The organism is Flavobacterium sp. NG2, from assembly GCF_034119845.1.
In the GTDB taxonomy this organism is placed as follows: Bacteria; Bacteroidota; Bacteroidia; order Flavobacteriales; family Flavobacteriaceae; genus Flavobacterium.
In genome coordinates this window covers 3,364,386-3,422,056 of the sequence record NZ_CP139420.1, presented here as the reverse complement: position 1 = coordinate 3,422,056, position 57,671 = coordinate 3,364,386, and the positions used below count along the sequence as shown (strand labels likewise).

Below are 57,671 nucleotides of genomic sequence, written 5' to 3'. Positions count from 1 at the left end.
TATGGGTTGTTTTACATCGGCAATTAATTCTCCAACCCAAAGTGCAAAGCTTCCATCAATACCAATATTGATAGATTGAGGAATATGACCTTTTGCAAATTGGTGGTCATTACGACTATCTAGGATTAACGCTCCTGTATCTTCAGCAACAACTTCAAAATCTTTAATGTTGATTTCTTTCATTCCATGGTTTAAAACACTGTCAAAGCTTTCGTAACCTTGTTTGTTCATCGCTACATTCATTCCAAAATAAGCAGGTGGAGGCAATAAGCCATCGGTAACTTCTTTAATGAATTCGGCTTCTGTCATATCGGCTCTCAAGGCATAATTGGTTTCTTTTTGGTTGCCAATGGTTGAAACCGTTTCTTTGCTCATGTTTTTTCCACAAGCACTTCCAGCGCCATGTGCAGGGTAGACAATCACATCATCAGGTAATGTCATTACCTTATCACGTAGCGAATGGAATAATATTCCTGCCAATTGCTCTTGTGTCATTGAAGCTGCTTTTTGAGCCAAATCAGGTCTACCTACATCACCAATAAACAAGGTGTCACCAGAGAAGATAGCATGTTTTTTACCATTTTCATCAATCAATAAAAAAGTACTACTTTCCATAGTATGACCAGGAGTGTGTAATACCTTGATTGTAATCTTTCCGATTTTAAATTCTTGTCCGTCAGTGGCAATTATAGCATCAAACTCTGGATTTGCATTAGGGCCGTATACAATAGGCGCTCCTGTTTTTTCACTCAGGTCCACATGGCCAGAAACAAAATCTGCATGAAAATGGGTTTCAAAAACATATTTTAGTTTTACCTTATCTCTTTCTAAACGGTCTAGATAAGGTTGAGTTTCGCGTAAAGGGTCAATAATAGCCGCTTCACCATTTGAGGTAATATAATAAGCTCCTTGAGCTAAACATCCTGTATATATTTGTTCTATTTGCATAATTGATTGCTTTTTAAGTAGAATACAAAGGTAGAACACGTATTCGTTTTAAAAGGTGACTAAAGTTACACAAAAGAAATCAATTGTCTAAATAGGGAGGGGGAATTGATTTTTATTGGTCACAGATTATAAGGATTGATTAAGCTGAACACTTTTTTAAACACATAGAAACATAGATTTTGTAATCTTAAAAAAAGACGTTTTACTTTCAGAGGTAACACATAGCTATGTGAATCAATAAATTGATCTATCTTTTCTTTTTTTCTATGTTCCTATGTGTTTAAAAACTTATGCGCTAATAAACAGTCATTCTTTATCAAATTTTCATATCTGTTTTCTTCTAATTTATGACAAAAATAAACTTGTTTTTTTGACCAATAAAAAGCCTGTTTTTATATGTTTTTTGTACCCGTTTTATGGTCTGTTTTGGTTAAATTTGCACAAAAAAAAACTTCTTATGGAAGAAATGCTCTTTTATGACCGAATGCAGTTCGCATTTACCATTACTTTTCATTATCTCTTTCCGCAATTAACAATGGGACTTTCGTTAATCATTGTTTACTTCAAATGGAAATTCTTAAAAACGAATGACCCACATTACAACAAAGCCACTCATTTTTGGATGCGTATTTTTGCACTCAATTTTGCGATGGGTGTGGTTACAGGAATCCCCATGGAATTTCAATTTGGAACCAATTGGGCTAAATTCTCGGAGCTCACAGGCGGAATCATAGGGCAAACCCTTGCAATGGAAGGAATGTTCTCCTTTTTTCTTGAATCATCCTTTTTAGGAATGTTTCTCTTTGGTGAGAAAATTTTAGGGCATCGCTGGCATTTTGTCACAGGTTTGTTGATTTGTTTGGGTTCATGGGCAAGTGGATTTTTGATAATTGCTACCCATTCTTGGATGCAACATCCCGTTGGTTATGAGGTGTTAGAGAATGGTAAATTTGTGCTAACTAACTTTAGTTCGTTGTTTACTAATGTGTGGTTATGGCCTTCTTTTTTACATAATCAAGCTGCTTCAATGGTGACGAGTTCATTTGTAGTAGCAGGAATTGGAGCCTTCTATATTTTAGGGAATCGCAATGTTTCATATGGTAAATTATTCCTGAAAACAGGAGTCGTTTTTGGATTGATTTCGAGTATCATTGTGGCTGTACCTACAGGAGATTTATTAGCTAAAAATGTAGTGAAACACCAGCCAGTAACCTTTGCCGCTATGGAAGGAATCTTTCATACGGAGAAAAAAGGTGCCGAAATCGTCCTAATAGGACAACCCGATGTAAAAGACAAAAAATTAGATAATAAAATCGCTGTGCCTAATATTTTAAGTTTTTTAACCTATGGAAACTGGGATACTGAGGTAAAAGGATTGGACCAATTTGAAGAAAACACTCATCCTACAAATATTTCAGGGTTGTATTATGCCTATCACATCATGGTAGGATTAGGAACTGTATTTATTGGTTTGATGGTATTAGCAGCTTTCCAATTGTCGCGTGAAAAACTTTTTCAAACCAAGTGGATTTTATGGGGAATTATGTTCATGATGCCTTTTCCATACATTGCTAATATTACCGGTTGGTACACGGCCGAGTTAGGAAGACAACCGTGGTTGGTATATGATTTATTACGTACCGCTGATGGAGCTTCGCCAACGGTTTCTTCAGGAAACACCTTGTTTACCTTGATGGGATTTGTTGGGCTATATGCATTGCTAGGGATGTTATTTGCTCTTTTGGTAGGGAAAATTATTAATAATGGGCCAGAGCCAGTAAAATAATAGTATATGGAATTTTTTTGGTATATCGTTTTAATTGGAATTTTAGCAACCTATTTGGTTTTGGATGGGTATGATTTTGGAGCAGGTATCATTCATTTGTTTTTTGCCAAAACGGAGAAAGATAAAAAAGCCATCACCAATGCCATAGGGCCTTTTTGGGATGCAAATGAGGTTTGGTTAATCGCTGCAGGAGGAATACTCTTTTTTGCCTTTCCTACCTTGTATGCCGCTTCGTTTAGTGGGTTTTACCTGCCGTTGATTATGATTTTATGGTTGCTTATCTTTAGAGCCGTTGGATTAGAGTTAAGAGGTCAGTTTCACAACCATATGTGGGAAGCCGTTTGGGACAAAGCCTTCGGAATTGCAAGTTTGTTACTTGCTTTGTTTTTTGGAGTAGCTTTAGGAAATGTAGTAAGAGGGGTAAACTTAGGAATGGTCGAAAATGGAGTTTCTACACAAGAACCGCATTATTTCTTTTTGCCGTTGTGGAATTCAAGCTTTAGTCCACAAGCAACACAATTAGGAATTATTGATTGGTTTACTTTATTTTTAGGTATTGTAAGTGTTGTCGCCTTGATGATGCACGGAGCCAATTGGATTATATATAAAACCAATTCGGATTTGAATGCAAAATTAAAAGAGGTTGTTTATAAAATGAATTTTGTGTTGCTAGGTTTGGTCTTCGTTTCATTGGCAGTTTGGAACCAAATCGAAGCAGAACCTTTTCATAATTATATAGAATATCCACTGTTATTCATTTTTCCTATAATTACATTTACGGGTATTTTTGGTTTGTTCAAGGTAAGAACTTTCAAAAAAGAGGGGCAAGGTTTCTTGTATTCAACACTTTTCCTTGTAGGCGGATTCGCTTCTACCACCGCTTCCATTTTTCCAGATGTATTGCCTTCAACTAATAAAGTGAATCCATCTTTGACAATTTACAACGTAGCTAACGATGCTTATGCGCTAAGTACAGGACTTTATTGGTTTCCAGTAGCTTTGATTTTGGTTATCGGTTACTTTATCATTCAGTACAAAGTATTCAGTGGAAAAATGGATGATGTAGGCTACGGCGAACATTAATTTTTTTAGGACCACAACATTCGGTTTTTTAGGAAACATCGCTCCCGCTATACGCTCAAATCTTGTGGCGGCATAAATGCCCGCCGCCACAAGGATTTCCGCTACTATCGGGGGTATAGAGGATGATTTTGGTTACTATGATTCATCTTTAGTAGTGCGAACTAAACTTATTCCTGAACTAAAAAATACCACTCCAAGTATTCCAAATATAATCATTGATTTCACATCTTGATTATTGCCAACTGTATCACTAAAGACGAAGGCGGTATAAATAAGTCCAATAATGCCAAGTACTGTAAGTATGGCTCCAAATATTCTTTTAAGATTCATGATGTTGCTATTAAGTTAGTTAATAATCAAATGTACTTATCTTGCTTACAGTATGTGTTATATCATTAGTAATAATATTAGTGTAATTACCATGCTAGTTTGATTATGAAATAAAAGGGTTTCTGTTATAAAAGTGAAAATCAAAATCCCTTTCATTAATTAATAACGAAAGGGATTTCTTTTCAAAGGAAAAATTTGCGTGGTATGTATTTTTTATATTAATTTTTTAAAATGAGTTAGAGCTTGATGTTTAAAATAAACGTAGTGTTCTCACTGTAATCTTTGTGCTCATTAGTCTCTTTTTTTAGTTTTTCTTCGTGCCTTTGTGTCTTAGCGGTAAAAAAAACTTGTGTTCTTAGTGTGGTCTATGTTCCTTTAGTGTGTTTAGTCTCATTTTTTAGTTTCTCTTCGTGCCTTTGCGCCTTAGCGGTTAAAAAAAAACTAGTGCTCTTAGTGTGTCTTAGTGCTTATCTCTTTTTTTTTAGTTTTTCTTAGTGCCTTTGCGCCTTAGCGGTAAAAAAACTTGTGTTCTTAGTGTAGCCTTTGTGTCCTTAGTGTTTAAAGAGTGTTTAAAGTACTTATCAAAAAAACACTTCCTTAGTAATAATGTAAATCCCCATTACCAAAACAAACCATCCAAAAATAGGTTTGAGTTTGTCACCATCAATTTTTTTAGAAAGTTGGATTCCCAACAGCATTCCTATAAAAGCCATCCCTGATATCAACAACAAAAGTTTGTAATCGATAACCGTACCGATGTATAAATCACCTGCAAATCCGATAGCCGAATTGATAAAAATAATTAGTAGAGATGTTCCTACAGCTTCTTTCATGGGTAAATTAGCAAAAAATAATAAAGCAGGAATTATTAAAAAACCTCCTCCAGCTCCCAAAAATCCAGTCACGATTCCAACTAGGAATCCAATAAAAGCAAGTTGTTTATAATTTGTTTTAGGGTTTATAACGGTTATCTCTCTATCTTTTATCATTGATAAAGCAGCGCTAATCATTAATATAGCAAAGACAATCATGATTAGTAAATCCTTTGAAACAGCATAAGAAGCAATGGTGAAGAGGGTAGAAGCAATCTGCGGAAAAATAACTTCTCGAATAATCAATATTGAAATAATCGAAGGGATAGCAAAATAAAATGCAGACTTTAGATTGAGGTTACCTAATTTATAATGACTATAACCGCCGGATATTGCTGTTAAACCTACAATAAATAAGGAATAACTGGTTGCTAATTCAGGATCGACTTTGAATAAATAGACTAATATAGGAATAGTCAGTATTGAACCACCACCGCCAATCAAACCTAATGAAAGCCCTATAATAATCGAAGCAAAATAACCCAAATATTCCATCTGTAAATTTTTTTACAAAGGTTGGGCGATTATTATGTTCTCACAGTAACTTTTATCACACTAGACTATTTTTAAATCCAAAAGTTCAATATTGTTGCGGTGAAGTTTGACCAATCCACGTTGTTCCATTTTTTTGAGTAATCGCGAAATAACTTCTCTTGAGGTATTTAATTCGGTTCCAATTTCTTGATGAGAAAGTTTTAATAGATTGCAACCACAAGCGTCACGATGCCGTTTTAAATAAAACTCTAAGCGCTCGTCCATAGCTCTAAAAGCAATGCTATCAACAACCTCTAATACTTCTTCAAAACGACTGCGATAAGTCTCAATTACAAATTCGTACCAAGAGCGATGTTCCATCATCCATTTGTCCATCAATGATAGCGGAACGATTAAAAGTTCGGCATCTTCAACTACTTTAGCCATGATTTGGCTTTTTTCGTTTTTGGTTGCACAAATCATCGAAATGGCACAAGCTTGTCCAGGTTGTAGATAATACATGAAAAATTCGCCTCCATTTTCTCCTTCGCGATAAATTTTGATTTTACCTTGGGTTATCAAAACAGTGTTCTTGATGTATTGTCCCGTTCTCATGATGACTTCGCCTGCTTCAACATTTTTAAAACTAGCATTGCTTTCAACATCAGCAATTAATTCTTTAGAAAATGAGGGAAAGATTTGTTCTATACTGTTTTGCATGCGAAATAATATTTAGTAGTTGATTTCAAATTTTGAAATCATTCTGAGGATAATTATTGTAAAAATAGAGAAAATCTTAGCTATGCCTGTAGGTTTAACTTAAAATTGTAAAATAAACTAGTCTATTTTATTATTTTATGAATCAATATTATCCTATTCTATGTTGGTTTTTTGACTTTTTTTTAAAACTTTGTGCAATAATCTAAGTTGTTGTAAATCTGTCACTTGTGTCAACTAATACGTTTTCGTAATTGATAAATTCATAAATTGAGCCTTTTTTATATTGTAAAAACGTTGTATTTTTACTAAAAAAATAACAAATTATGAATTTATCACAAGAGGAATGGGTTGCTCAGCTAGAAGCTGATGAGAACGTTGTTATTCTAGACGTTAGAACTGAGGATGAATATAATGACGGTATTATTCCAGAGGCAATAAATATCGATATTCATAAAGGTCAAGAGTTTATTTCGGAGCTTGAAGCTTTGGATAAAAATAAAAAATACTATGTGTATTGTCGTTCTGGGGCAAGAAGTGGTAAAGCCTGTGAGATTATGAATGAAATGGGATTTGAATACGCCTATAATCTCGAAGGAGGAATCCTTGGTTGGGATGGCGAAATTGTTTCACCATAAAGCATAAAAAAAAGAGGGTTTTACCTCTTTTTTTAATTTCTAATATAACTACAAAAAAAACATGAACACAATACCTGAAGAATTTCAAATAAAAGAGATCTTAAATCAAGATACTTATTTAATAAACGGAGAATTAAAAAAATGGACGGGAGAGACCACTCCTGTTTTTTCTACAATTTCTTCGACTGAAGAATACGCACCTACAATTTTAGGTTCTATTCCATTTATGGGAGAAAAAGAAGCATTAGAAGCTGTTGAAGCAGCGTCTGCTGCATTTGATAATGGACAAGGATTATGGCCTACTATGAAAGTGGTAGATCGTATTAAATGCATGGAGAATTTTGTCAAACAGATGAAAGAAACTCGTGCAGAGGTTGTTAAATTATTGATGTGGGAAATTGGTAAGTCATTAGGCGATTCTGAAAAAGAATTTGACAGAACAGTAGAATACATTTACGATACGATAGAGAGTTATAAAGAATTGAATGCACGTAGTGCTCATTTCTCAAAAGTACAAGGTGTAAATGCAATGGTACGTAGAAGTCCATTGGGAGTAGTATTGTGTCTTGGACCGTACAACTACCCTTTAAATGAAACTTTCTCATTATTGATTCCAGCAATCATTATGGGGAACCCTGTAATTTTCAAGCCTGCTAAACATGGGGTACTCTTAATATCTCCTTTATTAGAAGCTTTTAGAAGTAGTTTTCCAAAAGGTGTTATCAATATATTATATGGTAGAGGTAGAGAAGTAGCTTCGCCAGTAATGAAATCAGGAAAAGTTGATATTTTGGCTTTGATTGGAAACAGTAAATCAGCGATTGCTTTACAAGACCAACACCCTAATAAAAACCGTTTGCGTTTGGTATTAGGATTAGAAGCAAAAAATCCAGCCATTATTCTTCCAGAAGCTGATTTGGATTTAGCAATTAACGAATGTATTGCAGGAACATTGTCATTTAATGGACAACGTTGTACTGCTTTGAAAGTATTATATGTACACGAATCTATTGCAGCCGAATTCAACAAGCGTTTTTCTGACAAAGTAGATAGTTTGGTTTTTGGTAATCCTTGGGAGAAAGGAGTGTCGTTAACGCCGCTACCTGAAAAAGAAAAACCAGCTTATATTCAAGAATTGATTGATGATGCAACATCTAAAGGAGCAAAAATAATTAATGCCAAAGGTGGTCAACATTCTGATAATTATATTTTCCCTGCAGTTTTGTTTCCTATCAACAAGGAAATGAGAGTATACCAAGAAGAACAATTTGGACCAGTCGTGCCTATTTTGACTTTTAAAGATATTCAAGAACCATTGAAAGATATGGCCGAATCTAATTATGGACAACAAGTAAGTTTATTTGGTAAAAATGTAAAAACAATAGCTCCGCTAATTGACTCATTAGTCAATTTAGTGAGTAGAGTAAACTTGAATAGCTCTTGTCAAAGAGGACCTGATGTGTTTCCTTTCACAGGACGTAAAGATTCTGCAGTAGGAACATTGAGTATTCATGATGCTTTGCGTTCATTTTCTATTAGAACTTTTGTGGCTTCTAAGGATAATGAATATAACAATGCCATTCTGCAAGAATTGTTGAGTAGTAAAGAATCTAACTTTATTAATACAGATTATATTTTATAATATATTTCTTTTAATTTTATTAAACCTTCTTGATGTAAAAATTAAGAAGGTTTTTTTTGTGCTGAATCGTTAGCTATAACGTTCTATGGATATGAATAGTAAGGTTTGTATTCCTATATTTTAGTCTTTCTAATTATTGTTTTTTTTAACTGGTTTACCAGATTGGGTTATTTCAGCCGTTTTCTATATTTCCTACAATTAAAACAGTAGTACTATTCTGATTTTTAATCGTTTTTTTCTCTTTTTCCAACCTTAATTTTAACTTAATATTTTGTTATATTTTCTGTAGATGACTGTTTTTTGTTGATTATTCTCAATGATTTCGGTCTAAACAAAATGAAAGCGTTTTTATTTTGATTTTTTTATTTTTTATGATTTTTAACTTTTTTTTTGGTTGAAAAAAAATTAAGTTTGTCTTGTTGATTGGTTAACCACATTGGTTGTTTAAAATGGTTTTTTCTAAAAGTAAAAAGTTTTTTTAATAGTTTCAATCGATATAGTAAATAGTGGAAAGGCTATTGTAAATCTTTCAAAAAAAAATAACTAAACAAATGGATTAAATTATGAAAAAAACAATTTTAATGTTTCTTTTAGTTTTTTCATCAATTATTAATGCTCAAACTGGACAAATTAAAATTTCAGGAAAAGTAGTTGATAATAATGGGCTAACTATACCAGGTGTAACGGTAACCACTAATGGTAGGAGTACAGTAACGGATTTAGATGGGAAGTATGTCATTATGGCAAATGATGCTAAGTCGGTTATTAATTTTTCTTATTTAGGTTTTGCTACAAAGAACATTACTGTAGGTAAGATGACGACAATTAATGTTACTTTGGTTGAGGCTAATAATCAACTAAACGAAGTTGTTGTAGTAGGGTATGGTTCTATGAAAAAGGAAAATGTTACTGGATCAGTTGCAACTTTTAAGACTGAAATTTTAAATGACTTACCAGTTTCTAGAATTGATCAAGCTTTGCAAGGTAAAATTGCTGGTGTTCAAGTACAAAATACTTCTACTGAGGCAGGAGCTGATCCTACAATTCAAATTAGAGGTATTGCATCTATTAATGCAAACGCACAACCTTTAGTTGTTGTGGATGGTCAACCAATTCAGGATGGATTATCATCTTTGAATATGAATGATGTAAAAGATGTAACAGTACTTAAAGATGCGGCTTCTGCTTCTATTTATGGTTCTAGAGGTGCTAATGGGGTTATTTTGGTTACTACTAAATCAGGTAGTGAGTCAAAAACTAAATTCAGTTTCACTTATTCTAGTGGTATCAAGACTCCTTACAAGAAATGGGATATTATGTCAATAACTGATTATGTTCATCAAGGTGTAATAAATGACCAAATAAGAAGAGATGAAGGTTTTACTGCATTGGGAACTACAGCACAAGCAAGTACTGTAAGAAGAGCAGCTTATTTTATTGAAAATATTTTAGGTGATGGTCCTACGAATTATCAAGATGAATTCTTAAGAACTGGTGATTTTAAAAATATCCAATTAAGTGCATCTGGTGGGACAAAAGCTGTAAAGTATTATGTTTCAGGAGGGTATAATGGTGATGAAGGTACTTTTATAAAAAGTAGTTATAATAAGTACAATTTTAGATCAAAGATTACTGCTGAATTATCAAAGAAAGTTACTTTGAATTTAAATATTAATCCTTCGTATTCTAAAACACAAAAACCTGTTGCTGATTTCAATAATTTTATTAGGTTTTCAAGTTGGTTGCCTAAAAGTTTAAATCAAAGAACAATTGATTATATTTTAGCAAATTCTGATCGAGGATTTTTTAATGCTAATGAGTTAAAAGTAGGAGGATTTGCTCATCCACAGTACTTTAGAAACATGAAAGTACCTGCTTTTGATTATATAAATGGTTCTGGTACTAGTGCAGCAGTTGCAAGTGCATCTGCGTGGACAACAGGAGGATCTAATCCTTTGTATTCTGTTTTGGTTTCTGATGATGATAAAGAGGATTTTAGAATTCAATCCAGTATGGATTTGAATTTTAAACTAGCTAAAGGTTTAGTATTTAAAACTTCGGTTGCGTATTATTCAAAATTTGTAAACAGATTACAGTTTTTAGGACATAGAGCAAATTTATACGGAGCAGCTACTGGATTAAATAATAACAGTGCGTCCTATACAGACCAAAAATTTGTTGATTTATTGAATGAAAATTTATTGACCTATAAAAATACTTTTGGTAAAGTACATGATTTAGAATTAACAGGGTTGTTTTCTGTAAACAAGCAAATTATTGAAGAGTCAAAATCAACTGGTCAATTTTTTCCAGATGATAATATTCGTACCTTGAATCAAATGTTAGGTAGTACTAATGTAACTGTTGATGGTACTAAAAATAAATTAGGGTTGATATCTTATATGGGTAGAGCAAACTATTCATATAATAGTAAATACAATTTAACAGCGAGTGTACGTACAGATGGTAGTTCATTGTTCTTAAATGATAAATGGGGAGTTTTTCCAGCCGTTTCTGTAGGTTGGAATATAGCAAAAGAAAATTTTATTGCTAATAATGCTAGTTGGTTAAATAAGTTTGGTTTAAGAGCGAGTTATGGTGCTACAGGTAATAATAGAATTGAATCTATTAGTACTACTAATTTAACGAATAGTTATAATCCAGGTTATTCAGTTTTGACAACGACTTCTACTATAACAGGAGCAGGTTCCGGATCTGTAGTGACAGCTTTCCAAGTTCCTAGTGTGTATTCAAATCCAGATCTTACTTGGGAAACAACTTGGCAAAAGAACTTTGGTTTAGATATCGGTCTTTTGAAAAATAGATTAAATTTATCATTTGATATTTATGAATCTAAAACAGATAACTTATTACTTTTAGATTCAAATTTACCTAGTACAGGTTCTACTTTCTCTTGGTTGAACGTAGGGTCACTTCAAAATAAAGGTCTTGAAATCGAGTTGTCTACAACGAATATCAATACTAAAAACTTTAATTGGTCTACTTCTGCTAATTATTCTACTAACCGTAATAAATTATTAAATTTCGGTTCATTAAATGAAAAAATTAGTAATAATACGACATCTACTACAGGTACTACTTCTAGTTATAGTGATGTTTATCAAACAAAAGTTGGACAACCCCTAATTCAAATGTATGGATATGTAACTGATGGTGTTTGGAAGAGTGCACAAGAGATTACTGATTCAGGTTTAACAACTACTATTACAAATGGAATTCAAGTTGGTGGTCTTAAGTTAAAAGATCTTAATAAAGATGGTAAGCTTGATGCTAGTGACCGTACAGTTATTGGAGATCCTTACGCAGATTTTACTTGGGGTTTTACTAATAATTTCAAAATTTATAATGTTGATTTAGGGTTTAGTTTTCAAGGAGTTCAAGGAGTTCAGGTGTTTAATGGAGAATCTGTTTCACAAGAAGCAAGAAGATACAATAAAAACTTTACTACAGGTCAGTATGTTAGCCCTTTGAATCCAGGTACTGGTACTCCATTTGAATCACAAGGTATTAACTGGGTATTAACAGATTATAGTATTGAAGATGCTTCTTACTTTAAATTAAATGATATTACTTTAGGTTATACACTAAATAAAGATTTTGTGAAGCAATTGGGACTTAGTAAATTAAGAATTTATTATTCTGCTCAAAACTTGTATTACCATTTTGCTGATGGTTATAAAGGAATTAATCCAGAGGCAAGAAATACAAAGTCAACCGATCCATTGACAAGTGGAGGATTGCAATATCAAGGTTATCCAATTTCAATGTCTATGTTGTTTGGTTTTGATATTAATTTTTAAACATAAAAAATACATTATGAAATTAATTAAATATTTATTGTTGTCTTCGGTACTAATTTTCTCAAATTGTACTGATGTTATTGAGGTGGAGCCTCAATCGTATATTGTTGATAATGGTGATTTCACTTTATTAGTAGCTCAAAATTTATTACTAGGTGCTTATGCTAGTATGAGGGCTCCAAAAGAAACGGAATGGGCTTTAACCGAAGTCTTGTCTGATAATACCTACAACAACGTAACGTCTACTAGTGATTTAAGAAGGTTGCAGGTTATTAATTATGATACCTTCAATTACGATAATAGTGATAGGAGTTATTATTTGGGGCCATATTGGTTAGCATCATATACTTCTATTCGTGCGGCAAATACAGTAATTGAAGGTGTGGGATATACTTATGAACCATCATCACAGAGTTTGAACTTTAGTGAAATAAAAATTGCAGAAACGAGTGCTAAGACTTTAGCTGCAGAAGCTTGTTTTATTAGAGCTTATAATTATTTTAATCTAGTTAGGATGTTTGGTAGTATTCCTTTGGTATATGTGCCATTTGAGACTCCTAGAGATGCTTATACTTTACCTAACGCTAGTGTTGAGGATGTTTATAAATTAATTATTGCAGATTTAAAATTTGCTGTAGATAATGGGATTTCTGAAAATTACAGCCCTCTTACTACAAATGTAAATATTGGAAAAGCGAACAAATGGGCGGCTGCTGCACTTTTAGCAAAAGTTTATTTGACTTTGGGAGATAAAGCTTCAGCAAAGACACAATTGGAATCTATTATTGGTACTACTGTAGCTACTACAGGAATTAGAGGGTATGGTTTAGAGACTTCTTATGCAAGTGTTTTTTCTACTTCTAATGAAATGAATAAAGAAATTTTGTTCTCTATTAGATATAGTAATGCTAATACAACAGTTGGTAACAGTTTTACTGAAAGTTTTGCTGGAGTAGGACAGACGACTCCTAATTCAAGAACTGATAATGGTGTTACAGAAGATTTGTATAATGCTTACTCTTCTACAGATACAAGGAGAAATGTTACTATTTTAAAAGGTGCAACTCCAACAGGTACAGGTACAGCTGGAATTCAAAGATATTTTTTAACTAAATTTTACTCAGCTGTTACAGTGGCAGGTTTAGGTCCTAATGATTGGCCGGTAATTCGTTATTCTGATGTATTATTGATGTATGCTGAAGCTTTAGGTAACACGCCAACTGCAGTTCAATTTATTAACTTGGTGAGAACGAGAGCATCGGCTACGGCTTATTCAACAACAATGACAAATGCAGATTTTGAAGAGAATTTGTTCAAAGAAAGAAGATTGGAATTAGCAGGAGAAAATCAACGTATGTTTGATTTATTACGTAGAAACAGCACTACAACAACTGGTTTTAATTTAAAAACGCATTTTATTAATTATTTTACTAATGCTTTTCCAACTTTTTACCAACCAGATTTAATATATCCATTGAGTTTTTATATTGATAATATCAATAAAACAAATTTCTTGTTAGTGATTCCTGCTACACAAACGCAGAGTTAGATATTTAGATTTTTTTTTTTTTTTTTTTTGACGCTCAATAACGTATTATCACTGATAGTATAGTTATTGGGCGTTTTTTATTTGTAGTTGTATATTAGTGTTTTTGTGTATTTGGTTCGTTTTTGCTTGGATAATCTAGTACGTTTTTATTGTAATTGCGTTTGATTAAATTTTTTCTAAAAGGAATTTAAGAAAAAGAACGCTTCTATGTTAAAAAGCTTATTTTGGAGACGATACAGCTAATTACATAAAAAAAAACTACTCTATACTATAGTGAAGAAAACGATGTAATATAAGGCGTTAAAGCGATAAGGATAAATGTGGGATGAAAATACTGCTAATAGTGATATTGTATAGCGATTAGTGATTTGAGTTAGGTGGTCGTTATTAAAAAACAAATCAAAATGGACAGAGAATCAATTAGAATGAGTACTGTTGTTTGGATTATTTCAGGGCATGAAAGTAGCTTATAATCTATCCCATGGTTTACGTAATATCTTTGAAAACACAACTGATAAAATAATTGCTTTTACTAGACTGGCCAAATGGCATGAAAAACTAAATCAATCAGGATTTAAGTCTTTCAATACAATATCTCGAACCATAACCAATCATTATCAAAACATATTAAACTATTTTGACAACAGAAGTACTAATGCTTCGGCAGAATCCTTCAATGCCAAAATAAAAGCTTTTAGGTCGCAGTTTAGAGGAGTTAGAAACATTGAGTTTTTCCTTTTTAGGCTAACTAATATTTATGCTTAATTTTTGTCGCTCCACAGGTTTTAGGATTGATCCCTTGATCCTCCGATTTCTGATTTTGGTATAAAAAAAACGCTGTAATAAAAATTACAGCGTTTTGTGGGGAGAGCAGGATTCGAACCTGCGAAGTTTTCACAGCAGATTTACAGTCTGCCCTCGTTGGCCGCTTGAGTATCTCCCCATGGCCAAATGCTTAGTGTTTGTTGCTCTAAGCGGTTGCAAATATAGGAACTGTTTTGATTTTTACAAACTATTTTTGCACTTAATTTTGATATTATTTTTAACCTATTGGAATTGAATAAAATATAATAACGAGATGTTGTGTTTTATTTGTTTCTGTCCGAGTTTGTATCGGTATGTTGGATCTATTTAGTTAAAGTAAGGGGTGTCTATTTGGATAAAAACGGATTTGCTGTTATTGCTTTGTTATTTAATTGTATGTTTTATATTTTTACTTGGTTTGGTAGCAAATAGTAATATGATGACTTTATTATTTACGTAAAAGATAGTCTGGATTAAGTAAGTTTTTATCTGCTTTCTATTTTTGCACTTAAATATGCTAACATTGATATTGAAATGGGTTTAGATAAAAAATCGATTACCATTGGGTATTTTTTAGCTTTTTCTAAGTCTTCAGGGTCAATCGTAGAGGATAGTACTACAATCTTAATTTCGTTGAATTGAGTGTACTTAGGATCACTGAAACTATCTAAAAATTCCCAGCCACCCATTACAGGCATATTTAAGTCTAGAAAGATGAGTTGGGGTAGAATAGTGGTTGTAGGTTCAGTTGTCTCATTGATTTTGTCAAAGTATTCAAGTGCTTCTTCTCCGTTTTGTGCAGTTACGGTTTCTTTAGAAAATTCTGTTTTTATGATGACTTTTTTACATAACATTAATGTAATTGGGTCGTCGTCAACGCATAAAATTTTATCTAGCATTTTTTATTTATTTATAAATGTTAAGGTGAATGTTGTTCCTTTATCAACCTCGCTATCGACACTAATTGTTCCTCCAAGGGCTTCAACTTGTGACTTTACTAAGTAAAGACCTAGTCCTTTACTGTCAGGGTGATCGTGGAAGCGTTGGTATAGGCCAAAAACCTTGTCTTTATTTCTTGCTAAATCAATCCCAATTCCGTTGTCCTTGAATGTTAAAGTGATGATATTATCAACTTGTTCAGCTGCTATATTAACTTTCAAAGGTCTTTTGTCTGATTTGTATTTTAAAGCGTTTGATAGTAGGTTTAGTAATATGCTTTCAATATAGGGTTTGTTGATGTTTAAAGCGGGAACTTTACTGAAGTCTATTTTTAATATAGGTCTGTATTTCTCAATTTGAGAAGATAACTGATTGAAAACATGTTCAAAAACATCATTGAGAAATACGGTTTCTTTCTCGGTTGCTGTTTTATCTTTTATTATCATGACATTTGTAAGGTCGTTGATAGTTTCGCTAAGTTGGTGAGTTGATTTGTTAAATCCGTGCAAGATTTCTTTAAGCTCAATGTCTTCGATTGTAATATCTTCAATCAGACTGAGTAAGCCTATAAGGTTTGATATCGGGGCTCTAAGATTATGAGAGGTAATATAAGAGAATTGTTTTAGGTCTTTATTGTTTTTGGTTAGTTCTCTAATAAGTTGTTCTTTTTCTTTTTCCTGTCTTTTTTCTTCCGTAATATCTCTTTGTATTGAAATCCAATGTGAAATTTCTTTGTCTGAATTGTGAATTGGTATCATCGAAAAGTGAAGCCAAAATTCTTCACCATTTTTCTTGTAACTAATCATTTCAACAACACATTCTTCTTGGTTTTTTACCGCTGCGATTATTTTTTTGATTGTCTTGATTTCGGTATTTGGACCACTCAGGAAATCAGGGGACCTATGAAGTATTTCATCAGACTGATACCCAGTCATGGTTGTGAAAGCAGGGTTTACATATACTATCTTAGGAAGCTTTATTTTGTTGAAATGAGCTTCAGTAATAATTATGGAGTCTTTGGTTTGTAAAATTACTGTTTCGAGTAATTTAAGTCGTAGTTCTTCTTCTTTTCTTTTGGTGATATCTTGGATAGCTCCAATCATTCGGATGGCTTTTCCAGTTTCATCTTTTAAAAGGAAGCCTCTATCGAGTACGTATTTATAGGTGCCATCAGCACATTTAAAACGGTATTCGTCTTGCCAATTTTCTGTTTTTTGTTCGATAAAAGAATACAGCTTAATAGACATTCTTATACTGTCTTCAGGGTGGATATTTTGAAACCACCAACTGGAACTATCTCCTACTTGATTTTGGTCATATCCGTAAATCCCCTTGATTCCCCTGTTCCAGTGAAGTTTGTCTTCTATAATGTTCCAATCCCAAATAGTATCACTGGTAGCTTTGGCAACGATATCATATTTATCGTTTGATTCTTTTATTTCGTTATTGATTTTTTTTAATTTTTCGAAAACAGTCTTGTTTTTTTTATTGTTTTCAGATAGGATGCTTCTGAAAATCAAGCCAGTAAAGGTGACTAGGATGATGTCTTTTATGAAGTTAAAACTGGGATAGTTTTCGGCTTGTATATATTTTAGAGAAAGTTTATGAAAAACAACTACTGCAAAGAGAGCAATAATTAAATAGACAAGCGTTATTTGGTTCGATTTGTTTTTCATTACTCAAATGTAATTAAATAATGTGAATTATAAAATATCTAATAAATTATTTTAAAAGATTGATTCAAGTGTTTTTATGTGTTTATATGTAGTTAACTCTGTGTAAACTATTTAATAAATATTTTTTATATCAAAATAAAGTGTACCTTTGCACCCATTAAAAATCACAGATGGAATCTATTAGAAATATTGCAATTATTGCCCATGTCGATCACGGTAAAACAACTTTGGTTGATAAAATTATGTATCACTGTCAATTATTTCGTGACAACGAAAATACAGGTGACTTAATCCTTGATAACAATGACTTAGAACGTGAAAGAGGTATTACTATTACATCAAAAAACGTTTCAGTTCAATATAAAGGAACCAAAATCAATATTATTGACACTCCTGGTCACGCCGATTTTGGTGGTGAGGTAGAACGTGTATTGAATATGGCTGATGGTGTTTGTTTGTTGGTTGATGCTTTTGAAGGGCCAATGCCACAAACTCGTTTTGTATTACAAAAAGCAATTGATTTAGGTTTGAAACCTTGTGTGGTTATCAATAAAGTTGATAAAGAAAACTGTACTCCTGAAGAAGTTCATGAGAAAGTTTTTGACTTAATGTTTGAATTAGGAGCACAAGAATGGCAGTTGGATTTTCCAACCGTTTATGGTTCTGCTAAGAACAACTGGATGTCGGATCATTGGGAGAACCAAACCGAAAATATTGAGCCTTTATTGGATATGGTTATTGCAAATGTACCTGCTCCAAAAGTATCAGAAGGAACGCCTCAAATGTTGATTACTTCATTAGATTTCTCTTCATTTACTGGTCGTATCGCGATTGGTCGTTTAGAGAGAGGTATTTTGAAAGAAGGAATGCCTATTTCTTTGGTAAAAAGAGATGGAAAAGTAATTAAATCAAGAATTAAAGAATTACATACTTTTGAAGGTCTTGGACGTAAAAAAGTAGAACAAGTTATAGCTGGTGATATCTGTGCTATTGTAGGTGTTGAAGGTTTTGAAATTGGTGATACTATTGCTGATTTTGAAAATCCAGAAGCGTTACAAACAATTGCTATTGATGAGCCAACAATGAGTATGTTGTTTACAATTAATGACTCTCCTTTCTTTGGTAAAGAGGGTAAATTTGTAACTTCTCGTCATATTAGAGAGCGTTTGACAAAAGAGTTAGAGAAAAACTTAGCAATGAAGTTAGGTGAAACTGATTCAGCTGATAAGTTCATGGTTTTTGGTCGTGGAGTATTGCACTTGTCTGTTCTTATTGAAACAATGAGAAGAGAAGGGTACGAATTACAAATCGGACAACCACAAGTTATCATCAAAGAAATTGATGGTGTAAAATGTGAACCAGTTGAGGAATTGACTATTGATTTACCAGAAAATCTTTCTGGACGTGCTGTAGAATTTGTGTCTATCCGTAAAGGAGAAATGCTTTCTATGGAAGGTAAAGGAGAACGTATGGTAGTAAAATTCAACATTCCATCTCGTGGAATCATTGGATTACGTAATCAATTGTTGACAGCTACTGCAGGTGAGGCTATTATGTCACACCGTTTCATTGGATACGAACCATACAAAGGAGAAATTCCAGGTCGTAACAATGGTTCGTTAATTTCTATGGAAAACGGAAAAGCTATTCCTTATTCTATTGATAAATTACAAGATCGTGGTAAATTCTTCGTAGATCCAAACGAAGATATTTACGAAGGTCAAGTAATTGGTGAAAATACTCGTAGTGATGATATGACTGTAAACGTTACGAAAACTAAAAAGTTATCTAACGTACGTTCTTCAGGAGCAGATGATAAGGCTAAAATTATTCCTGCTATCAAATTCTCATTAGAAGAGGCATTAGAGTACATTCAAAAAGATGAATATGTAGAGGTTACTCCAAAATCAATTCGTCTAAGAAAGATTTACTTATCAGAAACAGATAGAAAAAGATTCAAATTCTAATTCTTTCTTTCAAATATTTAAGAAGGCTGTTCATTTGAACAGCCTTTTTTGTTATATTAAGAGCGAAGAATAACTGCTTTTGGAACTAATTTTTGGAATTCACCTCCATTACGGATTACGTCACGAACAATACTAGAACTGATAAAAGAAGTACTTGCTGCCGTCAATAAAAATATAGTTTCTATTTTGGATAATTCACGATTGGTATGAGCAATGGCTTTCTCAAATTCAAAGTCGGCTGGGTTGCGTAAACCACGTAAAATAAAATCGGCATTTATTTTTTTGCACAACTCTATAGTTAGGCCTTCATAGGTAATGACACTTACTTTGGGTTCGTTTTTGAAAGTTTCTTCTATGAAACGTTTACGTTCTTCGAGTGTAAACATGTATTTTTTTTCAGCATTAACACCTATAGCAATGACAATTTCATCAAATAAAGGTAAGGCTCTTTTGATAATGTCTTCATGACCTAAGGTAATAGGATCAAAAGATCCAGGAAATATGGCTTTTCTCATGGTTTGAGTTGATTTTTTTGAATATTCAAAGGTACAAAGTTTTTTGCAGAGCGATCTTTCAAAAAGAGAATTGTACGGTTATTGTAGTTTTGAAGGATAAAAAAACCGTCGCAATTTGTATTGTGACGGTTTGTTTTTTTAATGCATGGCATCAGCGGGATTTATTTTATTTTTTCCTCTCTTGATTAATAAAGTAATCGGAATACAGAGTAAGAATAATACGCCTAGATATAAAAAGATATCCATATAAGAGAGTACAGTACTTTGTTTCATTACTGAATAATCGATGGATTGATATGCTTTCTTCAAGGCTTCATTAGTACTAAATCCTTTGGATATAAATCCTTTTTGTAATAATGCAAGACGTTGTTGAACTTCATATTTAGTAGCATCTAAATTGGCTATTAAATTCACACGGTGCGATTGATTAAAACGAGTGATAAAAGTAGTAATGATAGCAATTCCAAAAGAACCACCCAACTGTCTCATCATTCCTGTAAAAGCAGCTCCTTCACCAATGTTTTTTCCTGAAAGGGTAGAAAGAGAAAGGGTAGTAATGGGTACAAATAATAATCCTAATCCAATGCCTCTTAGTATCAATGGCCAGAATAAATGTTCTACGCCAGTGTCTGGTGTCATGTTCCCATACATCATTAGACAAAAAACAAAGAATATGGCAAATCCAGTAGCTACCATATATCCTTGAGGCACGCCTTTTTGAATCATTCTACCCACAAAAGGCATCATGATTGCTGTAGTGATAGAACCTGGAATAAGGAGCAAGCCTGCATCAGTAGCCGTCCATCCTAATACAGATTGGGTGTAGATGGGAATGATTAAAGTTGAACCATATAATCCAAATCCAAGGATGAAACACATAATAGTTCCTATTCTTAAATTTCCATCTTTCAAAACACTCAGGTTCACAATGGGATATTTGTAGGTCAATTGTCTCCAAATGAATAATATCAATCCAAATAACGAAACTAGGCTAAGTCCTAATATCAAATTATTACTGAACCAATCATCCTGTTGCCCGTGTTCCAAAACAAATTGTAGTGAACCAATAAAGGTTGCTAATAAGATGATGCCATACCAATCGACTTGGTTAGATTTTAGTTTTTCACCATATTTAGGACTTCTTACAAAGCTTAATGTTAAGATTGTAGCAATAATTCCCAAAGGGATATTGATATAAAAAATATACGGCCACGAAAAATTATCTACTAAATAACCTCCTAAAGGAGGACCTAATGTAGGACCTACAATTACTCCCATGCCATAAATGGCCTGTGCCATTCCACGTTTAGCAACAGGATAACTTTCGGTTATGATGGTTTGAGCGGTAACTAAAAGAGCACCTCCTCCTAAACCTTGTACAAATCGAAAGGCTACTAGTTCCCAGATATTTGTGGCATTACCACATAAAAAGGAAGCTGATGTGAAAATTATAATTGATACGGCAAAATAATTTCGGCGTCCAAATTGTTGTGATAACCAACTTGTCATAGGGATTACAATAACATTAGCAATAGCATAAGCGGTAATTACCCAAGCTACATCTGTTAGTGTTGCTCCAAGACTTCCTCTCATATTAGTCAGGGCCACATTGACAATGGTGGTGTCTACAATTTCCAGCAAGGCACATAGTACGGCAGTTATCGTGATGATAATGCGTCTAAAGCCATATTCTACTAAATCGTCTTCTCCTTGTGTCATTTTATTTTATATGTACGTCAACATCCACATTCATTCCTGGACGTAACAGTTTTACTTTTTCGATATCATTAGTAGCGTCAATATTTATTTTCACCGGCAAACGTTGAATTGTTTTTACAAAGTTTCCAGTTGCGTTATCTGGAGGTAAGATTGAAAAACGAGATCCAGTTGCTGGTGAAAAGGAAGTAATCGAACCGTTGAATTCATAATCAGGATAAGCATCTACTTTCAACGTTACTTTTTGACCTGCAATCATTTTATTCAATTGTGTCTCTTTGAAATTTGCAATAACCCAAGCTTCAGAATTATTGATGATGTAAAAAAGAGATTGTCCAGGTTGTACTAATTGCCCTGGTTGTAGATCAATTTTAGAAACTTGTCCATCAATGGCAGCAGTGACCACTGTGTAACTCAAATTCAATTGTGCTGTTTCTAATAAAGCTTTGGCTCTTTTGATGTTAGCAGCAGCTACCTCTGTTTGTTTGTCTGAAACTTTAGATTTGGCTTGATTTACTGATTTTTGAAAAGAAGACGCTTTTTGTTGTTGTTGTAAAATTCGAACTTGATTTTCGGCCTCTTGTTTAGCTGCTAATGCTTGTTCATATTGTTGTTTTGTAATGGTATGGTTTTTATATAAATTACTGTAACGGTTGAAATCATTAGTTGCTAATCCTAATTTGATTTTAGCTGATTCGATATTGCCATTCGCTGATTGTACATTTGCGTCAGATACAGATACGCTTGCTAATACGGTTCCGATATCTGCTTTTGAAACTTCAAAATTTCCTTCGGCTGTAGCCAAGTTTGCAATAGCTTCTTCGATCTTCAATTCGTATTCCTTAGCATCAATAGTAAATAAGGTATCTCCTTTTTTTACAAAATTATTGTCTTTAATATATACTTTGTTGATGTACCCTGAAACTCTAGGTATAATTGGGTTCATTTTTTTCTCTATTTGTGCATCATCTGTTTCTTCGTGAGCGAGTGAGTGCATGTATTTAAAGGTGCCGTATGTAATTCCAAGAATTACTAATGCGGATATGATTAGGATAAACTTTGTATTGTTTTTTTTATTTTCCATTTTGCTAATAATTATATTTTTGAAAGATTGAATTTTTGGTTTAACTGTCCTGAAACTGATAATAAGGCATAATATTTTTGGATGCTATTAGCTTTGGCTAGCGTTTGGTTTATTTTGGCTCCTAACTGTTCTACATCTGCCTCAAGAAGGTCGTTGGTATCGGCTAGACCATTGTCATATTTATCTTTTAGTATTCTGTAATTTTCAGTAGCTTGTTCTACAGCTTGTTTGTAAACGATTCCCTGTTTTAAGGAAAGGTCGAATTCTTCCATAGCCTTTTGTACTTCAATTTTGATATGGTCTGTTAGCATAGCTTCATGTTCTTTAATTTCTTGCGCTTTGCTTTGAGCAATTTTTACATTAGTACCGTTTTTTAAAATGCCACTTAAGTCATAAGAAATTCCCACACCAAAATTTATTGCATTTTGTACTGTAACCAAGTTTTTTAAATCCAATGAAGTATAGCCACCTATAAGAGATAGTGATGGGTAGTACCCGCTTTTAGCTACATCAATTTGGTTTAAGCTTGCTTTTTCTTCTAAGCGGATGGCTTCAAGATCTTTTCTGTTTTCTAATGCTAGTTGCGCATTTGTAGGGATATTATCCATTTGGAAGTCAACAAAATCACTTTCGATGATGTCTAAATTAGTTTTAGAATCTAGTTTTAAGAATGTAACCAATTCAAAATTGACATTATTTAATTCACTAATGGCACTATCCAGTGATAGTTGTAATTTAGATAATTGTAACTGTGCTTTTAGTAAATCGTTTCTGGGTATGATGCCGTTTTTTTCTAAATCTGTAAAATCAGTAACACGTTGTTGCGCACTTTTTTTGTTTTCAGCGATTAGTTCCACTGTTTTTTTAGACTTGTACAAATGAGCATAAAAGTCAATCACTTTCAGGGCTACATTTTCTTTGGTTTGTAACGCAGTAGCTACTTCCGCTTGGTACAAGTTATCCGATGATTTGATATTGTTTTTGAGTTTAAAACCACTAAAAATAGGTAGGCTAGTATTGATTTGACCAATCATCAATTGATTTACCACTGGAGTTGGCTCGGCGCTTGATGAAGAGGAACTTTGTGGTAAACTGATAGAAGCATTTGTTAATCTTTGGTATTGTCCTGAAGCTTTCAAATCTGGGTAAGCATGATTTTTTACAGCTTTTAGTTCCAATGCTTTCGTGTTTACTTTTCTGTCAGCTAATGAAGTTTCGTTACTGTTTTTCCAGGCCAAATGGATGGCGTCTTCGAGTTTTAAACTCTTTTTTTGCTGTGCATTTAGGGTGTTAAGGAACAACAGCGATGTTCCTAGCACGAGGAATGAATTAAATTTCATGTTCGTAAAATTATTTGTTAACAATCTGAATGTTATTGTTGTTTTATTGATTTAGCCTAGGTTCAAACGCTTCTTAATGAGCTATATCATACGTTAGTAAAGCATTAATTGTTTGTTGAATATGTTTAGATAGAGTTGTTTTGATATAGTTGTCAAAAGATTCTTCTGTTTTTAAATTCAGTATTTCTTGGAAGTACATTTTATTGATATGAAAATGAAAAAATGTTCCGAGAATAGTAGGTGGAATTAAAGGGATGATGACATCTTTCCTGAAAATTCCTTTGCTTTGACCTTCTTCGATGATGGAGGTTAGCGAAAGTAAATTAGCATATCTAATTTCATCAAGTGCTTTGATTTTAGAAGATTCTTTTCCCTTGGTTAATTCAAAATGGATAATTCTAAAGATTCCTTTGTTGCAATTGATTCTGTTGATGTATAAATCAATTACTTTTTTAATTTTTTCAATAGGATCAAGGTTTTCTGTTGAAAGATGGGCCATCTCAAAACGTAAATCTTTTGTTCTGTAAACGACTAACGCTTCTAGTAATTTGTCTTTTGAACCAAAGTAATAGGAAACCATAGCCACATTGATTTTAGCTTCTTTTGCAATGGTACGAATGGAGGTTCCTTCAAAACCATTATCAGCAAAAAGGGTTTCTGCTACTAATAGAATTTCAATTTGTTTTTCGTTAAAATCGGTATTCAAACTCATGTTGTTTCTAATTTAAAACAAAATTAAACAACTGTTTAATTTAAACAGTTGTTTAATTTCTGTTTAACAGAATATTAACATGCGGAAAAATGTAAATGAGGGGAGTTTAAAAAACTAAACTATGTTGGTTTTTTGTGGTGAAAGGTCTTGTAAATGCGGTGTTTACGAGGATTATAAACCGTATTGTAATAATTTATTTCTCAATATCAAAACACCATCCGAAGCATTCATCGGAATCAATTCTAATGGATTTCTTAAGTTTGGAATCGAAGCGGGTTTAGGATCAATATAGAAAACGGGAGTGTTTTTTGAAGTAAAATCAATCAATCCTGCTGCAGGATAAACTTGTAATGATGTACCAATGACAGCAAAATAATCGGCTGTTGCTGTGATTTCAATAGCTTCATCAAGGGCAGGAACGGCCTCGCCAAACCAAACAATATGCGGACGTAATTGGTTGCCACTGCTGTCGGTATCACCTAGTAATAAATCGGTTTTCCAGTCTAAGATGTTGTTTTCATTATTGATAGCTCGTACTTTTAATAATTCGCCGTGTAGGTGTAAAACGTTAGTGCTTCCCGCTCTTTCGTGTAAATCATCGACATTTTGGGTGATGATTTGTACGTCAAAATCATGCTCCATTTGGGCTAAGATTTGGTGCCCTAGATTGGGTTGTACTTCAAAAAGTTGTCTGCGTCTTTGATTATAAAAGTCGAGTACTAATTCGGGGTTTTTATGGAAACCTTCGGGAGTGGCAACTTCCATTACATTATGACCTTCCCAGAGACCGTTACTATCTCTAAAGGTTTTAATACCACTTTCGGCACTGATTCCAGCTCCTGTGAGTACTACGAGTTTCTTTTTCATAATTAGTTTTTTTTATACACAAAGGGCACGAAGGATTTTGAGGGACTTAGTTGCTAAGGTTCTTAGGTTCTAAGTTTTTTTAATCCTAATAACAATATTTTTTAATTACCAAGACACTAAGTTACTTAGAGATTTCTTACTATTTCTCTGATTTCTTTAATTTGTGTTCCTTTTTTTAGTAAAAGTAATGCATCAAATTTATTAAAATGAAATACATAATGAAATTAATAGTGATTTATTGAATGATTGCAGGGTTTGCGTGAGGGATAGCAGCGAAAATCCTTGTGGCGGCGGGCATTTATGCCGCCACAAGATTGTAGCGTATAGCCCGACCCAGAGGGACACGCCCAAAAACTTGATACTTTTTCCTTTTTTGTTATTTTTGCACCAAAAAAAATCAGATGATAGATTTGGATTACCTTCATTTTCTTGAAAATATTATAACGACTGAGCGCAAAGAAAAGTTCTTAAAAGTTCTCGCAAATCGTACCAATCATTTTACGGTAGCTGTTGAGGATGTTTTTCAGATGCATAATACCAGTGCGGTGATGCGTAGTTGTGAGGTTTTTGGGATTCAAGAACTCCATGTTATTGAACAGCGTTTTGGGAAGCGTATTGATAAAGAAATTGCCTTAGGAGCTCAAAAATGGGTTGATGTAAATCGGTATGACTCAGCTACTAATTGTATTCAAACACTAAGAAATAAAGGGTATCAAATCATTGCTACAACTCCACATGAAAATGATTGTTTGCTTGAAGATTTTGATATTTCAAAACCCGCTGCCTTGTTTTTTGGAACCGAAAAAGAAGGATTGTCAGAGGAAATTATGCAACAGGCCGATGGTTTTTTGAAGATTCCAATGGTAGGTTTTACAGAGAGTTTGAACATATCAGTTTCTGCGGCTATAATTATTCAAAACCTAACAACTAGATTGCGTCAATCGAATCAAAACTGGGGTTTATCAGCCGAGGAGTTAGTTGAAAAACGATTGTTGTGGACTAAAAACTCCATTAAAGATATCAAACGTATCGAAGCGAGGTATTACGAGGATAATCCGAGATAGATTGTATTCAAAAAAACTAGCCACAGATTTCACGAAAGTGACGGTATTTTACTTTGTCCGTTTGCTTTATCTCGGTTGATAAAGTGGTACTATTTTTAATTTAGACTAAAATCCAAATTATTATATTAGAAAATCTGCCAAATCTGAGTGCAATGTTTTTCACGCAGATTTAGCAGATTTCAAAAGAGTTTGATAGAATTGAAAAGATTAATTTGTTTTAATCTGTGACTATTTCTTTAATTTCTCAAATCTGTGTTCTTCTACTTTACATGAAAGATGTAATCTATTTTCTTTTTAAGAATAAATACAAACCCAAAAGGCTTACTACCAAAACCCCAAGAGCCGACAAGGCCATTACCAAATCACGGATGTTTTTTCCAGCCCAATCCATAAATAAATATTTGTGTAGGATGGCAAAACTGTAGCCTTCGGTTCTTTTAGAATCGGTTACTAGAGCCGCTAATCTGGAAGTAGCAGGTTCAATATAAAAAGTAGCTTTATCGGCTGTGTCGTAACTCAATTTCACTACTGGCAAACGTTTGTTTACAAATCCATATTCCCGATTATCAAACTGATACAAGTATTCTGTATTTAATAATTTGGCGTTTTTGATACAGGAATTAGTGTTTTCGACATCACAGCAATCTGCAGGAAGTGCCGTGTCTTTTACCATCATTTTGGCGAATTTACTAGCTAAAAATTCAGCATATTGCGCTTCTAGATTTGGAGTTTCAACAGCTGTTTTAGAGTCAATATATTTATTTTGTACTTCACCTTCTTCATTAGGTGCTAAGCGTACTTGGTAATAATTTTTGTTTTTAAACTGAATTAAAGAAACATCTGTCCAAGTGGAATCCGGTTTTAAGTCTAAATGATTTGATTGAAAATCAGTCGCTTTAAAATCAGGTGTAAACACCATTTTGTCTAAAACATAAGGCTCCCACTTGGTTAAAGCATGATAACCACCGCTGAAAGTAAAAGTAAAGGTTACAAATGCGACTGCAATCCCGATTTTTCGGTGGTGTTTTTTGAACTTGCTTTCGTTCTCGGTTACAGGTGTTTTTTTGAAGACTTTCCAAAAGAAACCATAAATAACAATGCCGCTAATAGCTGATATGGCAATAATTCCCAATAATAAGAGCATCACTATAATTCGAAGAGCGTTATTCGAAATAGCTTCCAGAAAACTCCAATTGTGAAAGTTGTCAAAAATCCATAGCTGTATCTTTCTTGAAGTAGGATTGTAAGTTGCCAGTTTGCTTGATGTAGTTTCTACATAGACATCCATGGCATCGTCACGCTCGAAAGTTACTTTCCAAACGGGTAAATAACGGTTGACGTATTTGTACTGACTGTCAAATTCAGTTACTAATGAAAGACTAGCCAGTTTACTTTTTTGATCCTCTATGAAATAACGTGACAACCATTCGGCATAGATTTGATCTCCATTTTTTAATTCCTCAGCCGTTTGGGCATCAAAATACAAGACTTCGTTTTCTTTGGTTGTTTTTATTTGGTAATAAGTGGTATTGTTGAAAGCTACCAGATGAAAGTTTTTAAAAACAGGAATCTTATTTTTTTCTAAAACATCTCCAATGGACAGTTTGATTTGGGTACTGTCTATGGGTTTTACTTCTAATTTTTCATGAGCAATAGTGGGTTTAAACCAATGTGCCATCACAGGATGCATCAAGCCCGAAATACACCAGAAAATCACTGGGATAATCGTGATGATTCCCAGTGTTCTGTGCCATTTGTACATTTTTTGCTTGAGTTTTTTAGACCACTTTTTATTTTTTGACTTTGTCATTTGTTGTTATTTTTTCAATGAAAAATTATATTGTAACCCAACCATAAAAGTTCGTGGTGCTGCTGCTGTATAGGTCGATTGGGAGCTTGATAGATTTCCTCTACTAGCATTGTAAGCATATAGTTTATCCGTTAGGTTCATGATGTTACCATAGATTTCAACACTTTTGTATTTGTAACCTACTCTTGCATTGAATAAGTTGTAACCAGCATATTCGACAGTGTTGATTTGGTTTTGGAAATAACTACTAATGTATTGCCATTCGATTCCAGCTCTGAAATTTGGCAACCAATTTGGGTAATAGGTCACTTCTGAATTTCCTGCCCATCTTGGAGCCTGAGGCATTTCGTAGCCGCCTAAATTTTGTAAAGTATCGGTTGATTTATCCGAAACCTGAAAGTCAATATAACGATGCTCAGCCACAGTTCCTCCAACACGGAAATTCCATTGAGAATTAGGTTTGTAATTGAAGCCAAATTCCACACCTTTATGTCTTGTTTCCCCAGCAGAACGATAATCTGTCGAATTATCTTCAAGTTTGATACTTAAAAGTTCATTTGTTCCATCCATATAATACAAGGCATAATCAAAGCTGAATGTATTTCCTAACAAAGCTACCCAACCACCTACTTCATAATTTTCGAAAGTTGCGGGTTCTAAATTGTAATAAAACTCTGCTGGCTTTCCTGTGTTTCCTCCCGTTCCTGTTTTGGCTCTAAAAATAGATGTAATTCCAGGAGGTGCAAATCCTTGCGAATAGTTTCCGTAAAATCCAGCTTGTTTTATTGGATTGTAATTGACTCCTGCTTTGAAAGTAAATTTGTCATAGTTTTTTGTACCATTTGAATTATCTAAAGCATTTTCATATTTAATTTTCATGGCATCATAACGTCCACCAACAGTAACAATCGTTTTGGCAATTGGGCTAAAACTAATTTGTTTGAAAATAGCAGTATTGTAGATGTCGGCAGTGTAATTGGCTAATTTAGTCTCAGGATGTTCGGCCACAATTTCATATTTATTGACTGTTTGTTTGCCTGTTTCACCTGGGTTTAAAGTCGCTTTTATGTCTAATAAGTACGACCAATATGTAACTGGTGAAAAATCATAAGAAGCGCCACTCACCATTGTTGTGTTCCAAAAATCAAATTTTTGAGTGTGCTGTCCGATAGTTCCATAGCTTTTGAAGTTATTAGAGTTCACTTCTCCTGTTGCTGTAGTTGGATTTACGGTTGGACTCCAACGAATTCCGTACGAAGGATTTTGTCCTAGTTTGTTGTCTCTATGATAAACCGTTAAGTAGGAGCTTGCATTTGCATTCCAGTCGTGCTCTAAGGTCAATCGGGTGCGCAAAGCATCTGATTTTCGATAAGTAAAGTCAGAAGTGCTCGTGTAAGTTCTATTGTTAAAATCACTTTCATTCACGCTACCACTCATGTCTGAGAAGTATTTTCCAATCATTGTATTGCTTATCAATCGAGTATTGTCGGTTATATTGTAATCTACTCGTACATTCAAATTATCCTTTTTATAATCAGATTGTGCCATCCAAGAATCCTCTTGAAGACTCGATATCCCAGCAATATGAAAACCAACTTTTCCAATCGTTGCACCAGCCGAAGCCTGAATACGCTTATAACCCCATTGATCTGCTTGGATTCCAAATTTAAACTCAGGGTAATAGGATGGTTTTTGTGAAATTAAATTCACCGTACCGCCCACGGCTTCTGGACCGTACAAGGAAGATACTGGTCCTTTGATTACTTCGATAGTTTGTAAATTAAATTGGTTAATTTCTAATAAAGCATTGTGATTAAAAATTCCCAACGGTCGTATTGGCAAACCATCTTCTAAGTACAAATAGTAACTAGAATAGGAGATAGGCTGTCTAATCGACATGGCATGTTGTTCATTACCAAGGTTCACCATTACCACTCCAGGAGTTTTATTAGCAATTTCATATAAGGCTGATGCCTTAGCTTCATCAATCGTTTTATAATTGATTTTACTTATGGCTACAGGTGTTTCTTGACGTAAAGTTTTTGTTCTGTTGGCGGTTATAAAAACATTATCTAATTCTGTTTTTGTAGTATCGATATGTTTTTTTTGTGCGTGGATAATGGAACCTACTAATAGGAGTAGGAAAACTATTTTTCTCATTTTAATTAAAATTATAATACATAGATTTTCTTTGGCGTAAAGCCAAAAACTTTTTGAATCCTGTAAAACAGCATTCTCTAAAAATTATAATTTAAACGAGGGGAGGATGGAAAATAGCGAACGAAATTTTTATCGGATTTTGACAAAAATGAGTTGTTGTAGTTCTTTCTTCTTGAAAAAGAGTCAATGGAGCAACAGTATATTCTAATTTAGCTGCAGTATAAACCAACTCGGTTTTCTCTTTCAAATTAGTGTTGTCCATTCTTTTTTCGTTGTCTTCGTATTTTTTTAGGCTTTTTTGAAGTTCACAACGACCATTACAACTATTGTTAATGTTTGCACGTTGCACACAAATAGTTTTTGCTATCTGTTCTTGCGCCATTTTAAATTGCGTAAATATCACCATACTACCCAATGAAGGTAGTAAAAGCGTCAGTGATAATAAGGTCGCAAATAAAAGTTTCAATTCTGTAGACTTTAAAAGTGATGCAAAAGTAATAAAAAGTTTTAATTAGCGTTTTCTTTTTTAAGGAGTACAACGTTATTTTCTTTCAAGTTACGTTTTGCCCTGCTGTACGTTACAATCTTGTGGCGGCATAAATGCCCACCGCCACAAGGATTTTCACTCCCATCAGGACTATATTTCACGAATTATTTCCATAATAAGGAAAGAAACGATCGTCTGCTAAATCTAATTTTTCGGTCTTTAAAAAAAACAAACGAAATAATTACCAATGCGAGAACCATCAATCCGTAGATAAAGTTTTTAGACTGAACTATGTTATTAATTAAAATAGAATAGTTAGTTGCTTCTCGCCATTTTCCGTCTTTTAATTCAAGTTCGATGGTTTGTTTATTCGTGTTTTCTAATATATACTGTTCATTGGGCAAACCTTCAGCAACTAAGATAACCGCCATTTGGTTGTTAGGCATGTCTTTGAACATGGTGTTGGTATAATTAAAGTGATGAATCTCTTTAGGAAGATTTAAAACTTCTACAATCAATTTAGTTTCGTGTCCTAATATTACCAAGGGCTGAGCAAAATCAAGTTTTACATCATCATTTACGGTAATAGAAACATTTTTTCTAAAATAATCGACCACTAGTTTATTGAAATCTTCAGCAGTTTTGTAGGCGTTTTTAGAATAGCGATAATCAATTTCACCTTCAAAGGCAGAGAGGGAGCTAGTGATTTGCAAAATGTATTTTCCATCTGTAGTTTTTGAAAGTACAGAGGTTGATAAATCAGGTTGATGAGCATAGCTTGCAAATGAGAACAACAAGGCTATGAGTAAAGCATATTTTTTCATATAATTCTTATTTAGCATACACACCGTGTAAACTATTGATAAAATTGTTTTTACCCGCTGCATCTACATGGTAGTGGTAGCCTCTGCTTGTGTCTGTGTGACCACGTGATGCATCAAGGTCTGTTGATTCATTGCCTGCTGTGTCTAAACGTTCGTATATTCCGTAACCATCTAAGGCATAACCTATCATTGCCGCATGACCATCTGTTTGTGTTTTCTTGGTAGTCAAACCAGTTGCGGCATGGTAATGATAGCCTGCGGCCAAGTTAATATGACCACCCGCATCGTCAAAAGGGGCTAAGGTATAAGCGGCTAAAATCACACTTGTAGGTGCTGGTGCATCAAACACAACACCGTTAAATGCTAATCCTCTCACACTTGGACCAGAGGACATTGGCCCTGTTCCAAATGCAATAGGGGAACTAGCTGCTTTAGGTGTCACAGGAATATAATAGGTATGTGATAAGTTTGCTACATAGGAAGGCAAGCATTCCACACAAAAGTTTTTGTATTGTGCTCCTACATTAGGATTTGCTGCTTCTTCACATTCGGTCTTAGTGCTGGTTTTTGTAATTGCTCCAGTGGTCGCATTATACATCATCCAATTGCTGTCTTTGTAAAAAGTGGCAAGATTTTTTACAAAAGCGCCGTCTACATCGTATTTAACACCTCCTTCTAGCCAAATTCCACCTTTTGAGGCATCATCTGAAATATTTGTAGGACACCAAGGTCCCATAGTATGGTCTGAGGCTAAACTGTTTACGACTATTTTGTAACAATCTGCAGTCGTACCATCAGATAAAGTGCGAGATACAGTTGTGATAGGTTCGACTAAACCTCCTGATAGGAAATCAGCGGCGTTTACTTTGACGACTGTACCTGTTTCAGTTGTTGTAGTCGTTGTGTTGTCGTTACTGGAGGAGCAAGCAAAGAAAAGTTGTATGGCAGCAATTACTATAAAGCTTGAATTTTTCATGATTAAGATTGGTTTGTTTGTTATTTTGAATAATCAAAAATAGAGATTGCAAACTGTTATCTTTTTTAAAATCAGTGAACGGACAGATGTTTTCAGTCAATTATGATGAACATACTTTTATATATAGAAAGAAGTTTAAATATGTTTTCCATTGTATTATCCGTAGCGTCTAATTGTCCCCAAGAATTTTAAAATATAACCGATGAATCTTTTTCCCAGTGAAATCCGAAAGCCATTTGTCACTTTCAAAAATTAATAAATATTGTAAGCACAGTTTCTCCTTAATTTCTATGGATTATATTTATATTTGTCCCATACCAAAACAAAGGATTTTATGTCACTTATACCGCAATTCAAATCGTTGTCACAATCGTTAGAAGGAACATTGTTGTATGACGAACTTCATAAAATACTATATTCCACAGATGCTTCAGCTTATAAATTAGTACCTCAGGCGGTGGCTTTGCCCAAAACGGTTGCTGATATTGTGAAAATAGTCAAGTTTGCTGGCGAATATAAAATTTCTTTAACACCCAGAACCGCAGGTACTTCATTAGCAGGACAAACCGTAGGAAACGGAATTGTAGTAGATGTATCCAAACATTTTACAGAAATCGTTTCATTTGATGCCGAAAAGAAAACAGTGACGGTACAACCAGGGGTGATTCGGGATGAATTGAATTTATTCTTGAAACCGCACGGTTTATTTTTTGGTCCCAATACTTCAACATCTAATCGTTGTATGATTGGCGGAATGGTGGGGAATAATTCTTCGGGGACAACCTCTATTCGTTATGGTGTTACCCGTGATAAGATTGTCGAAATTAAAGCGGTTTTGAGTGATGGGTTTGAAGTGGTTTTTGGCGAACTGACTTCGGCCGAATTTATTGAAAAGACCAAAGGCGATACACTTGAAAACCAAATTTACAAGAAATTATACGAAGAGCTTTCGGTTGAAGCGACTCAACATGAAATAAAAAACGAATTTCCAAAACCAGAAATCCACCGTAGAAACACTGGTTATGCGGTAGATATTTTATTGAAATCGGATTTATTTGGAGGAACGGAACCTACCATTAATGTGGGCAAACTTCTTTGCGGAAGCGAAGGGACATTGGCTTTTACTACAGAGGTTACTTTGAAAGTGGATGTGTTACCGCCTACCAATAATGTGATGGTGGTCGCTCATTTTAACAGCATTCAAGAAAGCTTAGAGTCGGTTTTAATAGCCATGAAACATCATTTGTACACTTGTGAAATGATGGATGATACCATTTTGGATTGTACCAAAACCAATCGTGAACAAGCCAAGAATCGATTTTTTATTGTGGGCGAACCCAAAGCTGTGATGATGTTTGAAGTAGGTTCATACGAAAGTATGGAAGATGCCGAAAAACAAGCTGATGCGTTGGTAGCCGATTTGCAAAAGAACAATTTTGGTTATGCTTTGCCTAAAATTTACGGGACGGATATTGATAAAATAAACGAACTCCGTAAAGCGGGATTGGGACTTTTAGGAAGCATCGTTGGGGATGATAAAGCAGCCGATTCTATTGAAGATACTGCCGTTGAATTGAGTGATTTGCCTAATTACATCGCTGATTTCTCGGCTATGATGGCACGTCACGGTCAGTCGGCTATTTATTATGCTCACGCAGGAGCGGGTGAAATCCATTTGCGTCCTGTGCTGAATTTAAAAACTAAAGAAGGTGTTTATCAATTTAGAAATATCGCTACTGAAGTAGCGCATTTGGTCAAAAAATACAGAGGTTCACTAAGTGGAGAACACGGTGATGGAATTGTCCGTGGCGAGTTTTTGCCATTTATGATTGGAGAGAAAAACTATGAATTGCTGAAACGTATTAAATTGGCTTTCGATCCCTATTCGGTTTTGAATATGGGAAAAATTGTCAATGCGCTCAAAATGGATGAAAATCTACGCTTTGAGCCGGGAAGAGTAGAGCCTGAGATTCAAACGCTTCAAGATTTCTCAGATAGTTTAGGGGTACTTCGTGCAGCCGAAAAATGCAACGGTTCTGGTGATTGCCGTAAGTTACCATCAGCGGGAGGAACGTTGTGCCCGAGCTACCGTGCCACCAGAAACGAAAAAGACACCACCAGAGCGCGTGCCAATGCCTTGAGAGATTATTTAACCAATTCAGACAAAGTCAATAAGTTTGACCATAAAGAGTTGTACCAAGTTTTTGATTTGTGCGTAAGTTGTAAAGCTTGTGCTAGCGAATGTCCTAGTAATGTAGACATCGCTTCATTGAAAGCCGAGTTTTTGTATCAATACCAAAAAGCAAATGGTTTTTCATTACGCTCTAGAATCTTTGCAAACAATGCCAAATTGAATCAATTAGCCAGTGGTTTCCCTTCGTTTACAAATTATATGGTGAATTTGCCAATTGTCAAAAAAATGATGGGTGTTTCACTGAGAAGAGAAGTGCCAAGACTTTCGAAAATAACCTTCAAAGATTGGTATGATGACCAAAACGAATCGATTCATCAAACAACCTTAGTGAGTGGAAAAGTCTATTTGTTTTGTGATGAATTTACCAACTATTATGATGTTTCTGTAGGTATTGATGCATTCGAACTTTTAACAGCTCTAGGATATGAAGTAATTATGCTAAACCACGAAGAAAGTGGAAGAGCCTATTTGTCAAAAGGATTCTTAGAAGAAGCCAAAGAAATTGCAAATATCAATGTAGAGATTTTTGCACCATTGATCTCTAAAGAAACACCTTTAATAGGAATAGAACCCTCGGCAATTTTGAGTTTTAGAGATGAATATTTACGATTAGTGGATGACAAACCAAAAGCAGAAAAATTAGCTAAAAACGTTTTTACTATCGAAGAGTTTTTCAAAAAAGAAATCGAAAAAGGAAAGATACACTCTGGACAATTTTCGGATGTTTCCAAAGAAATAAAAATCCACGGACACTGCCATCAAAAAGCATTGAGTACTGTCGAAGCTTCTTTTGCGATGTTGAATGTACCCAAAAATAGTCAAGTGACGATTTATAATTCCGGTTGTTGCGGCATGGCGGGTTCTTTTGGATACGAAAGAGAACATTACGACATCAGTATGCAAATGGGCGAAGATACCTTGTTTCCAAAAATCAGAAACACAGCCAAAACCACTGAAATTGCCGCAGCAGGAACCAGTTGTCGTCATCAGATTTTTGATGGTACGAGTCGTAAAGCTCAGCATCCAGTGAGTATATTAAGAAGTTGTTTGAAATAAAAAAAAGGAACACAGATTTCACAGATTAACACAGATTATTAATTTCAATAATAAAGTTTGAAAAGTAGAAGGTTTTTTTTTAACCATATAAGACATATAAGTTTTTTTACATTAAGGAGTGCTGAAAATTTTAATTGGTATTATAAATATAAGCCCATATAAGTAGTTTTATACAAGTATAAAAGTTTGAAAAGAAGAAGGCTTTCTTTAAACCATATAAGACATATAAGTTTTTTACTTTATGGAGTGCTGAAAATTTTAAATGGTATTGAAATATAAGGCCATATAAGTAGTTTTATACAAGTATAAAAGTTTGAAAAGAAGAAGGCTTTCTTTTTAAACCATATAAGACATATAAGTTTTTTATATTATGGAGTGTTGAAAATTTTAAATGGTATTAGAAATATAAGGCCATATAAGTAGTTTTATACAAGTATAAAAGTTTGAAAAGAAGAAGGCTTTCTTTAAACCATATAAGACATATAAGTTTTTTTACTTTATGGGATATTGAAAATTTTTAAATTATATTCGAAATATAAGACCATATAAGTAGTTTTATACAAGTATAAAAGCTTGAAAAGTAGAAGGATTTTTTTTAAACCATATAAGACATATAAGTTTTTTATATTAAGGAGTGCTGAAAATTTTAAATGGTATTAGAAATATAAGGCCATATAAGTAGTTTTATACAAGAATAAAAGTTTTAAAAATGAGTCCTCTTTAATTGTTATAAAGCTGTTTTGTTGGTCGCTTTTAAGCGACTATAACACTTATATGTTCTATTTTTATTTCCATGATAAATAAGGTTAAAGAGAAAAACTTATATGTCTTATATGGTTTAAAAAAAAATACAGATTGTGCCTTCTTAGCGACCTTAGTGTTTAAAAAGTCTTAGTGTCTTTGCAGTAAGAAAAAAGGGAACACAGATTTAAGAGAATATAGAAATAAAAAAAATCTTAGTGTTCTTTGTGCCTCCTTAGTGCCCTTAGTGTTTAAAAAAAACTCAGCACCTCTAAAAAAAATGCTCGACTTATTCACACCAGATATCGACCCCACACACAATTGGCTTCCGAAAGATGGAACTGTGAATTATTATGGAACATTATTTTCGAATGATGAAGCCAATAAGTATTTTGATATTTTATGGAATGATATCAAATGGAAGAATGACCAAGCCATCATCATGGGTAAATTGATTGTTACCAAACGAAAAGTAGCTTGGTATGGCGACTCAGAGTTTAGTTATACCTATTCCAAAACAACTAAGAAAGCTTTGCCGTGGACACCAGCGTTATTAGAACTCAAAACCATTATCGAGGTCAAAACAGGCGAAAGTTTCAATTCCTGTTTGCTTAATTTATACCATTCTGGCGAAGAAGGGATGGCTTGGCACAGCGATGCCGAGAAAGATTTAAAAAAGAATGGTTCCATTGCTTCATTGAGTTTCGGAGCCGAACGTAAATTTGCTTTCAAACATAAAGAAACCAAGGAAACGGTTTCACTATTTTTAGAAAATGGCAGTTTATTAGTTATGAAAGACGAAACCCAAACCCATTGGCTACACCGTTTGCCACCCACTAAAAAAGTTTTGAAACCTAGAATCAATTTAACTTTTAGGATGATTGTTCGTTAGTAGCAGTTTTTAGTATTCAGTCTCGGTTTTCAGTTTTCAGTCTTTGAGAGTAATTTTGTGTTTCTATTTTTTACATTTTTAGCAAAACCATTGTGAACTTTGTGCCTTCTTGGTGCACGTTGTGGTTAAACTTCAACAAAAAATTCTTAACAAAAAACCTCAAACTTTAAAGTTTAAACAAAACTTAATTCCTTAATTTTGTAACCGCAAAAATAATAATACACACATAAAAAATATACTATGAGTTCATTTGACGTTGTCATCATTGGTTCAGGACCAGGCGGATATGTTTCAGCTATTCGTTGTGCACAATTAGGGTTTAAAACAGCCATTATCGAAAAATATTCTACTTTAGGAGGTACTTGTTTGAATGTTGGATGTATTCCATCTAAAGCATTGTTGTCTTCTTCTCATCATTATGCTGAAATTAAGCATTTTGAAGATCACGGAATCGAACTTTCTGGTGAGGTAAAAGTGAACCTTGAAAAAATGATTGCTCGTAAACAAGCGGTAGTTGATCAAACATCAGGAGGTATCAACTATCTGATGGACAAAAATAAAGTGACTGTTTTCAATGGTTTAGGTTCGTTTGTAGATGCGACTCATATTGCTATCGCAAAAGCAGATGGTACTTCAGAAACTATTGAAGCTAAAAATATCATTATTGCTACAGGTTCAAAACCTTCTTCTTTGCCATTTATCAAAATTGATAAAGAAAGAATCATCACTTCAACTGAAGCTTTGGCTTTGAAAGAAGTTCCAAAACACTTGGTCATCATCGGTGGTGGTGTCATCGGAATCGAATTAGGTCAAGTGTACTTGCGTTTAGGAGCACAAGTATCAGTAGTAGAATTCATGGACAGAATCATTCCAGGAATGGACGGCGCTTTGTCTAAAGAATTGACTAAAGTATTGAAAAAACAAGGAATGAAATTTTATACGTCTCACAAAGTACAGTCTGTTGAAAGAGTTGGTGATGTGGTGACTGTTAAAGCAGAAAATGCTAAAGGTGAAATCGTAACTTTAGAGGGAGATTATTCATTAGTGTCTGTTGGTCGTCGTCCTTATACAGATGGATTGAACGCTGAAAATGCAGGAGTAAAAATTTCTGAAAGAGGTCAAATCGAAGTAAACGATCATTTACAAACTTCGGCTTCTAACATTTATGCTATTGGTGACGTAGTTCGTGGAGCGATGTTGGCACACAAAGCAGAGGAAGAAGGAACTATGGTTGCTGAAATCTTAGCAGGACAAAAACCACATATTGATTACAACTTAATCCCAGGTGTTGTGTATACATGGCCAGAAGTTGCTGCTGTTGGACAAACAGAAGAGCAATTAAAAGCGGCTGGTGTAGCATATAAATCAGGAAGTTTCCCATTCAAAGCCTTAGGACGTGCAAGAGCAAGTGCTGATTTGGACGGATTTGTAAAAATCTTAGCAGATGCTAAAACTGATGAGGTTCTAGGAGTTCACATGATTGGAGCAAGAACAGCTGATTTAATTGCTGAGGCGGTTGTAGCAATGGAGTACAAAGCGTCTGCTGAGGATATTTCAAGAATGTCACATGCACACCCTACATTTGCAGAAGCGATTAAAGAAGCGGCTTTGGCTGCAACTGATAACAGAGCATTGCACGTGTAATTTTATCAGCTAAGATTTAATAGTTGTTATTTTTTATATGAGAGGCTGTCTAAAAGTATAGACAGCCTCTTTTTATTTTATTCGAGATGTTGTTATGGTTACATCGGCGCTCGACCAACTTTTTTTGATCAGTTTTTCAATATCTTTGACTTTCTTTTTTTGATTCATTTTTTCGTATGCAAGCTTGAGCCCGTGATGAGCCCATCCGTTCTTTGGCAATCGTTTTAAATCGTCTTCATATGTTTTTATTGCATCTTGATATTTTCCAGATTCAATTTGTACTGCTCCAAGATGGTGTCTCACTGAAAAGAACCAATCAGGAGGTTCATTGTAATTTAAAGAGTCTTCAATGGTTACAGCATCTTTAAGCAAGGCGATACTCGGGTTGAATGTTTTTTCGCTGGCCAATATTTCTGCTTTCAATACTTTTGTGGCAATTTGTAATAAAGTGTAAACAGAATTTATTTCCCAAATGGTAATTTGCTTTAGTTTTTCATCTTTGGCTATTTCTTCAAGCATAAATAATTCTTGTTTGGCTTTCTTTAAATCTTTTTTGCCTAAATAAGCCATTCCTTTTGCATAATGTGAAACGGCAAGGGGGTATTTTAAAGTGTCGCTTACCAATTTCATTTTAAGTATGTCATCCCACTTTCCAAATTTAACCGCTACATAATATGGAATTACGTAGTAATGTTGTAGTGTCCCCCAACCAGGTTCTATCATAATCTTCGGATGAACATGTTTTGATACTTGATTAGCTCCTATCATTGCCCATTTACTATTGCCCTCTAAGGTTGCTGTCCCGGCCATAAAATGATAATTATGTGGATAATAGGCTAGAGGATAAACTCCTTGAGCATGACAGGTGGTGACATAATTGCTGTCCACTTTTACGGCATTAATATTAGAGATGGTACCCTTGTGATATTCGCCAGTTCGGATGTATATGTGCGAAGGCATATGAACCAAATGTCCAGCACCAGGTATCAATCCATCGTCAAATACTTTAGCAGCATTATTGCCCCGTTCGGGTGTGTTAGAAGCCTCGACAGCATGTATGTAAAAATGGTTTGCTCCAATATGTTTTGGATTCTTTTTCAAAATTTTTTCTAATAGAGAAACGATTTCTGATGTCCATTTTTTTGGTGCTCCGTTTTTTTCATATAAATCCCAAGGATGTAAATCCATAATTGATTCAACATAGAGCGCATTAATATCAACATCGTCTGAAAATTTTTGACTAACTTTTTTCATTGCACTAGAATAGGCAATGTCTAAATTACTTCGGTCATCAACCGGTTTTTCGACATACCTTTTGGCTAATGCATTTATTAACGCTTTCTCTTTTTCAGTAGCTTTGTCTAAGAGTTTTGTTGCTTTTTGGATTGCTATATAAGCTCTTTCATAGTTGTCAGGTTCCATACCAGCATTGTAATTTGGGCCAAGCACATAAGCAAAACCCCAATAACACATAGCACACTCTGGATCTAATTTTGTTGCATAATAAAATGAACGAGCAGCTTCGGCATGGTTGAAGCCATACGAAAGAGCTAAACCCTGATTAAAATATTTTTGGGCTTCAATGTTTTTGGTTGTTATCGGATATTCAATAACATCGAGTCCTTTGAAAACAGGAGCCTTGTTGTCTGTTAAATACCAATTTGAATCTGTAGTTTGAGGGCTGCATCCATAGGATGACTTTTTAGTTTTTTCAATTGGTGTTTTCTCATTTTTTTGAGGTTCATTCTTGCAAGAAAATACAAAGGCTATCACGATTATTAATATAATTTTTTTCATGATTTATAGCGATTTATAAGTAAAAAAAAATATAATTGCGAATTAATGTATTTTGAGAATTATTGATCTCAAAAGATTCTATTTCGATAGATCAATAAAATTTTATTGTTTATAAAAATCAACTAAATTTTATCAATGAGACTTTCTATCGTTTTTTTTCGATTCTTAAATTATACCAAAAAACCCTGTTCAGTAATGAGCAGGGTTTTGTTTTTATAGAGAAATTTAATTTGCTTTGAATAAACCTTTGTAGTTTTCCCAATGGGTAAAAATTAAGAATATGTTCCCCAAGAAAACAAAAATGGCTATTGGTAAGTTTTCAGGAGTTAAAAAATAGTTGATTAATAAGATATTTATAGTCACTGGAAAAATTACCAAATTAGCTAAGGTCATGTATTTTCCAGTCACAAAGGAGAGTCCACATAATAATTCTACAGTTTTAGCAAGTGGAATTAAATAGGTAGAAACGACTAATCCAGCTTGAAAGGCTTGGAAATCCCCTGAGGAAACTGGTGTTGGGTTTAAATGTAAAAAATGACTTATTGAAGTGTAGAGGAACAATAGCCCGAGCATAGTTCGAATGATAATGGTTGCAATTTTCATGATATATTGGTTTTTAGGTTAAATAGTTAAAGTAACATCACAAATATTTCTATTGACTTCCGTCAGAATTCTTAATAAAATGGCTGGTTTGCTGTTGTTAATGAACTTAAAACAAGTTTTCTATAGTAAATTTACGAAATTTATAACTGATTTTTCCTATATTGATTTATTAAAGCATTTTTTTTGTCGTAATTTTGAGTTTTTAAAGTAAAAATCAATTGAGACTTACCCTAAACAAGACTATTGCTGACCCGAAAATATTCAAAAAGCAATTGCTATTTTGGTCACAACAATTTCGAGAAATTGTTTTTTTGGATAGTAACGACTATCCTCAAGATTATGCTACCTACGATTGTATTCTTGCAGTAGACGCTTTTACATCTATTAAAACAGACTATCATAACGCCTTTGATGATTTAAAACAATACCAACAAACCACTCGAGATTGGATTTTTGGCTATTTGTCGTATGATTTAAAAAACGATACTGAGGCTTTGCATTCCAAAAATCAGGATGGTCTCGAGTTTCCAGATTTGTTTTTCTTCCAGCCTAAAAAGTTGTTTTTAATTAATGGAAACAGTGTTGAAATCCAATATCTAAATATGTGTGATGATGAATTGGAAGAAGATTTAGAAGCAATATTTAGTGTAGAACTAGAAAACACTTCAACTCATTCTCCTCTTTTGATAGAGCAACGAATTCCGAAAGAAGATTATATTAAAAAAGTAAGCCAAATTTTGGAACATATCCATCATGGAGATATTTATGAGGCGAATTTTTGCATGGAGTTTTTTGCGGAAAACAGTAGTGTTCATCCTTTAGCTAGTTTTTCAAAATTAAACGAGATTTCAAAACCTCCTTTTTCGGTCTTTTTTAAAAATAACAAACAGTTTTTGTTGTCGGCTTCTCCTGAACGTTATTTGAAAAAGGTGGGAGAAAACATTATTTCGCAACCCATAAAAGGGACTGCCAAACGTTTTGAAGACCCTATTGAAGACGAAAAATCAAAACACGAACTAGAAAATAATCCTAAAGAACGAGCGGAGAACATCATGATAACCGATTTAGTTCGAAATGATTTGTCTCACACGGCTCAAAAAGGTTCAGTGGAAGTAAGTGCTTTATGTGAAATAAAAAGCTTTCTTCAAGTACACCAAATGATTTCGACTATTACTTCAAAAATAAGTGATAAATTTACTGGTGTCGAGGTAATTAAGTATAGTTTTCCAATGGGAAGTATGACTGGAGCTCCCAAAATTTCAGCGATGAAAATCATTGAAGAATTAGAGGAAACCAAACGAGGATTGTACAGTGGAGCAGTAGGTTATTTTACACCAACTGGCGACTTTGATTTTAATGTCGTGATTCGAAGTATCTTGTACAATCAAGAAAATCAATATGTCTCTTTTTCGGTAGGAAGTGCGATTACGTCGCTTTCAAATCCAGAAAAAGAGTATGAGGAATGTTTGTTGAAAGCGAAGGCAATGCGGGAAGTGTTGTCTTAGTTTCAAGTTTCAAGTTAGAAGTTTCAAGTTAGAAGTTTCAAGTTAGAAGTTTCAAGTTAGAAGTTAGAAGAGGGAAGTTTGAATATTATGAGTTTAATTTGTTCCAATGTCTCCCAACTCCCATCTTCCAACTTCCATCAAAAAAAAAAATATGCTCAAAAAAATAAAACTACATCTTGAACAGCGATTGTCTTTTCTAAAAGGTAAAAAACTGCTACTCGCTACCAGTGGAGGTCTTGACAGTATGGTCATGTTGCATGTTTTTCAGCAATTGGGATATGAAATAGCCATTGCGCATTGTAATTTTCAATTGCGAGGATTGGAGAGTTTTGGGGATCAAAGTTTTATTCAAGAATACGCCCAGGAATATCAAATTCCCATTTATGTAACACAGTTTGATACTACGGCTTTTGCCAAAGATTACAAACTTTCGACTCAAGTCGCCGCTAGAGAGTTGCGCTATAATTGGTTTTACGAATTATTAGGAACCGAAAATTACGACTACATTCTCACAGCACATCATGCTGATGATAATCTGGAAACCTTTTTAATTAACTTGAGTCGTGGAACGGGATTAGACGGTTTGACTGGGATTCCAGAGCAAAATAATGAAATTATTAGACCATTCTTAACTGTTTCTCGTGAGGATATTTTGGCTTTCGCCAAAGAAAATAACATTAATTGGAGAGAAGACAGTAGTAATGCATCGGATAAATATTTAAGAAATAAAATTCGCCACGATTTGGTTCCTTTGTTGAAAGAATTGAACCCACATTTTATGGAGGCTTTTAGCAAGACGCAAACCTATTTACAAGATGCGGCGGGTATGGTAGAGGACGCATCGATTATGGTTTATCAGCAAGTGGTAACCCAAGACGAAGATTTGATATATATTGACCTTAAACAATTGTTGCGTTTGCCTAATTACCAATCTTATTTATACCAATGGTTGAAGGAATTTGGGTTTACGGCTTGGGAAGATATATATGATTTGGTTGAAAGCGTGTCAGGAAAACAAATTTTCTCGTCTCTTTTCAGATTGCTAAAAGATCGTGACCAATTAATATTGAGTCCTATTGAAAGAGAAGACGAAGAGGATTATTATGAAATCCAAAGAGAAACTACAGACGTTAATGTTCCCTTAAAACTGTCGATTTGCAAAGTAGATAGCATTTCTAATCCTTCAAATACATCTATATTTGTGGACGAAGATTTATTGCAGTTTCCACTGGTTTTACAAAAATGGAACGAAGGCGATATTTTTCAACCGTTCGGGATGAATGGCAAGTCTAAGAAAGTGAGCAAACTATTTAAAGACGAAAAATTATCCTTGGTAGAAAAAGAAAGTGTATGGATTCTTTGGTCAGGAGAAACCATCGTTTGGGTCATTGGATTGCGACAAGATGAACGATTTAAGGTTTTGGCAACCACTAAAAATATTCTAAAAATACAATTACAATAAGATGAAGAAATTATTCTTTTTGGTTATTACACTATTGGCATTTGCTTCTATCGATGCACAAATTTTGGATCCTGCCAAATGGACCACCGCTATCGAAAAGAAATCGGATAACACCTATGTGTTGACCTTCAATGCCGTTATTGAAAAGGATTGGCATATGTATTCGCAATTTACCCCTGAAGGAGGACCATTGCCGTTAGAAGTTGTTTTTAAAAACCAAAAAGGGAATTATACACTTATTGGCAAAGCCAAAGAAAGCAAAACCAAAACAGCCTATAACGACATTTTCGAAGTCAACGAAACCTTTTTTGAGGGAAAAGCCCAAATCCAACAAGAAATTAAGTTAACCAATACCAAAATTTCCAAAATTGAAGCGGTACTAAACTACCAAGTTTGTAAAGAGGTTTGCATCAATCAAGAAAAGAAATTCACTTTTATAATTCCCGCATCTACTTCTGAAATAGTTGCGCCAACAGTTGAAAATCCAATTACTGAACAGGTACAAGCAGATTCTCTAGCACCAAGTTTAGGCGAAGCCAGTGTGATGCAAGCTGAAACAATTTCGGCACCAGCAGAAGTAATTCCAACAGAAGATACCACCACTAAAAAAGGATTGTGGACGATTTTCTTTATCGCTTTTCTTTCGGGATTTGCAGCCTTGCTAACACCTTGTGTATTTCCGTTGATTCCTATGACGGTTAGTTTTTTTACCAAACAAAGTAAAACCAGAGCAGCAGGAATCCGCAATGCTATTTTTTACGGTATTTCGATAATCGTGATTTATGTGGTTTTAGGATTGATTGTCACTACTATTTTTGGAGCCGGAGCTTTGAACGCTTTGTCAACAAATGTTTGGTTTAACTTGATATTTTTTGCTTTACTGGTACTTTTTGCAATTTCTTTTTTAGGAGCCTTCGAAATTGTCTTGCCTAATTCTTGGGCAAACAAAGTCGATAGTCAGGCAGATAGAGGTGGAATTGTGGGTATATTATTTATGGCATTGGCCTTAGCCATTGTATCTTTTTCATGTACAGGTCCAATCGTTGGAACCTTATTAGTAGAAGCCGCTTCAAAAGGCGGAATCGCACCTATTGTTGGGATGTTCGGATTTTCATTGGCCTTAGCCTTACCTTTTATGTTTTTTGCCTTATTCCCAGGTTGGTTGCAATCTTTACCTAAATCTGGTGGATGGTTGAATACCGTGAAAGTATTTTTAGGATTTATAGAATTGGCTTTGGCATTCAAATTTTTATCGAATGCTGATTTGGTGTTGCAATTGCATTTATTAGAAAGAGAAGTTTTTTTAGCGATTTGGATAGCTATTTTTGGAACCTTAGCATTGTACCTATTTGGAAAGATTACGATGCCACACGACAGCCCGTTGACGCATCTTTCAGTAGGAAGAGTGATGATGGGATTAGTAGTGTTGAGTTTTACGATTTACATGATTCCAGGATTATGGGGTGCGCCATTGAAATTGATTAGCGCTTTCCCACCACCGATGGAATATAGCGAAAGTCCACATGGAGTAGGAGGTTCGGCACTTATTCCTGCGACCGACTTGCCCGAAGGAGCTAAAATAGGCGTACACGGACTAACTATTTTTGAAGATTATGAAAAAGGTTTGGCCTACGCCAAAACAGTCAATAAACCCATTCTATTGGATTTTACAGGCTATGCTTGTGTGAATTGCCGAAAAATGGAAAACAATGTATGGTCTGATGCTAAAATAATGTCTATTTTGAAAAAGGATGTTGTATTGATTTCGTTATATGTAGATGATAAAAGAGCCTTACCCAAAAGCGAACAGTTTGTGTCAACCTCAGGTTCAGAAATTGAAACCATTGGCGATAAGTGGACAGATTTTATGATTTCGAGATATAAGACCAATACACAACCTCTTTATGTCTTAACGGATTTGGAAGGGAAAAGTCTAAATACTGCCAAACCTACGATTAGTTATGTAGGTATTTCAGAATATGAAAATTGGTTAAAAGATGGTCTTTCAAATTTTAAGTAGGACTCCAAGTTTCAAATAAAAGACAGCCGCATTTGAGAAATAATCTTAAATCAGTAAGGCTTGGTGATGGTTGACTAATGACTCCACGAAATTTCCTTGATGGCAGGATCTTTCTTTAGTTCATCAATCAGATTGTTAATCTTAGCTACTTCCATGTTTTCTAATTTTAATTGAAAGGTGAATTCATTTTCATTTCTTTCAAAAGTAAAATTTTGAATTTTTGACTCATCTCCATTAGATAAGTTTTTGAATAAGTCTGTATTATTGATATTTAAACTGGTAACAATTGTCAAGGTTTTTTGCTTAAATTTTTTAGTATACATAAGCTCTAAGGGTTGTAAAGCCCAAAGTATGGTCAACGCGATTGCAGTGGTTACTCCCGCAGCAAAATACATTCCACCTCCAGTGGCGAGTCCAATGGCAGCTACGGTCCATAAACCTGCAGCTGTGGTTAGACCTCTGATAGTCCCTTGTTTTAGAAACAAAATAGTTCCTGCGCCTATAAAACCTATTCCGCTAATGACTTGTGCTGCTACTCTTGAAGGATCGAGTTCGACATGTTCGGTTCCGAGAATGTCTGAAAAACCAAAAGCTGATACTATCATAATCAATGAAGACCCAACACAAACCATCATATGTGTTCGCAAACCTGCAGCCCAATCTTTTCTTTCTCTTTCTAAACCGATTAGTCCTCCAAAGAGGCAGGCTAAGGATAAGCGAATTAATATTTCATCCCAATTTAGCATAGCTTATATTTATTAGAGTTATTAGTAGGATAACAAGAAGTAAAACCTTTCGTATTAAAGCTAGTAAATGTTACGCTTTTATACAATTTTATCTAGTGTTTTTTTATCCGCAAAATTTCAAGTAATCAAGGACCTAGTTATATTGATGAACCCGTTGGCTGAAATTATTAAAAACGGCTCTCAATACCTGCCTGTCGGCAGATAAGTGTTTTTTAGTCTTTTTTACAACACAAAAACACTCGAACTTACTTTTTTAAATAATTTCACCCAACGGGTTCTTATTTATCCTGCATTATTTTTCAGGACTTGACAATCACTATTTAATTTAATAAATTGAAAAATAGATGATTTTTTTTCCAGTATAATTATCTTCTGAATCACTATAAAAACGAAAATAAAGTCTTTCAGTTAAATATTGGTAACCAATGTTACTTATTGGAGGTGTATTAGAACTAGTTTTTATAGAAGGTGCATTTAATTTGTTAATTACTGCATCCATCGTTGTTGCGGAATTATTTAATTTCCAACCATTACCAATTTCATAAGGATATGTCGTATAGGGTGTTTTTATATTTTCACTATTGGTATAATAGTAATAGAAACTTTTTACATCAATTTGTGTAATGATATTTGTCGTTTTAGATATATAAACATCAAGTCCTTTTGATAAATACAACCAGGCTTCTATATTATTACTATCTGGTATACTTACTTTATAGTCAGGCTGGCCTAAGAGGTTAATTAATTTTCCTGATTTGTCTACATCTACGGTAATACCTTCTACAATTTTAAAGTTCTTTACCCCGTGTTCAGCAAAGTTTATAGTTACACTTTTAGTTTGATTATTACTGTTGTTTTTTAACTCAGCAGTTATAGTTGCGGTAGTGGCTTGGCTACTAGTAATTTCAAATACTGAGGAAGTGATTTTATTGATTTTAATTTTTGTATTACTTGTAAACAAGTTGGCTTCTGTATAACCTGTTCCTTCAAGATTAATGGTTACAGCATCCTCAATGAAAAGGTCTGTTTTATTAGCGGTTAAAGCTGTAAATACAACTGCTGGATCTTTGTCTTCTGAAGAGCAAGAAACAGATAAAATCACTAGTAAACTTAGTGAGAGTAATGATTTCAATGTGTTCATTTTTTTTTGATTTGGTTTATAGATTTTTAATCGCAAACGTATCGTATTTAGAATCATATTACAATACCCACTTTTAGTGATATTTTAATATAAATATGGTTTTTATTTTTAAATTCTAACTAACGGTGTTAAAATCATTAAAGGATGTCATTATACTCAATTTTTATCCGACTGATATTTATCATATTTTAAGTTGGACTGTTGGTCTAATTTTGTAAAAATGTAATTGTAATTAAAAATAAAAGAATGAAATCAACGCACTCACCACATAGTTTCCACATTCCTGTAATGGGGTTGGGATACACGATTGATAGTCCCATCAAAGTGGCACAATACGGAATTTCCTCTGTAGTATCCATAGTAGATGATGATTTGATTGAAAAAATGAATCAGTTTTATAGCAATGAATTCCAAATCAAATACCAAGAAATCACTCAAAAAATGCACGATTACCGTGCTAAGAGAGTGACTGCTTATTTGAATTTGGTGGATACGATTGTAAAACAAAAGTTTGCTGCTTACAAACAAGAATTAGCCGAAAGCAAAGAGGCTTTGACTAATTATATGGCTATGTTACCTAACAGTTCGACAATTAAAATTGGATTACTAACCCTTATAAATGAAGGTAAGGAAGCAATTTTTAATTATCTCGAAGAACACTTATCTGCTGGTGCTATCGATGTCAATATTATGACGAAGGTCGATAAAGATAATTTTGATAAAGACGAACAATTACCTACAGAATTCAATGATGCACATGCTTCACTTCGTGGTTTTGCAAATAGTACTTTGACCTCTTCTGTAGTGCTATCAGCGGGGATGAACCCAAGGTTGTACAGCTATTTTGAGAATTTCGATGTTTTTTTTCCAGATGAAAATAACCAATTGCAAAAGAAAATTATCTTGAAAGTGAGCGATTTTCGTTCGGCGATGATTCAGGGGAATTTCTTAGCCAAAAAAGGACTTTGGGTGTCGGAATACCGCATCGAATCAGGGTTGAACTGTGGTGGTCACGCTTTCGCTACCGAAGGACTTTTATTAGGTCCTATTTTGGAAGAATTCAAAGCCAAGAAAGAGCAATTGATTCAGTCGGCCCATGAATTGATGGTAAAAGCCTTAACGGCCAAAGGGAAACAAGTACCAGAAAGTCCGTTAGAATTAAAAATAACTGCTCAAGGTGGCGTAGGGACCGCTCAAGAACACGAGTTTTTACTTAATCAATACGAATTAGATTCTATTGGTTGGGGGTCTCCATTTTTATTAGTTCCTGAAGCGACTTCAACGGATGTAAATACTAGAAACTTATTAGCAAATGCCAAAGAAGACGATTTTTACTTGAGTAATATTTCGCCTTTAGGAATTCCGTTTAATGCTGTAAAAGGAACTACGAATGAATTCCTGAAACAAGAACGAATTAAAGCGAATGTTCCGGGAAGTTCTTGTCCGAAGAAGTTTTTAGCGTTAAGCAAAGAATACGGTGCCAAAGGAATGTGCTCGGCATCTAAAAAATTTCAAGATTTAAAATTAGAAAGTCTTGAAGCCGAAAAAGAAACCCTTTCGACAGAGAACTATCAAAAAAAGAAAATCGAGATTACAGATAAATCTTGTCTTTGCGTTGGATTAGCGAATGCCTCGTATCTTGAAAACGGTATTGCGATTAAAGGGCAAAATCAAGGCGTGGTCGTTTGTCCAGGACCTAATTTAGCTTATTTTGAAAAGGAAGTGTCATTGGTAGAGATGGTGCAACATATTTATGGAAAAGCCTCTGTTTTAAGCCGAACAGATCGTCCAAATTTATTTGTCAACGAACTCAAAATGTATGTTGATTATTTGCGAAAAGAAATTTTAAATTTTTCAGACACATTGGCTGAGGGGCAAATTAAAAAATGGAAGAATTTTAAAAATAATTTATTGGAAGGAATTAATTACTATCAAGAGTTATTTAGCAATACCAATGTTTTACCTGAAAACAATATACAAACCAAACAGTTGTTATGTTTTTATGAGGGACTAATTCAGGAAATTAAAATACCAGAAATGGCTGTGGCTTCTTAAAGATAAAAATGAAATATTTTACGATTTTGAGGAAAAATCGTTGAGTGTGCTTATTAAAAAAGTCAATTTTTTAAAGCCACGAATTCACGAAATAAGAATGGAATTTGTGAATTCGTGGCTTTTATTTTTTATCTTTTAATTCTATCTAAATCAATTGAAAATCTGCTAAATCTGTGAAAATCTGCGTGAAAAATAAGTGCGTAGATTCGGCAGATTATTCCGCTATTTTTTTCAATCCTTTATGGTCTTTAAGAAGTATTTTTTTTCCGTCTAATTCAATTAAACCTAATTTTTTAAAATCAGATAGCAGGCGGATACAACTTTCAGTAGCTGTTCCAATCATGCCGCCAAGTTCTTCCCTTGACAGCTGAATGTGTAAAGAGCCATCATTATTTTTTCCAAAATTGGTTTCTAGATGCAATAAAGTTTCAGCAAGTCTGGATTTGACAGGTTTTTGAGCCATCGATACAGTATGATCGTCGGCCTCTTTCAAATCACCGCAAATGCTTTTCATCACATTCATTGAGAATTGATTGTTTTTATCAAAGAAACCTAAAATCTCCGCTTTTGGAATAAAACAAACTTCCATGTCTTCAAGGGCTACAGCACTCAAATTAGCAGGTTCATCACTAATCATCGAGCGTTGACCCAATAATTCTCCAGGTTTGATTAGTTTGACAATTTGGTCTTTACCGTTAGCACTAAGTTTAGATAATTTACAAACACCGTCTTTGATACAATAAATACCATTCACAGTTTCACCTTCTTCAAACAAATGCTCGCCTTTTTTGACACTATAAGAAGTCTTACAATCTGCAATTTGTAATAGTTCATTTTTATTCAACGCTTTGAGTGAGCTGAATTCTCTAACGATACATTGTTCACATTTGCTCATTTCTTCTTACTTATTTTATTGAATTAACTCGTTGGATGTAATTGTTATTTATAGTTAAATTCCATAACTATTGTCACATTGAGCTTGTCGAAATGTCCTTTATAAGAGGTCTTCGACAGGCTTAGACTGACATTGTTGGTATAATCGACTTTAGATTTTAATATAAATCATCTTTTAAATGTTTTGATTAATTGCACCCAACGGGTTTTAATTACCAAAATTAAGAATTTATATGACATATATCATAGTTTAGGCTACAATCATTATGGAACTTTGCCTCAGGTAAATGAGTAAATTATGGATACAACAAATTGTTTCCATTGTGGATTAGACATAATTAAAACAGAACAAATTCTTTTTGATGACAAAAAGTTTTGTTGCAACGGTTGTAAAACGGTGTACGAAATTTTTTCCGTTAATGATTTGGGCTGTTATTATGATTTTGAACAATCCCCTGGAGCAACCCCATTAGATAGTAAGGGTAAATATGACTTTTTAGACAACGAGCAAATCGTTAGTAAACTATTAGAATTTCAAGAGGAAACCAGTGCCGTAGTATCCTTAAATATTCCGCATATTCATTGCAGTTCGTGTATATGGATTCTTGAAAATTTGCAAAAACTTCAAAACGGAATCCTAAGTTCACAAGTCAATTTCCCTCAAAAAACGGTTAGAATAACCTATCGTTCCAACGAGGTTTCTCTGAAAGAGATTGTCTATTTATTGAGCTCCATAGGATACGAACCGTATATTAGTCTGGAAAATTATGAAACAGGAAACCATAAAGTAGATCGAAGTTTGACCTATAAATTAGGACTAGCTTTCTTTTGTTTTGGAAACATCATGTTATTATCGTTTCCAGAATATTTTGAAGTGGGCGAATTTTGGTTAGACACTTATAAGCCTTTTTTTAGATGGTTGATTTTTGCGTTATCAATTCCCGCCTTTTTGTATTCTGCAAGTGGGTATTATGATTCGGCTTATAAAAGTATCCAATCTAAAATGTTGAATATTGATATTCCCATTGCACTAGGAATCATTGTGATGTTTGTGCGTAGTGTAGTGGATATTGTATTTGATTATGGTTCAGGATTTTTTGACAGTTTAACAGGATTAATTTTCTTTATGTTGTTAGGGAAAATATTCCAAACCAAAACCTATAGTTTCTTGAGTTTTGAACGTGATTTTAAATCGTATTTTCCAATTGCGGTTACCAAAATCAATTTGGATTCATCCGAAGAAAACATAGCTGTTTACGAAGTCGAGAAAGGAAACCGTTTACTCATTCGTAACCAAGAATTAGTACCCGTTGACGGAATCTTAATCAGTGAAACCGCCGCCATCGATTACAGTTTTGTAACTGGCGAGGCCGAACCAATTATCAAAAAATCAGGGGACAAAATCTTTGCAGGAGGGAAGCAAGTAGGGAAGAGCATTGAGATGGAAGTTTTAGAATCCGTATCTCAAAGTTATCTGACACAATTGTGGAGCAATGAAGTGTTCCAAAAATCCGTACATCAAAAACACAAAAGCATCACCGATAGCATCAGTCGTTATTTTACACCTATTTTGCTGTTGATAGCCTTTTTAGGGTTTGGCTACTGGATTTTTATCGATGTTAATACCGCTTTCAATGTCTTTACGGCCGTTTTAATTGTGGCTTGCCCGTGCGCCTTGGCTTTGACCGCACCCTTTACCATGGGGAATTTGCTACGTATTTTAGGAAAGAAAAAAATATATCTCAAAAATGCTTTGGTTATCGAGCAATTGGCCGCTGTCAATACCATTGTTTTTGATAAAACGGGAACCATTACGACTAATAAAAAAGCATCGATTAGTTACCAAGGAAAAGCAATTAATATGGAAGAGCAGGTTTTAGTTAAAAATAGCCTTCGTGCTTCCAACCATCCGTTGAGTCGTATGCTGTATGATTTTTTACCTGAAGTAAAATCTATAAAATTAGACGATTTTAAAGAAATCACGGGTAAAGGAATTCAAGCTAGTTGGGAAGGAACTATTATAAAATTAGGTTCGGCTTCCTTTTGTAAAACAGATGCGGAAAGTATTCAAACGGACATCAAAAATACCGCTGTACACATCACCATTGGAACTGAATATTATGGCGCCTACATTTTTGAAAATCAATACCGCAATGGACTTGAAGAGTTGTTTAAAACCTTGAGTACTACTTATGAATTAAAAGTTTTATCCGGTGATAATGAAGGCGAGCGTGCTACTTTAGAACGCATTCTGCCTCCTAGAACCGAATTAATTTTCAACCAAAAACCGGAACAAAAACTAGAATTCATCAAGCAATTACAAGAGCAAGGCAAAAACGTCATGATGGTGGGTGACGGACTCAATGACGCTGGTGCATTGGCACAAAGCAATGTAGGAATTTCAATTTCGGAAAATGTCAATGTCTTTTCTCCCGCTTGCGACGGAATTCTAGAAGCCAAGGAATTTGACCAATTGCATTATTTCTTGAAACTTGCTAAAAAAGGGATGACTACGATCAAAATGAGCTTTGCTTTATCGCTTCTCTACAATGTCGTTGGTTTATCTTTTGCTATTACGGGGCATTTATTGCCTTTGGTCGCCGCCATCATCATGCCTTTGAGCACGATAACCATAGTGAGTTTTGTGACGATAATGAGTAATTATTATGCTAGAAAGTTGGGTGTTAAAAGTTAGGAGCTTTACGTTATAGATCTCTTAATAACGAGTCGTCCCGCTCTTCGCATTATCTTTTTTGAAGGCTTCGTTCCTCTCCCTTCAAAAAAGGATAATTTGCTGCGATCGGGGCTGTTTTGAACGTTTTTTTATTCCTAATAAATTTCAAAGTATGATAAATATCATAGTATACCCGCAATGCTAAAGTTAATTTTGTTTCATAAAATTTAAGGTATGAGTGTTATTTATTTATTAATAGCTATTAGTATAGTAGTGGCAATATGTTTTTTTATTGCATTTGTCATGGCCGTCAAAACCGGTCAATATGATGATGACTATACTCCTTCAGTACGGATGCTTTTTGACGACGAATTAAAGAAGTCAGAGGCTAGAAGCCAGAGGTCAGAGTGTTCAAAATCTAAAGCTAAAGTTTCGTAGTGAAAAATATTATTCCTACTGTCTTTGCGCCTTTGCGGTGAAACAATCAATTTATTAAATCAATTAATATTTACTATATGGAAATGCAACAGTTTTATTACGACAACAAAATTGTTAAAAAATTCATCTACGCCACCATTGTTTTTGGAGTGGTCGGGATGGCTGTGGGGCTCTTATTGGCCACACTATTTTTATTCCCCAACCTTACCGATGGTGTTTCCTGGTTGAGTTTTGGGCGTTTACGTCCTTTACATACCAATGCGGTAATTTTTGCCTTTATAGGTAACGCCATGTTCGCCGGAATTTACTATTCATTACAGCGTTTGCTTAAAACCAGAATGTACAGTGATTTTTTAAGTAATCTAAACTTTTGGGGCTGGCAATTGATTATTCTTGCTGCCGCTATTTCTCTTCCTTTAGGGTATAGTACTTCAAAAGAATATGCCGAATTAGAATGGCCAATTGATGTGGCCATCGCTTTGATTTGGGTAGTTTTTGGTATCAATATGATTGGGACGATTTTAAAACGTAGAGAACGACATTTATATGTGGCTATTTGGTTTTACCTCGCGACTTTTGTGACCGTTGCGGTTTTGCATATTTTCAATAGTTTGGCTTTGCCTGTTTCTACGATGAAAAGTTATTCTGTTTACGCAGGAGTGCAAGATGCGTTGGTACAATGGTGGTACGGTCATAATGCCGTTGCTTTTTTCTTGACAACACCATTTTTAGGATTAATGTATTATTTTATTCCTAAGGCGGCAAATCGTCCTGTGTATTCTTATCGATTGTCTATCGTTCACTTTTGGTCTTTAATCTTTTTATACATCTGGGCAGGACCGCACCATTTATTGTATTCTGCTTTGCCTAACTGGGCTCAGAATCTAGGGGTTGTATTTTCAGTAATGTTGATTGCACCTTCTTGGGGTGGTATGATTAATGGATTGTTGACTTTGCGTGGTGCTTGGGATAAAGTACGTACAGAGCCGGTATTGAAATTCTTTGTAGTAGCCATCACGGGTTACGGAATGGCAACTTTTGAAGGACCAATGTTGTCTCTTAAAAACGTCAATGCTATTGCCCACTTTACCGATTGGATTATTGCTCACGTACACGTAGGAGCTTTGGCTTGGAACGGATTTATGGCTTTTGGATTAATCTATTGGTTGGTTCCTCGTATGTCAAAAGGGGGGCTACACTCTTTAAAATTGGCAAATGTCCATTTTTGGATGGGTACTTTAGGGATTATTTTATATGCTTTACCCATGTATGTTGCAGGATTCTTACAGGCGTCTATGTGGAAACAATTTAATCCTGACGGAACTTTAACGTATGGTAACTTCCTTGAAACAGTAACCCAAATTATTCCAATGTATTGGATGCGTGCCATTGGGGGAACTATGTACATAATCGGGATGTTTGTGATGGTTTATAATATTTACAAAACCGTACGTGCTAATGATACCATCGAAGATGAATTAGCCGAAGCACCAGAGTTACAACGCATTAGTAATGGTCGTTTGAAAGGCGAAAAATTCCATACTTGGTTAGAAAGAAAACCAGTACAATTGACCATTTTAGCTACAGTAGCGATTTTGATTGGTGGTGTTATCCAAATTGTACCAACGATTATGGTGAAATCAAATATACCAACAATTACTAGTGTGAAACCTTATTCTCCACTTGAGTTAGAAGGTAGAGATTTATACATACGTGAAGGTTGTGTGGGCTGTCACTCTCAAATGGTAAGACCTTTCCGTTCAGAAGTTGAGCGTTATGGTCCGCAATCTAAAGCAGGAGAATTTGTTTATGATCATCCGTTCTTATGGGGGTCAAAACGTACGGGTCCTGATTTGTTAAGAGTAGGAGGTAAGTACAATGACAACTGGCACTTTAATCATATGTGGAATCCTCAAAGTACGTCTTCAGGTTCTATTATGCCGGGCTACAAATGGTTGTTTGACAACAAAGCCCTTGATATTACTGATATTGAAGGAAAGATGAAAGTAATGCAAGATTTAGGAGTGCCTTATTCTGATGCAGAAGTTGCCAATGCTAAAGTAACGCTTAAAAAGCAATCACAACAAATAGAAGAGAACCTAAAAGCCGACCCTGATTTTGTAAAAAGCTATGAAGAAAGTAGAAAACGAGCGACAGCCAAAGGGGAAACATTTATCCCAATGCAAGACCGTGAAATCGTAGCCTTAATTGCATACATCCAGCGTTTAGGTACAGATATTAAAGTGAAAAAGTAAAAAAAGTAACTGAGAGGCTAAGTCTCTAAGACTGAATAAAAAGACTTAGAATCTTAGTCCCTCAGAAACTTAGAACCTAAAAAAATAAAAAAATGTTCGAACAAATAAAACACAATATGGAAACGATTGCTGGGGTATCCATTTATCCTATTTTATCGTTGTTGATTTTCTTTTCTTTTTTTGTTGGACTTACCCTTTGGGTGGTTTCTTATAAAAAAGAAAAAATCAATGAGTTGAGTAATATTCCATTGAATGACAATATAATTGACTAATTAGTAATAAAAATAATTTCATATGAAAAAATTATTTCCAGTCTATGTACGAGTACCAGCGATTTTCTTTATCATTTTTGGTGCAATGGAATATTTTATTGATTCTGGCGATAGAGCTGCATTTATAAAATATCCTATGGTTGCTGTTTTTCTAGCCGTTTTCTTGTTTCTTTTGGTTGCCATCGAAATAACAGTGAGCGCTATTAACAACATCACCTACAACCTGCTAACTGAAGAAGAAAAAGCAAGACAAGCAGCGGAAGAAAATAGTAGCTATAAAGAAAAAGCCTGGTATAAAAACCTGATGCACAAACTAACCCGCACCCAACCAATGGAAAGCGAAGAAGAAATAGTTTTGCATCATGATTATGATGGTATCAGAGAGTTAGACAACAATTTGCCACCGTGGTGGGTGTACTTGTTTTATGCCTGTATTATTTTCTCAGTTGTCTATTTGGTTCGATTCGAAATCATGGGAGGT

At 34.3% G+C, this 57,671-nt stretch carries 43 protein-coding genes and 1 tRNA gene (2 of these 44 cut by a window edge); 21 read left to right on the top strand and 23 right to left on the bottom strand.

Annotation, left to right across the window (positions count from 1 at the left end; all coding sequences use genetic code 11):
- Positions 1–948 carry the 5' portion of an MBL fold metallo-hydrolase gene (locus tag SLW70_RS13925; RefSeq protein ID WP_320889191.1) on the bottom strand. Its footprint begins 468 nt before the window's first position, so 948 of the gene's 1,416 nt are visible here — the first part of the coding sequence; it begins with the start codon at positions 946–948; its stop codon lies beyond the left edge, outside the window.
- A 457-nt stretch (positions 949–1,405) separates the two neighbouring features.
- Here SLW70_RS13925 and SLW70_RS13920 point away from each other — a divergent pair, with 457 nt between their 5' ends.
- Complete coding sequence (locus SLW70_RS13920) at positions 1,406–2,734, top strand: cytochrome ubiquinol oxidase subunit I (RefSeq protein WP_320889190.1); 1,329 nt, start codon at positions 1,406–1,408, stop codon at positions 2,732–2,734.
- Positions 2,735–2,740: 6 nt separating this feature from the next.
- Positions 2,741–3,817 carry a cytochrome d ubiquinol oxidase subunit II gene (gene cydB, locus SLW70_RS13915; RefSeq protein WP_320889189.1) on the top strand — a complete coding sequence of 359 codons (1,077 nt, stop codon included), beginning with the start codon at positions 2,741–2,743 and terminating at the stop codon, positions 3,815–3,817.
- A gap of 135 nt (positions 3,818–3,952) precedes the next feature.
- On the opposite strand, the gene SLW70_RS13910 is transcribed toward cydB, so the two are convergent.
- From SLW70_RS13910 to SLW70_RS13900, 3 genes are all read right to left on the bottom strand, one after another.
- On the bottom strand, positions 3,953–4,147 hold the full coding sequence (locus SLW70_RS13910; protein ID WP_320889188.1) for a hypothetical protein: 195 nt from the start codon (positions 4,145–4,147) through the stop codon (positions 3,953–3,955).
- A gap of 581 nt (positions 4,148–4,728) precedes the next feature.
- Entirely contained in the window at positions 4,729–5,514 is a 786-nt protein-coding gene (locus SLW70_RS13905) for a sulfite exporter TauE/SafE family protein (RefSeq protein ID WP_320889187.1), read from the bottom strand.
- A 60-nt stretch (positions 5,515–5,574) separates the two neighbouring features.
- Complete coding sequence (locus SLW70_RS13900) at positions 5,575–6,213, bottom strand: Crp/Fnr family transcriptional regulator (protein ID WP_320889185.1); 639 nt, start codon at positions 6,211–6,213, stop codon at positions 5,575–5,577.
- Positions 6,214–6,536: 323 nt separating this feature from the next.
- Here SLW70_RS13900 and SLW70_RS13895 point away from each other — a divergent pair, with 323 nt between their 5' ends.
- From SLW70_RS13895 to SLW70_RS13875, 5 genes are all read left to right on the top strand, one after another.
- A complete protein-coding gene (locus SLW70_RS13895; RefSeq protein ID WP_320889184.1) occupies positions 6,537–6,848 on the top strand; it encodes a rhodanese-like domain-containing protein in 312 nt (103 codons plus the stop codon).
- 61 nt (positions 6,849–6,909) lie between these two features.
- Complete coding sequence (locus tag SLW70_RS13890; RefSeq protein WP_320889182.1) at positions 6,910–8,490, top strand: NADP-dependent glyceraldehyde-3-phosphate dehydrogenase; 1,581 nt, start codon at positions 6,910–6,912, stop codon at positions 8,488–8,490.
- Between the two features lie 563 nt (positions 8,491–9,053).
- Complete coding sequence (locus SLW70_RS13885; protein WP_320889181.1) at positions 9,054–12,311, top strand: TonB-dependent receptor; 3,258 nt, start codon at positions 9,054–9,056, stop codon at positions 12,309–12,311.
- 16 nt (positions 12,312–12,327) lie between these two features.
- The gene (locus tag SLW70_RS13880) at positions 12,328–13,860 is read left to right on the top strand and encodes a RagB/SusD family nutrient uptake outer membrane protein (RefSeq protein WP_320889180.1); all 1,533 of its coding nucleotides are present in this window, start codon (positions 12,328–12,330) and stop codon (positions 13,858–13,860) included.
- A gap of 456 nt (positions 13,861–14,316) precedes the next feature.
- The gene (locus SLW70_RS13875) at positions 14,317–14,625 is read left to right on the top strand and encodes a transposase (protein ID WP_320889179.1); all 309 of its coding nucleotides are present in this window, start codon (positions 14,317–14,319) and stop codon (positions 14,623–14,625) included.
- Between the two features lie 97 nt (positions 14,626–14,722).
- Here the strand turns inward: SLW70_RS13875 and SLW70_RS13870 are convergent.
- From SLW70_RS13870 to SLW70_RS13860, 3 genes are all read right to left on the bottom strand, one after another.
- Positions 14,723–14,803, bottom strand: a tRNA-Tyr gene (locus SLW70_RS13870).
- 346 nt (positions 14,804–15,149) lie between these two features.
- A complete protein-coding gene (locus tag SLW70_RS13865) occupies positions 15,150–15,563 on the bottom strand; it encodes a response regulator (RefSeq protein ID WP_320889178.1) in 414 nt (137 codons plus the stop codon).
- Positions 15,564–15,566: 3 nt separating this feature from the next.
- The gene (locus SLW70_RS13860) at positions 15,567–17,279 is read right to left on the bottom strand and encodes a PAS domain-containing protein (protein ID WP_320889177.1); all 1,713 of its coding nucleotides are present in this window, start codon (positions 17,277–17,279) and stop codon (positions 15,567–15,569) included.
- Positions 17,280–17,449: 170 nt separating this feature from the next.
- Between SLW70_RS13860 and typA the strand changes: the two genes are divergently transcribed.
- Complete coding sequence (gene typA, locus SLW70_RS13855) at positions 17,450–19,246, top strand: translational GTPase TypA (RefSeq protein ID WP_320889176.1); 1,797 nt, start codon at positions 17,450–17,452, stop codon at positions 19,244–19,246.
- Positions 19,247–19,302: 56 nt separating this feature from the next.
- Here the strand turns inward: typA and coaD are convergent, their stop codons facing one another.
- The 6 genes from coaD to SLW70_RS13825 form a co-directional block, all read right to left on the bottom strand.
- The gene (coaD, locus tag SLW70_RS13850) at positions 19,303–19,761 is read right to left on the bottom strand and encodes a pantetheine-phosphate adenylyltransferase (protein ID WP_320889175.1); all 459 of its coding nucleotides are present in this window, start codon (positions 19,759–19,761) and stop codon (positions 19,303–19,305) included.
- A gap of 138 nt (positions 19,762–19,899) precedes the next feature.
- A complete protein-coding gene (locus SLW70_RS13845; RefSeq protein ID WP_320889174.1) occupies positions 19,900–21,480 on the bottom strand; it encodes an MDR family MFS transporter in 1,581 nt (526 codons plus the stop codon).
- Between the two features lies 1 nt (position 21,481).
- Positions 21,482–22,561 (bottom strand): HlyD family secretion protein, encoded by a 1,080-nt coding sequence (locus tag SLW70_RS13840; protein WP_320889172.1) that lies wholly within the window; start codon positions 22,559–22,561, stop codon positions 21,482–21,484.
- Between the two features lie 11 nt (positions 22,562–22,572).
- Positions 22,573–23,901, bottom strand: a complete 1,329-nt coding sequence (locus SLW70_RS13835; protein WP_320889171.1) for a TolC family protein — start codon at positions 23,899–23,901, stop codon at positions 22,573–22,575.
- 73 nt (positions 23,902–23,974) lie between these two features.
- Entirely contained in the window at positions 23,975–24,613 is a 639-nt protein-coding gene (locus tag SLW70_RS13830; protein ID WP_320889169.1) for a TetR/AcrR family transcriptional regulator, read from the bottom strand.
- Between the two features lie 171 nt (positions 24,614–24,784).
- Positions 24,785–25,480 (bottom strand): NAD-dependent deacylase, encoded by a 696-nt coding sequence (locus SLW70_RS13825; protein ID WP_320889168.1) that lies wholly within the window; start codon positions 25,478–25,480, stop codon positions 24,785–24,787.
- A 401-nt stretch (positions 25,481–25,881) separates the two neighbouring features.
- Here SLW70_RS13825 and SLW70_RS13820 point away from each other — a divergent pair, with 401 nt between their 5' ends.
- Entirely contained in the window at positions 25,882–26,544 is a 663-nt protein-coding gene (locus SLW70_RS13820; RefSeq protein WP_320889166.1) for an RNA methyltransferase, read from the top strand.
- Between the two features lie 283 nt (positions 26,545–26,827).
- Here SLW70_RS13820 and SLW70_RS13815 read toward each other — a convergent pair whose 3' ends face one another.
- The 5 genes from SLW70_RS13815 to SLW70_RS13795 all read right to left on the bottom strand — a co-directional run bounded on the left by SLW70_RS13815 (position 26,828) and on the right by SLW70_RS13795 (position 32,801).
- On the bottom strand, positions 26,828–28,354 hold the full coding sequence (locus SLW70_RS13815; RefSeq protein WP_320889165.1) for a PepSY domain-containing protein: 1,527 nt from the start codon (positions 28,352–28,354) through the stop codon (positions 26,828–26,830).
- Between the two features lie 6 nt (positions 28,355–28,360).
- Positions 28,361–30,514 (bottom strand): TonB-dependent receptor, encoded by a 2,154-nt coding sequence (locus tag SLW70_RS13810; protein WP_320889164.1) that lies wholly within the window; start codon positions 30,512–30,514, stop codon positions 28,361–28,363.
- A 91-nt stretch (positions 30,515–30,605) separates the two neighbouring features.
- Complete coding sequence (locus SLW70_RS13805; RefSeq protein ID WP_320889163.1) at positions 30,606–30,980, bottom strand: hypothetical protein; 375 nt, start codon at positions 30,978–30,980, stop codon at positions 30,606–30,608.
- Positions 30,981–31,165: 185 nt separating this feature from the next.
- Positions 31,166–31,825, bottom strand: coding sequence for a hypothetical protein (locus SLW70_RS13800; protein ID WP_320889162.1), 660 nt, complete (start codon positions 31,823–31,825; stop codon positions 31,166–31,168).
- 7 nt (positions 31,826–31,832) lie between these two features.
- A complete protein-coding gene (locus tag SLW70_RS13795; RefSeq protein WP_320889161.1) occupies positions 31,833–32,801 on the bottom strand; it encodes a YHYH protein in 969 nt (322 codons plus the stop codon).
- Between the two features lie 334 nt (positions 32,802–33,135).
- Between SLW70_RS13795 and SLW70_RS13790 the strand changes: the two genes are divergently transcribed.
- The 3 genes from SLW70_RS13790 (at position 33,136) to lpdA (ending at position 39,328) form a co-directional block, all read left to right on the top strand.
- Positions 33,136–36,051 carry an FAD-binding and (Fe-S)-binding domain-containing protein gene (locus SLW70_RS13790; RefSeq protein WP_320889160.1) on the top strand — a complete coding sequence of 972 codons (2,916 nt, stop codon included), beginning with the start codon at positions 33,136–33,138 and terminating at the stop codon, positions 36,049–36,051.
- Between the two features lie 1,021 nt (positions 36,052–37,072).
- The gene (locus tag SLW70_RS13785; protein ID WP_320889159.1) at positions 37,073–37,684 is read left to right on the top strand and encodes an alpha-ketoglutarate-dependent dioxygenase AlkB family protein; all 612 of its coding nucleotides are present in this window, start codon (positions 37,073–37,075) and stop codon (positions 37,682–37,684) included.
- Positions 37,685–37,924: 240 nt separating this feature from the next.
- Positions 37,925–39,328, top strand: coding sequence for a dihydrolipoyl dehydrogenase (gene lpdA, locus SLW70_RS13780; protein WP_320889158.1), 1,404 nt, complete (start codon positions 37,925–37,927; stop codon positions 39,326–39,328).
- 72 nt (positions 39,329–39,400) lie between these two features.
- Here the strand turns inward: lpdA and SLW70_RS13775 are convergent, their stop codons facing one another.
- On the bottom strand, positions 39,401–41,125 hold the full coding sequence (locus SLW70_RS13775) for a hypothetical protein (protein WP_320889157.1): 1,725 nt from the start codon (positions 41,123–41,125) through the stop codon (positions 39,401–39,403).
- Positions 41,126–41,350: 225 nt separating this feature from the next.
- Entirely contained in the window at positions 41,351–41,728 is a 378-nt protein-coding gene (locus SLW70_RS13770; protein ID WP_320889156.1) for a DoxX family membrane protein, read from the bottom strand.
- 218 nt (positions 41,729–41,946) lie between these two features.
- Here SLW70_RS13770 and SLW70_RS13765 point away from each other — a divergent pair, with 218 nt between their 5' ends.
- The 3 genes from SLW70_RS13765 (at position 41,947) to SLW70_RS13755 (ending at position 46,715) form a co-directional block, all read left to right on the top strand.
- Complete coding sequence (locus tag SLW70_RS13765) at positions 41,947–43,233, top strand: anthranilate synthase component I family protein (protein ID WP_320889155.1); 1,287 nt, start codon at positions 41,947–41,949, stop codon at positions 43,231–43,233.
- Positions 43,234–43,384: 151 nt separating this feature from the next.
- Positions 43,385–44,695: a tRNA lysidine(34) synthetase TilS gene (gene tilS, locus SLW70_RS13760; protein ID WP_320889154.1), complete on the top strand. Its 1,311-nt coding sequence runs from the start codon at positions 43,385–43,387 to the stop codon at positions 44,693–44,695.
- A gap of 1 nt (position 44,696) precedes the next feature.
- Entirely contained in the window at positions 44,697–46,715 is a 2,019-nt protein-coding gene (locus SLW70_RS13755) for a protein-disulfide reductase DsbD family protein (RefSeq protein WP_320889152.1), read from the top strand.
- A gap of 74 nt (positions 46,716–46,789) precedes the next feature.
- Here SLW70_RS13755 and SLW70_RS13750 read toward each other — a convergent pair whose 3' ends face one another.
- Together SLW70_RS13750 and SLW70_RS13745 are read right to left on the bottom strand one after the other, a co-directional pair.
- Positions 46,790–47,461: an MgtC/SapB family protein gene (locus SLW70_RS13750; protein ID WP_320889151.1), complete on the bottom strand. Its 672-nt coding sequence runs from the start codon at positions 47,459–47,461 to the stop codon at positions 46,790–46,792.
- A 325-nt stretch (positions 47,462–47,786) separates the two neighbouring features.
- The gene (locus SLW70_RS13745; protein WP_320889150.1) at positions 47,787–48,602 is read right to left on the bottom strand and encodes a hypothetical protein; all 816 of its coding nucleotides are present in this window, start codon (positions 48,600–48,602) and stop codon (positions 47,787–47,789) included.
- Positions 48,603–48,848: 246 nt separating this feature from the next.
- On the opposite strand from SLW70_RS13745, the gene SLW70_RS13740 reads away from it, so the two are divergent.
- Complete coding sequence (locus tag SLW70_RS13740; RefSeq protein ID WP_320889149.1) at positions 48,849–50,657, top strand: hypothetical protein; 1,809 nt, start codon at positions 48,849–48,851, stop codon at positions 50,655–50,657.
- A gap of 214 nt (positions 50,658–50,871) precedes the next feature.
- On the opposite strand, the gene SLW70_RS13735 is transcribed toward SLW70_RS13740, so the two are convergent.
- Positions 50,872–51,552 carry a Crp/Fnr family transcriptional regulator gene (locus SLW70_RS13735; protein ID WP_320889148.1) on the bottom strand — a complete coding sequence of 227 codons (681 nt, stop codon included), beginning with the start codon at positions 51,550–51,552 and terminating at the stop codon, positions 50,872–50,874.
- Positions 51,553–51,849: 297 nt separating this feature from the next.
- Between SLW70_RS13735 and SLW70_RS13730 the strand changes: the two genes are divergently transcribed.
- The 5 genes from SLW70_RS13730 to SLW70_RS13710 all read left to right on the top strand — a co-directional run.
- On the top strand, positions 51,850–54,246 hold the full coding sequence (locus SLW70_RS13730) for a heavy metal translocating P-type ATPase (protein ID WP_320889146.1): 2,397 nt from the start codon (positions 51,850–51,852) through the stop codon (positions 54,244–54,246).
- A gap of 213 nt (positions 54,247–54,459) precedes the next feature.
- The gene (gene ccoS, locus SLW70_RS13725) at positions 54,460–54,663 is read left to right on the top strand and encodes a cbb3-type cytochrome oxidase assembly protein CcoS (RefSeq protein WP_320889145.1); all 204 of its coding nucleotides are present in this window, start codon (positions 54,460–54,462) and stop codon (positions 54,661–54,663) included.
- Between the two features lie 77 nt (positions 54,664–54,740).
- Positions 54,741–56,918, top strand: a complete 2,178-nt coding sequence (gene ccoN, locus SLW70_RS13720) for a cytochrome-c oxidase, cbb3-type subunit I (RefSeq protein WP_320889144.1) — start codon at positions 54,741–54,743, stop codon at positions 56,916–56,918.
- A 92-nt stretch (positions 56,919–57,010) separates the two neighbouring features.
- Positions 57,011–57,190, top strand: a complete 180-nt coding sequence (locus SLW70_RS13715) for a CcoQ/FixQ family Cbb3-type cytochrome c oxidase assembly chaperone (protein WP_320889143.1) — start codon at positions 57,011–57,013, stop codon at positions 57,188–57,190.
- A gap of 22 nt (positions 57,191–57,212) precedes the next feature.
- Positions 57,213–57,671, top strand: the 5' portion of a protein-coding gene (locus SLW70_RS13710) for a cbb3-type cytochrome c oxidase N-terminal domain-containing protein (protein ID WP_320889142.1). 441 nt of this gene lie beyond the right edge of the window; only the first 459 of its 900 coding nucleotides appear in the window; the start codon lies at positions 57,213–57,215; the stop codon falls past the right edge of the window.

Excerpts from the sequence above, each read along its gene's own strand:
- SLW70_RS13825 (WP_320889168.1), bottom strand. The coding sequence starts at position 25,480 with ATGAAAAAGAAACTCGTAGTACTCACAGGAGCTGGAATCAGTGCCGAA.
- SLW70_RS13920 (WP_320889190.1), top strand. The coding sequence starts at position 1,406 with ATGGAAGAAATGCTCTTTTATGACCGAATGCAGTTCGCATTTACCATT.
- SLW70_RS13800 (WP_320889162.1), bottom strand. The coding sequence starts at position 31,825 with ATGAAAAAATATGCTTTACTCATAGCCTTGTTGTTCTCATTTGCAAGC.
- SLW70_RS13770 (WP_320889156.1), bottom strand. The coding sequence starts at position 41,728 with ATGAAAATTGCAACCATTATCATTCGAACTATGCTCGGGCTATTGTTC.
- SLW70_RS13715 (WP_320889143.1), top strand. The coding sequence starts at position 57,011 with ATGTTCGAACAAATAAAACACAATATGGAAACGATTGCTGGGGTATCC.
- SLW70_RS13790 (WP_320889160.1), top strand. The coding sequence starts at position 33,136 with ATGTCACTTATACCGCAATTCAAATCGTTGTCACAATCGTTAGAAGGA.
- SLW70_RS13890 (WP_320889182.1), top strand. The coding sequence starts at position 6,910 with ATGAACACAATACCTGAAGAATTTCAAATAAAAGAGATCTTAAATCAA.
- SLW70_RS13775 (WP_320889157.1), bottom strand. The coding sequence starts at position 41,125 with ATGAAAAAAATTATATTAATAATCGTGATAGCCTTTGTATTTTCTTGC.
- SLW70_RS13735 (WP_320889148.1), bottom strand. The coding sequence starts at position 51,552 with ATGAGCAAATGTGAACAATGTATCGTTAGAGAATTCAGCTCACTCAAA.
- SLW70_RS13880 (WP_320889180.1), top strand. The coding sequence starts at position 12,328 with ATGAAATTAATTAAATATTTATTGTTGTCTTCGGTACTAATTTTCTCA.
- SLW70_RS13875 (WP_320889179.1), top strand. The coding sequence starts at position 14,317 with ATGAAAGTAGCTTATAATCTATCCCATGGTTTACGTAATATCTTTGAA.
- SLW70_RS13740 (WP_320889149.1), top strand. The coding sequence starts at position 48,849 with ATGAAATCAACGCACTCACCACATAGTTTCCACATTCCTGTAATGGGG.
- lpdA (WP_320889158.1), top strand. The coding sequence starts at position 37,925 with ATGAGTTCATTTGACGTTGTCATCATTGGTTCAGGACCAGGCGGATAT.
- SLW70_RS13910 (WP_320889188.1), bottom strand. The coding sequence starts at position 4,147 with ATGAATCTTAAAAGAATATTTGGAGCCATACTTACAGTACTTGGCATT.
- SLW70_RS13810 (WP_320889164.1), bottom strand. The coding sequence starts at position 30,514 with ATGAGAAAAATAGTTTTCCTACTCCTATTAGTAGGTTCCATTATCCAC.
- SLW70_RS13900 (WP_320889185.1), bottom strand. The coding sequence starts at position 6,213 with ATGCAAAACAGTATAGAACAAATCTTTCCCTCATTTTCTAAAGAATTA.
- SLW70_RS13905 (WP_320889187.1), bottom strand. The coding sequence starts at position 5,514 with ATGGAATATTTGGGTTATTTTGCTTCGATTATTATAGGGCTTTCATTA.
- tilS (WP_320889154.1), top strand. The coding sequence starts at position 43,385 with ATGCTCAAAAAAATAAAACTACATCTTGAACAGCGATTGTCTTTTCTA.
- SLW70_RS13885 (WP_320889181.1), top strand. The coding sequence starts at position 9,054 with ATGAAAAAAACAATTTTAATGTTTCTTTTAGTTTTTTCATCAATTATT.
- SLW70_RS13830 (WP_320889169.1), bottom strand. The coding sequence starts at position 24,613 with ATGAGTTTGAATACCGATTTTAACGAAAAACAAATTGAAATTCTATTA.
- SLW70_RS13730 (WP_320889146.1), top strand. The coding sequence starts at position 51,850 with ATGGATACAACAAATTGTTTCCATTGTGGATTAGACATAATTAAAACA.
- ccoS (WP_320889145.1), top strand. The coding sequence starts at position 54,460 with ATGAGTGTTATTTATTTATTAATAGCTATTAGTATAGTAGTGGCAATA.
- SLW70_RS13845 (WP_320889174.1), bottom strand. The coding sequence starts at position 21,480 with ATGACACAAGGAGAAGACGATTTAGTAGAATATGGCTTTAGACGCATT.
- coaD (WP_320889175.1), bottom strand. The coding sequence starts at position 19,761 with ATGAGAAAAGCCATATTTCCTGGATCTTTTGATCCTATTACCTTAGGT.
- SLW70_RS13750 (WP_320889151.1), bottom strand. The coding sequence starts at position 47,461 with ATGCTAAATTGGGATGAAATATTAATTCGCTTATCCTTAGCCTGCCTC.
- typA (WP_320889176.1), top strand. The coding sequence starts at position 17,450 with ATGGAATCTATTAGAAATATTGCAATTATTGCCCATGTCGATCACGGT.
- SLW70_RS13865 (WP_320889178.1), bottom strand. The coding sequence starts at position 15,563 with ATGCTAGATAAAATTTTATGCGTTGACGACGACCCAATTACATTAATG.
- SLW70_RS13795 (WP_320889161.1), bottom strand. The coding sequence starts at position 32,801 with ATGAAAAATTCAAGCTTTATAGTAATTGCTGCCATACAACTTTTCTTT.
- SLW70_RS13895 (WP_320889184.1), top strand. The coding sequence starts at position 6,537 with ATGAATTTATCACAAGAGGAATGGGTTGCTCAGCTAGAAGCTGATGAG.
- SLW70_RS13820 (WP_320889166.1), top strand. The coding sequence starts at position 25,882 with ATGATAGATTTGGATTACCTTCATTTTCTTGAAAATATTATAACGACT.
- SLW70_RS13745 (WP_320889150.1), bottom strand. The coding sequence starts at position 48,602 with ATGAACACATTGAAATCATTACTCTCACTAAGTTTACTAGTGATTTTA.
- SLW70_RS13755 (WP_320889152.1), top strand. The coding sequence starts at position 44,697 with ATGAAGAAATTATTCTTTTTGGTTATTACACTATTGGCATTTGCTTCT.
- cydB (WP_320889189.1), top strand. The coding sequence starts at position 2,741 with ATGGAATTTTTTTGGTATATCGTTTTAATTGGAATTTTAGCAACCTAT.
- SLW70_RS13785 (WP_320889159.1), top strand. The coding sequence starts at position 37,073 with ATGCTCGACTTATTCACACCAGATATCGACCCCACACACAATTGGCTT.
- ccoN (WP_320889144.1), top strand. The coding sequence starts at position 54,741 with ATGGAAATGCAACAGTTTTATTACGACAACAAAATTGTTAAAAAATTC.
- SLW70_RS13840 (WP_320889172.1), bottom strand. The coding sequence starts at position 22,561 with ATGGAAAATAAAAAAAACAATACAAAGTTTATCCTAATCATATCCGCA.
- SLW70_RS13860 (WP_320889177.1), bottom strand. The coding sequence starts at position 17,279 with ATGAAAAACAAATCGAACCAAATAACGCTTGTCTATTTAATTATTGCT.
- SLW70_RS13835 (WP_320889171.1), bottom strand. The coding sequence starts at position 23,901 with ATGAAATTTAATTCATTCCTCGTGCTAGGAACATCGCTGTTGTTCCTT.
- SLW70_RS13815 (WP_320889165.1), bottom strand. The coding sequence starts at position 28,354 with ATGACAAAGTCAAAAAATAAAAAGTGGTCTAAAAAACTCAAGCAAAAA.